Source organism: Streptomyces sp. f51, assembly GCF_037940415.1.
In the GTDB taxonomy this organism is placed as follows: domain Bacteria; phylum Actinomycetota; class Actinomycetes; order Streptomycetales; family Streptomycetaceae; genus Streptomyces.
This window is the reverse complement of the sequence record NZ_CP149798.1, coordinates 5,609,509-5,667,179: the sequence shown is the minus strand read 5'-3', so window position 1 is coordinate 5,667,179 and position 57,671 is coordinate 5,609,509. Positions and strand designations below refer to the sequence as shown.

General features: G+C 69.7%; 43 protein-coding genes, 1 tRNA gene and 3 rRNA genes (2 of these 47 only partly in view). 17 read left to right on the top strand and 30 right to left on the bottom strand.

What is annotated here, in order from left to right; all coding sequences use genetic code 11:
• Positions 1-55 carry the 3' end of a LamG-like jellyroll fold domain-containing protein gene (locus WJM95_RS24715; protein WP_339131987.1) on the top strand. The gene continues 6,080 nt to the left of window position 1, outside the view, so 55 of the gene's 6,135 nt are visible here — the last part of the coding sequence; its start codon lies off the left edge, out of view; the stop codon is at positions 53-55.
• Between the two features lie 131 nt (positions 56-186).
• Here WJM95_RS24715 and WJM95_RS24710 read toward each other — a convergent pair whose 3' ends face one another.
• A complete protein-coding gene (locus WJM95_RS24710; protein WP_339131986.1) occupies positions 187-1,074 on the bottom strand; it encodes an alpha/beta hydrolase in 888 nt (295 codons plus the stop codon).
• 112 nt (positions 1,075-1,186) lie between these two features.
• Positions 1,187-1,645, bottom strand: a complete 459-nt coding sequence (locus tag WJM95_RS24705) for a MazG nucleotide pyrophosphohydrolase domain-containing protein (protein ID WP_339131985.1) — start codon at positions 1,643-1,645, stop codon at positions 1,187-1,189.
• Between the two features lie 111 nt (positions 1,646-1,756).
• On the opposite strand from WJM95_RS24705, the gene WJM95_RS24700 reads away from it, so the two are divergent.
• Positions 1,757-2,755: a TAXI family TRAP transporter solute-binding subunit gene (locus WJM95_RS24700; RefSeq protein ID WP_339131984.1), complete on the top strand. Its 999-nt coding sequence runs from the start codon at positions 1,757-1,759 to the stop codon at positions 2,753-2,755.
• Positions 2,756-2,795: 40 nt separating this feature from the next.
• Here the strand turns inward: WJM95_RS24700 and WJM95_RS24695 are convergent, their stop codons facing one another.
• Positions 2,796-4,202: a HAMP domain-containing sensor histidine kinase gene (locus WJM95_RS24695; RefSeq protein WP_339131983.1), complete on the bottom strand. Its 1,407-nt coding sequence runs from the start codon at positions 4,200-4,202 to the stop codon at positions 2,796-2,798.
• A gap of 9 nt (positions 4,203-4,211) precedes the next feature.
• The gene (locus tag WJM95_RS24690) at positions 4,212-4,898 is read right to left on the bottom strand and encodes a response regulator transcription factor (protein ID WP_339131982.1); all 687 of its coding nucleotides are present in this window, start codon (positions 4,896-4,898) and stop codon (positions 4,212-4,214) included.
• Between the two features lie 326 nt (positions 4,899-5,224).
• Between WJM95_RS24690 and WJM95_RS24685 the strand changes: the two genes are divergently transcribed.
• From WJM95_RS24685 to WJM95_RS24655, 7 genes are all read left to right on the top strand, one after another.
• Complete coding sequence (locus WJM95_RS24685) at positions 5,225-6,001, top strand: amino acid ABC transporter ATP-binding protein (protein ID WP_339131981.1); 777 nt, start codon at positions 5,225-5,227, stop codon at positions 5,999-6,001.
• 91 nt (positions 6,002-6,092) lie between these two features.
• Positions 6,093-6,929, top strand: a complete 837-nt coding sequence (locus WJM95_RS24680; protein WP_339131980.1) for a glutamate ABC transporter substrate-binding protein — start codon at positions 6,093-6,095, stop codon at positions 6,927-6,929.
• Between the two features lie 160 nt (positions 6,930-7,089).
• Entirely contained in the window at positions 7,090-7,755 is a 666-nt protein-coding gene (locus tag WJM95_RS24675) for an amino acid ABC transporter permease (RefSeq protein WP_339131979.1), read from the top strand.
• Positions 7,752-8,645 carry an amino acid ABC transporter permease gene (locus tag WJM95_RS24670; RefSeq protein ID WP_339131978.1) on the top strand — a complete coding sequence of 298 codons (894 nt, stop codon included), beginning with the start codon at positions 7,752-7,754 and terminating at the stop codon, positions 8,643-8,645. Before WJM95_RS24675 ends, WJM95_RS24670 begins: the two co-directional genes overlap by 4 nt.
• A 185-nt stretch (positions 8,646-8,830) precedes the next feature.
• Complete coding sequence (locus WJM95_RS24665; protein WP_339131977.1) at positions 8,831-10,579, top strand: FAD-dependent monooxygenase; 1,749 nt, start codon at positions 8,831-8,833, stop codon at positions 10,577-10,579.
• A gap of 584 nt (positions 10,580-11,163) precedes the next feature.
• Positions 11,164-11,673 carry a cysteine dioxygenase gene (locus WJM95_RS24660; RefSeq protein ID WP_339135812.1) on the top strand — a complete coding sequence of 170 codons (510 nt, stop codon included), beginning with the start codon at positions 11,164-11,166 and terminating at the stop codon, positions 11,671-11,673.
• Positions 11,670-12,083 carry a rhodanese-like domain-containing protein gene (locus WJM95_RS24655; RefSeq protein WP_339131976.1) on the top strand — a complete coding sequence of 138 codons (414 nt, stop codon included), beginning with the start codon at positions 11,670-11,672 and terminating at the stop codon, positions 12,081-12,083. Before WJM95_RS24660 ends, WJM95_RS24655 begins: the two co-directional genes overlap by 4 nt.
• A gap of 103 nt (positions 12,084-12,186) precedes the next feature.
• On the opposite strand, the gene recX is transcribed toward WJM95_RS24655, so the two are convergent.
• Both recX and recA read right to left on the bottom strand, forming a co-directional pair.
• Positions 12,187-13,119 carry a recombination regulator RecX gene (gene recX, locus WJM95_RS24650; protein ID WP_339131975.1) on the bottom strand — a complete coding sequence of 311 codons (933 nt, stop codon included), beginning with the start codon at positions 13,117-13,119 and terminating at the stop codon, positions 12,187-12,189.
• Between the two features lie 3 nt (positions 13,120-13,122).
• Complete coding sequence (recA, locus tag WJM95_RS24645) at positions 13,123-14,247, bottom strand: recombinase RecA (RefSeq protein WP_339131974.1); 1,125 nt, start codon at positions 14,245-14,247, stop codon at positions 13,123-13,125.
• Positions 14,248-14,696: 449 nt separating this feature from the next.
• On the opposite strand from recA, the gene WJM95_RS24640 reads away from it, so the two are divergent.
• Positions 14,697-15,476: a hypothetical protein gene (locus tag WJM95_RS24640; protein ID WP_339131973.1), complete on the top strand. Its 780-nt coding sequence runs from the start codon at positions 14,697-14,699 to the stop codon at positions 15,474-15,476.
• Between the two features lie 102 nt (positions 15,477-15,578).
• Here the strand turns inward: WJM95_RS24640 and WJM95_RS24635 are convergent, their stop codons facing one another.
• Both WJM95_RS24635 and WJM95_RS24630 read right to left on the bottom strand, forming a co-directional pair.
• Positions 15,579-16,790 (bottom strand): AI-2E family transporter, encoded by a 1,212-nt coding sequence (locus tag WJM95_RS24635; protein ID WP_339131972.1) that lies wholly within the window; start codon positions 16,788-16,790, stop codon positions 15,579-15,581.
• 71 nt (positions 16,791-16,861) lie between these two features.
• Positions 16,862-17,056, bottom strand: coding sequence for a DUF3046 domain-containing protein (locus tag WJM95_RS24630; RefSeq protein WP_339131971.1), 195 nt, complete (start codon positions 17,054-17,056; stop codon positions 16,862-16,864).
• Between the two features lie 80 nt (positions 17,057-17,136).
• On the opposite strand from WJM95_RS24630, the gene WJM95_RS24625 reads away from it, so the two are divergent.
• Entirely contained in the window at positions 17,137-18,081 is a 945-nt protein-coding gene (locus WJM95_RS24625; protein ID WP_339131970.1) for a hypothetical protein, read from the top strand.
• Positions 18,082-18,166: 85 nt separating this feature from the next.
• Here WJM95_RS24625 and WJM95_RS24620 read toward each other — a convergent pair whose 3' ends face one another.
• Genes WJM95_RS24620 through WJM95_RS24610 form a run of 3 tightly spaced genes read right to left on the bottom strand, consistent with a single transcriptional unit; the run spans position 18,167 to position 20,213 of the window.
• Positions 18,167-18,475: an AzlD domain-containing protein gene (locus tag WJM95_RS24620; RefSeq protein ID WP_326785127.1), complete on the bottom strand. Its 309-nt coding sequence runs from the start codon at positions 18,473-18,475 to the stop codon at positions 18,167-18,169.
• Positions 18,472-19,320: an AzlC family ABC transporter permease gene (locus WJM95_RS24615; RefSeq protein ID WP_339135810.1), complete on the bottom strand. Its 849-nt coding sequence runs from the start codon at positions 19,318-19,320 to the stop codon at positions 18,472-18,474. The genes WJM95_RS24620 and WJM95_RS24615 overlap by 4 nt, the downstream gene beginning before the upstream one ends.
• A complete protein-coding gene (locus WJM95_RS24610; protein ID WP_339131969.1) occupies positions 19,221-20,213 on the bottom strand; it encodes an AraC family transcriptional regulator in 993 nt (330 codons plus the stop codon). The genes WJM95_RS24615 and WJM95_RS24610 overlap by 100 nt, the downstream gene beginning before the upstream one ends.
• Positions 20,214-20,320: 107 nt before the next feature.
• On the opposite strand from WJM95_RS24610, the gene WJM95_RS24605 reads away from it, so the two are divergent.
• The 3 genes from WJM95_RS24605 to WJM95_RS24595 are packed head-to-tail and all read left to right on the top strand — an operon-like array spanning position 20,321 to position 27,149.
• Complete coding sequence (locus WJM95_RS24605; protein ID WP_339131968.1) at positions 20,321-25,456, top strand: ATP-dependent helicase; 5,136 nt, start codon at positions 20,321-20,323, stop codon at positions 25,454-25,456.
• Between the two features lie 32 nt (positions 25,457-25,488).
• On the top strand, positions 25,489-26,355 hold the full coding sequence (locus tag WJM95_RS24600; RefSeq protein ID WP_339131967.1) for a DNA-formamidopyrimidine glycosylase family protein: 867 nt from the start codon (positions 25,489-25,491) through the stop codon (positions 26,353-26,355).
• 32 nt (positions 26,356-26,387) lie between these two features.
• Positions 26,388-27,149 carry an SDR family NAD(P)-dependent oxidoreductase gene (locus WJM95_RS24595; protein ID WP_339131966.1) on the top strand — a complete coding sequence of 254 codons (762 nt, stop codon included), beginning with the start codon at positions 26,388-26,390 and terminating at the stop codon, positions 27,147-27,149.
• Here the strand turns inward: WJM95_RS24595 and WJM95_RS24590 are convergent.
• The 9 genes from WJM95_RS24590 to WJM95_RS24550 form a co-directional block, all read right to left on the bottom strand.
• Positions 27,097-27,474 carry a hypothetical protein gene (locus WJM95_RS24590; protein WP_339131965.1) on the bottom strand — a complete coding sequence of 126 codons (378 nt, stop codon included), beginning with the start codon at positions 27,472-27,474 and terminating at the stop codon, positions 27,097-27,099. The two genes, WJM95_RS24595 and WJM95_RS24590, sit on opposite strands and share 53 nt — an antisense overlap.
• Positions 27,475-27,832: 358 nt before the next feature.
• Positions 27,833-28,210: a helix-turn-helix transcriptional regulator gene (locus tag WJM95_RS24585; RefSeq protein ID WP_148010798.1), complete on the bottom strand. Its 378-nt coding sequence runs from the start codon at positions 28,208-28,210 to the stop codon at positions 27,833-27,835.
• Between the two features lie 109 nt (positions 28,211-28,319).
• Entirely contained in the window at positions 28,320-28,865 is a 546-nt protein-coding gene (locus WJM95_RS24580) for a CinA family protein (protein WP_339131964.1), read from the bottom strand.
• Positions 28,862-29,605 carry a CDP-diacylglycerol--glycerol-3-phosphate 3-phosphatidyltransferase gene (gene pgsA, locus WJM95_RS24575; protein WP_339131963.1) on the bottom strand — a complete coding sequence of 248 codons (744 nt, stop codon included), beginning with the start codon at positions 29,603-29,605 and terminating at the stop codon, positions 28,862-28,864. Before pgsA ends, WJM95_RS24580 begins: the two co-directional genes overlap by 4 nt.
• On the bottom strand, positions 29,602-31,077 hold the full coding sequence (gene rimO, locus WJM95_RS24570; RefSeq protein WP_339131962.1) for a 30S ribosomal protein S12 methylthiotransferase RimO: 1,476 nt from the start codon (positions 31,075-31,077) through the stop codon (positions 29,602-29,604). The genes pgsA and rimO overlap by 4 nt, the downstream gene beginning before the upstream one ends.
• A 91-nt stretch (positions 31,078-31,168) precedes the next feature.
• Positions 31,169-32,026: a RodZ domain-containing protein gene (locus tag WJM95_RS24565; RefSeq protein ID WP_339131961.1), complete on the bottom strand. Its 858-nt coding sequence runs from the start codon at positions 32,024-32,026 to the stop codon at positions 31,169-31,171.
• A gap of 335 nt (positions 32,027-32,361) precedes the next feature.
• Positions 32,362-35,112 carry a DNA translocase FtsK gene (locus tag WJM95_RS24560; RefSeq protein WP_339131960.1) on the bottom strand — a complete coding sequence of 917 codons (2,751 nt, stop codon included), beginning with the start codon at positions 35,110-35,112 and terminating at the stop codon, positions 32,362-32,364.
• A 173-nt stretch (positions 35,113-35,285) separates the two neighbouring features.
• Positions 35,286-35,969: a response regulator gene (locus WJM95_RS24555; RefSeq protein WP_339131959.1), complete on the bottom strand. Its 684-nt coding sequence runs from the start codon at positions 35,967-35,969 to the stop codon at positions 35,286-35,288.
• A gap of 333 nt (positions 35,970-36,302) precedes the next feature.
• The gene (locus WJM95_RS24550) at positions 36,303-41,795 is read right to left on the bottom strand and encodes a HAMP domain-containing protein (RefSeq protein WP_339131958.1); all 5,493 of its coding nucleotides are present in this window, start codon (positions 41,793-41,795) and stop codon (positions 36,303-36,305) included.
• Between the two features lie 388 nt (positions 41,796-42,183).
• Between WJM95_RS24550 and WJM95_RS24545 the strand changes: the two genes are divergently transcribed.
• Positions 42,184-44,931: a SpoIIE family protein phosphatase gene (locus WJM95_RS24545; protein WP_339131957.1), complete on the top strand. Its 2,748-nt coding sequence runs from the start codon at positions 42,184-42,186 to the stop codon at positions 44,929-44,931.
• Positions 44,932-45,083: 152 nt separating this feature from the next.
• Here WJM95_RS24545 and WJM95_RS24540 read toward each other — a convergent pair.
• The 8 genes from WJM95_RS24540 to thyX form a co-directional block, all read right to left on the bottom strand.
• A tRNA-Thr gene (locus tag WJM95_RS24540) sits at positions 45,084-45,156 on the bottom strand.
• An 83-nt stretch (positions 45,157-45,239) separates the two neighbouring features.
• The gene (locus WJM95_RS24535) at positions 45,240-45,902 is read right to left on the bottom strand and encodes a DegT/DnrJ/EryC1/StrS family aminotransferase (protein WP_339135808.1); all 663 of its coding nucleotides are present in this window, start codon (positions 45,900-45,902) and stop codon (positions 45,240-45,242) included.
• 113 nt (positions 45,903-46,015) lie between these two features.
• Positions 46,016-46,132: ribosomal RNA gene (rrf, locus tag WJM95_RS24530) — 5S ribosomal RNA — on the bottom strand.
• 89 nt (positions 46,133-46,221) lie between these two features.
• Positions 46,222-49,342 (bottom strand): 23S ribosomal RNA (locus WJM95_RS24525).
• 315 nt (positions 49,343-49,657) lie between these two features.
• A 16S ribosomal RNA gene (locus WJM95_RS24520) occupies positions 49,658-51,183 on the bottom strand.
• Together the 16S, 23S and 5S rRNA genes form the textbook arrangement of a ribosomal RNA operon.
• Positions 51,184-51,700: 517 nt before the next feature.
• Positions 51,701-53,386: a ribonuclease J gene (locus WJM95_RS24515; RefSeq protein WP_339131956.1), complete on the bottom strand. Its 1,686-nt coding sequence runs from the start codon at positions 53,384-53,386 to the stop codon at positions 51,701-51,703.
• Positions 53,387-53,518: 132 nt separating this feature from the next.
• Positions 53,519-54,418, bottom strand: coding sequence for a 4-hydroxy-tetrahydrodipicolinate synthase (gene dapA, locus WJM95_RS24510; RefSeq protein WP_339131955.1), 900 nt, complete (start codon positions 54,416-54,418; stop codon positions 53,519-53,521).
• 211 nt (positions 54,419-54,629) lie between these two features.
• On the bottom strand, positions 54,630-55,370 hold the full coding sequence (gene thyX, locus WJM95_RS24505; RefSeq protein WP_339131954.1) for an FAD-dependent thymidylate synthase: 741 nt from the start codon (positions 55,368-55,370) through the stop codon (positions 54,630-54,632).
• A 299-nt stretch (positions 55,371-55,669) separates the two neighbouring features.
• Between thyX and WJM95_RS24500 the strand changes: the two genes are divergently transcribed.
• Both WJM95_RS24500 and WJM95_RS24495 read left to right on the top strand, forming a co-directional pair.
• Positions 55,670-55,933 (top strand): hypothetical protein, encoded by a 264-nt coding sequence (locus tag WJM95_RS24500; RefSeq protein ID WP_339131953.1) that lies wholly within the window; start codon positions 55,670-55,672, stop codon positions 55,931-55,933.
• 90 nt (positions 55,934-56,023) lie between these two features.
• Positions 56,024-56,581 carry a hypothetical protein gene (locus WJM95_RS24495; RefSeq protein WP_339131952.1) on the top strand — a complete coding sequence of 186 codons (558 nt, stop codon included), beginning with the start codon at positions 56,024-56,026 and terminating at the stop codon, positions 56,579-56,581.
• A gap of 69 nt (positions 56,582-56,650) precedes the next feature.
• Here WJM95_RS24495 and WJM95_RS24490 read toward each other — a convergent pair whose 3' ends face one another.
• Entirely contained in the window at positions 56,651-57,103 is a 453-nt protein-coding gene (locus WJM95_RS24490; RefSeq protein ID WP_339131951.1) for a hypothetical protein, read from the bottom strand.
• Between the two features lie 31 nt (positions 57,104-57,134).
• Positions 57,135-57,671, bottom strand: the 3' portion of a protein-coding gene (gene dapB, locus WJM95_RS24485; RefSeq protein WP_339131950.1) for a 4-hydroxy-tetrahydrodipicolinate reductase. 216 nt of this gene lie beyond the right edge of the window; the window shows 537 of its 753 coding nt (coding positions 217-753); its start codon lies beyond the right edge, outside the window; it ends in the stop codon at positions 57,135-57,137.

Here is a 57,671-nt window from a genome sequence, read left to right as displayed (position 1 = left end):
CGTCCACGTCTATCCGCGGACCCTCTCGGCGACCGAGATCGGCGCACTGCACTGATCCACCACCGACAGGGCCCCCGTCGCTCCGGGAAGGAGCGGCGGGGGCCCGTCCGTGTCCGCGGCGCGGTGCGGGCGGCTCGGCCGAGGAGCCCGACCGGCCGGCTCACCCCCGGGCGCGGGCGACCGTGATCATCCACCCAGTCCGACGAAGCGCTCCGCGACGGTCGCCGCGGCGGTCCCGAGCAGGATCGTGTAGTGGTTGGAGCCCTCGATCAGCTCGGCCGGAAGGCCCGTGGGCCCGTCGGTCCACCGCCGGACGACGGACGCCGGCAGCATCGGCGGCTCCTGGCCGAGCAGTCCGAGCGGCGCGCGCAGCAGCAGGGCCGGGACGCGCAGTTCCGTGAGGCGGGCGGCGAACAGCCCGTCGGAGGTCAGCAGATCCCGTCCGTCGTGTCGCACGGCCTCCTCCCGCACCTTCGACCGTCGGGCGCCCAGGGGTCCTGTCACGTCGTAGCGCACGTACGCCTCGATGTCGGCGTTCCAGTGCGGTCCGAGGGCCGGGTGCGCGCGGAAGAAGTCGACGTAGGCGGCGTCGGTCCCGTACGTCCTGCCGAGGCGGGCCAGCGCAGGTCCGAGCGTGGCGTCCAGGACGGCGTCCGGGTCCGCGCCGGGCGGGACGGGCAGCGGCAGACCGCCGTCGACGAGCAGCAGCCGGTCGAACAGCGCGGGCCGGCGCACGGCCGCGAGCAGTGCGGCGTACGCGCCCATCGAGTGGCCGGTCAGGGCGACCGGGCTGCCGTCGCCCAGGTCCCGGGCAAGACGGCACAGGTCCAGGGCGTGCCGGTCGAGGCCGTACGGTCCCGGGGTGGCCGCGCTTCCGCCACGGCCGCGCAGGTCGGGCGCGAACAGGCTCCACTCGTCGGGGAGCCCACGGGCCAGGGCGCGGAAGGACATCCCGGATCCGGTGATGCCGTGTGCGGCGAGGGCGATCCGCGGTCCCCCGCCGAACCTCAGGACACGCAGGGCGCCGCCCTCGACGGGGAGATCGAGTTCGGCCGGTTCGTTCGGCTCGTTCATGCGCTCTCCTGGTCGTCGCTGGTGCCGTGGGGCGACGGCGGACGTTCGGCCTCCCGCTGCGGGGACAGGCGGGGCCTCCCCCGCAGGGCCTCCTTTACGCGCCCACCCGGTGCTACGCGTCCGGCGCGCTCCACCCCTGCCGTCGCAGTACCTCGGACACGTCCGGTGCCCGGTAGTGCTCGCCCTTGAGGACCTTGCCGTCGACCCTGCGGACGACGTGCCCGTCGGGGCCGAGCTTGGTCATGTTGGCCCGGTGGATCTCCGCGATGACCGCGTCGAGGTCGATCCCGTGGACGAGGGCCGTGCCGTACGCCACGTACACGACGTCGGCGAGTTCGTGCGCGAGCCGGTCGAGCGGGCCGCCGACCGCGACCTCGGCGACCTCGGCCGCCTCCTCCGCCAGGAGTTCGCCACGGTGTGCGGCGAGCCGCGGGGAGACCTCGGTCGGGGTGCCGCGCACGTCGAGTCCGAACGCGAGATGGAACTGCCGGACCAGAGAAGCGGGGGAGGACACCGGGGCGGACGCCGGGGCGAGGGGAGGCGGGACCTGGGACGGCGAGGACGACTGCATTCGGCGAGCCTACCCATCCACCGGAAGCGCAGGCCCGCCCCGGCCGGAACGGAGCCCGCCTCCGGGCCCCGCCCTGGCCAGGACCGGGCCCGGGCTGGCAGGATCGCGCGCATGTTCCCCGCACTCCCCCGCATCGGCCGTCGACCCGCGCTGTTGGGCTCCGCGGCCGTCCTCGCGGTCGTCGGGCTGCTGCTGTGGTGGCTGCTGCCCCTGGGCAAGGAGTCCCCGAGCGGGACGATCACCTTCAGCACGGGCACCCCGACGGGGGTCTACCAGATGTACGGCAAGCTCCTTCAGGGCGCCATCGCCAAGGACATGCCCCATCTGAACGTGCAGCTGCTGAACAGCGACGGATCGCAGGAGAACGTCGGCCGCGTGGCCACCGGCAAGGCCGACTTCACCATCGCGGCGGCCGACGCCGTGGAGACGTACGTCCTCCAGGGCAAGCCGGGAGCCAAGCGGCTGCGCGGCTGCTCCCGGCTCTACGACGACTATGTGCACCTGGTCGTGGCGCGCTCCTCGCCGATCCAGTCCGTGGAGGACCTGAAGGGCAGAAAGGTCGCCGTCGGACCGAGCGGTTCCGGGGTGCGGCTGATCGCGAACCATGTGCTGGAGGCGGCGGGGCTGGATCCCGCCACGGACATCAAGTCCTCCGACGACGGCATCGCGACCATGCCCCACCTGCTCGAACAGCACAAGATCGACGCCTTCTTCTGGTCGGGCGGTCTGCCGACCAACGCCGTCCAGAAGCTCTCCAAGGCCTACGACATCCGGCTGGTCCCCATCGGCAGCGACCTGGTCGAGAAACTGCACGAGCAGGGCGGCGCCTCCCGCTACTACCGGTCCGCCGTGATGCCCGCCGACGCCTATCCCGAGGCGCAGCGCGGCTCCGCCGTACCGACGCTGGCCGTGGCCAACTTCCTGATCACCCGCGAGGACGCCGACGCGAACCTCACCGAGGAGCTCACCCGCACGGTGATCGCGAGCCGCGACCGCATCGGCGCCGTGGTGCACGCGGCCCAGCTGGTGGACCTGCGCACGGCGATCTACACGGACCCGCTGCCCCTGCACGAGGGCGCGCGCCGCTACTACCGGTCGATCAAGCCCTAGGTCGTGTCCGGCCGTGACGCCGGCCCGGCACCGGTCGCTCTCAGGTGACGGGCTCCGACCTGGGCACCGTCACCGTCACCCGCAGCCCGTGCGGCTCGTGGTGGTCGTACGCGATGGAGCCGCCGCCCGCGGCGAGCAGGGCCCGGGAGATGGACAGGCCGAGGCCCGAGCCCTTGACGTTCTGGTGCGCGGTGCTGCGCCAGAAGCGGTCGCCGATGCGGGCCAGGTCCTCGTCGCCCAGGCCGGGGCCTCCGTCGGTGACCACGACGGTCGAGGACGCCCCGTTCGAGGCGACCGTCACCTGGACACCCTCCCCTTCGGGCGTGAACTTGACCGCGTTGTCGATCACCGCGTCGAGGGCGCTGGACAGGGTGATGGGGTCGGCCCACGCGGTCGTGGCGGGGCAGTCGCCCGTCAGCCGTACGCCCCTGCTGTCGGCGACCGGCTGCCAGGACGCCACCCGCTCGGCGGCCAGCGCGCCGATGTCGGTCAGGCGCACATCGGCCTCGGCGTGCTCGGCGAGCGCGAGGTCGAGCAGGTCGTCGAGCACCTGGGTGAGGCGCTTGCCCTCGGTGCGGACCGAGGCGATCTCCTCGTTGCCCTCAGGGAGTTCGAGGGCCAGCAGCTCGATGCGCAGCAGCAGCGCCGAGAGCGGGTTGCGCAGTTGGTGCGAGGCGTCGGCCACGAAGGCCCGCTGCTGTTCCAGCACGCTCTCGACGTTGTCCGCCATCTCGTTGAACGACCGCGCCAGACGCCGGAGTTCGGGCGGCCCGCCGGCGGGTGCGACCCGGGACTTGAGGCGGCCCGTCGCGATGTCGTGCGTGGTGGCGTCCAGAACGCGTACGGGCCTGAGCACCCAGCCGGTGAGGCGCAGCGCGGCACCGAGCGCCAGCAGCATGGCGGCGATCTCGCCCGCGCCGATGATCAGCCAGCCGTGCAGGATCTTGGAACGCATCTGCCCGGTGGGCGAGTCGGTGACGATGACGCCGATGACGTCGCCGTCCCTGATGACCGGGGAGGCGACGACGAGGCGGCGCTCCTGCCAGGGCCAGACCTGTTCGGGGTCGTGGCTGCGGCGGCTGACGAGTGCCTCGTTGAAGGCGTCGCGGGCCGCGCCGGCCTTGGGCAGGAACCAGTTCTCCGGCGCGTTCGCCATCGGTTCGTCGTCGCGGTAGAAGACGCCGGCCCGGATGCCGTACACCTCGTAGTAGCGGCCGAGTTCGGTGCGCAGGGTCTCGCCGCGCTCGTCCGGGAAGCCCGCGCGGGAGCGGCTCGGGGAGTCGGTGACGTACTGGGCGAGGGCCGCGAAGCGCGCGGTGTCGTCGATGCGGTCGACGACCACGCGCTGCTGCTCCGCCGCCGCGAAGCTCACCGCGAGCGGGACGCCGAGCGCGAGCAGCACGGCCGCCATCAGGACGATGAGCAGCGGGAGGAGGCGGGTGCGCACCGGGGCCCGCTACGCGGCCGGGGCGACGAGCCGGTACCCGACGCCGCGTACGGTCTCGATCAGCGCCGGCATGCGCAGCTTGGAGCGCAGAGACGCCACGTGCACTTCGAGCGTGCGGCCGGTTCCTTCCCAACTGGTGCGCCAGACCTCGCTGATGATCTGCTCCCGGCGGAAGACCACCCCGGGACGCTGGGCCAGCAGCGCGAGCAGGTCGAACTCCTTGCGGGTCAGCTGGACCACCGAACCGCCCACGGTGACCTGGCGGTTGGGGAGTTCGATGCGTACGGATCCCAGGAGCACGAGGTCCTCGCCGGGCGTGGAGGCGTCGTCATGGGCGCTGCGCCTGCTGACGGCGTGGATCCGGGCGAGCAGTTCCCCGGTGTCGTACGGCTTCACCACGTAGTCGTCGGCGCCGAGATTGAGGCCGTGGATGCGGGAGCGGACGTCCGCGCGCGCGGTGACCATGATCACCGGCGTGGCGGTGCGCTTGCGGATCTTGCCGCAGACCTCGTAGCCGTCCTGGTCGGGCAGCCCGAGGTCGAGCAGGACGACGCCGAAGCCGTCGCTCTCCGGCACCAGGGCCTGGAGGGCCTCCTCGCCGCTGCGGGCATGGGTGACCTCGAAGCCGTGCCGCGCCAGCACCGCGGACAGGGCGGCGGCGACATGGTTGTCGTCCTCGACGAGGAGCAGTCTCATTCCGGCCCCCTCCGGTTCATCGGTCGTGCCGTTTCTTCGGTCGTACGGTCTCGGGTCTCATCGGTCGAACGGTCCCCGTTTCAACAAAGTGGTGCACGCGCGCGTGCACCAAGGAAGTCACGCCGATGGACAAGGACGGCGTCAAGGGACTTCGGGTTGCCCGGGGCTTCCGTTACCCACCCGGTACGCCCTCGCGCGGGGCCGGCTACGACACGTGTCCGATTGCTACCGGATCGTGATGCTCAAGTTCCCCTCAGAAGTAATGACGCTGGTCGTGAGGGGTTACTACTGTCCACCGAAACCGAGGAGGACGGAGCCCAAGAGCGATGACCGAAGCATCGGTGGCCAAGGACGCCATGGCCGGGACCGACGAACTGGTCGTCCTGAAGAGCGTCAACAAGCACTTCGGGGCACTGCACGTGCTCCAGGACATCGACCTGACGATCACGCGCGGCGAGGTCGTCGTGGTCATCGGGCCCTCCGGGTCCGGGAAGTCCACCCTGTGCCGGACCGTCAACCGCCTGGAGACCGTCGATTCGGGTGACATCTCGATCGACGGCAAGCCGCTGCCCCAGGAGGGCAAGGCGCTCGCGCGGCTTCGTGCCGACGTGGGCATGGTCTTCCAGTCCTTCAACCTCTTCGCGCACAAGACCGTGCTCGAGAACGTGATGCTGGGACAGATCAAGGTCCGCAGGACCGGCAAGCAGGCCGCGGAGGCCAAGGCCCGGGCACTGCTCGACCGCGTCGGCGTGGGCACGCAGGCCGACAAGTACCCGGCGCAGTTGTCCGGCGGCCAGCAGCAACGTGTCGCCATCGCACGGGCGTTGGCGATGGACCCCAAGGTCATGCTCTTCGACGAGCCGACCTCGGCGCTGGACCCCGAGATGATCAACGAGGTCCTCGAGGTCATGCAGCAGCTCGCCCGGGACGGCATGACCATGATCGTCGTCACCCATGAGATGGGCTTCGCCCGCTCGGCCGCGAACCGGGTCGTCTTCATGGCCGACGGCCGCATCGTCGAAGAGGCCGCCCCGGACCAGTTCTTCAGCAATCCGCGCAGCGACCGCGCCAAGGACTTCCTCTCGAAGATCCTGCACCACTGATGTCCCCGCGCAGGGGGACCGCGCGCGTCACCCGCCCGTCGACGGACCGCACCTCAAGCACTCACGCGCTCTTACGCAAAGGATGTTCACCATGAAGTTCCGCAAGGCAGCCGCGGTCTCCGCCGCCGTACTCGCCCTCGCCGCGACCGCCACCGCGTGTGGTTCGGGCGACAAGAACGACAACGGGTCCTCGGGCGGCGGCAAGATCAAGATCGGCATCAAGTACGACCAGCCCGGTCTCGGCCTCCAGCAGCCGGACGGTTCCTTCGCCGGATTCGACGTCGACGTCGCGACCTATGTGGCGGGACAGCTCGGATACAAGCCCAGCCAGATCGAGTTCATCCAGACCAAGAGCGCGGACCGCGAGAACGCGCTGGCCCGCGGTGACGTGAAGTTCATCGCGGCCACCTACTCGATCACCGACGAGCGCAAGCAGAAGGTCGACTTCGCCGGCCCGTACCTGCTGGCCCACCAGGACCTCCTGGTGAAGGCCGACTCGAAGATCGTCAAGGGCACGGACCTCAACGGCAAGAAGCTGTGCTCCGTGACCGGCTCGACCTCGGCGCAGAACGTCCACGACACCATCGCCCCGAAGGCCAACCTGAAGGAGTACAGCGGCTATTCGGAGTGCATCGCCGCGTTGCAGAGCGGCGCCGTCGACGCGGTGACCACCGACGACTCGATCCTCGCGGGCTTCGCCTCGCAGGACAAGTACAAGGGCCAGTTCAAGCTCGCCGGCCTCAAGCTGAGCAACGAGAACTACGGCATCGGCGTCAAGAAGGGCGACGCCGCGCTGGAGAAGAAGATCAACACCGCGCTGGAGAAGATGGTCAGCGACGGCTCCTGGCAGAAGGCGGTCACGAAGAACTTCGGCCCCGCGAAGTACCAGTACGAGCAGGCCCCGAAGATCGGCGCGATCGTCAAGTAACCGCGGATCGCCAGATATCGCAGGGGCCCTCGGGCAACGCGGGAATCCGCGGTTCACACGGGGTCGCGCGAGTGTGCCGCCGCCCGCCGGGATCACGGCGGCGGCATGCCGCGCCCACCCCCTCCGCCACGTACGCCACCACCCGGAAGCGCGGGAGATCGTGTTCGACTTTCTTCATGGTTACGACGTCCTAGGGGCGTTCTGGATGACGGTGAAACTCACCGTCATCTCCGCCCTCGGCTCCCTGGTCCTGGGCACCCTGCTGGCCGCGATGCGGGTCAGCCCGGTTCCGCTCATGCGCGGATTCGGCACCGCCTACGTGAACATCGTCCGGAACATCCCCCTGACGGTCATCATCCTGTTCAGTTCGCTCGGCCTCGCGGACATCTTCGGCGTGACGATGGGCACCGACGACTTCAAGGTGCAGGGCTTCCGGCTCGCGGTGCTCAGCCTCGTCGGCTATCACGCGGCCTTCGTCTGTGAGGCGCTGCGCTCCGGCATCAACACCGTGCCGGTCGGGCAGGCCGAGGCGGCCCGCGCGATCGGGCTCGGCTTCGGCCAGACCCTGCGGCTGATCGTGCTGCCGCAGGCGTTCCGGGCCGTCGTCGTCCCCCTGGCGAACGTACTGATCGCGCTGACCAAGAACACGACCGTGGCCGCCGCCATCGGCGTGGCCGAGGCCGCCAGCCTGATGAAGACGATGATCGAGAACGAGGCCCAGACGGTCCTCATCGCCTCGGTCTTCGCCTTCGGGTTCGTGGTCCTGACCCTCCCCACCGGCCTGTTCCTCGGCTGGCTGGGCAAGCGACTGGCGGTGAAGCGGTGACCTCCGTCCTCTACGACGCTCCCGGCCCCCGGGCCAGGCGCCGCAACGCGGTGCTCTCGGTGCTCTTCGTCGTCCTGCTCGCTCTGGTGCTGTGGTGGGCCTGGCGAACCATGGACGACAAGGGCCAGCTGAAGTGGGACCTCTGGGAGCCCTTCACCACGGCCGACGCCTGGAACACGTATCTGCTGCCGGGCCTGTGGGGCACCCTGAAGGCCGCCGCGCTCAGCATGGTGATCGCCCTCCCCCTGGGTGCCGCCCTGGGTATCGCGCGTCTGTCCGACCACCGCTGGCTGAGTGTCCCGACGGGCGCCGTGGTCGAGTTCTTCCGGTCCATCCCGGTCCTGCTGCTCATGCTGTTCGCGAACGAGCTCTACGCCCAGTCCGCGAACATCGCCAGCGAGGACCGTCCGTTCTACGCGGTCGTCACCGGTCTGGTGCTCTACAACTCCTCGGTGCTGGCCGAGGTCGTCCGGGCGGGCATCCTCGCGCTGCCCAGGGGACAGACGGAGGCCGCGTACGCGATCGGGCTGCGCAAGGGCCAGACGATGACCAGCATCCTGCTGCCGCAGTCGGTCACCGTGATGCTCCCGGCGATCGTCGGTCAGCTCGTCGTCATCGTGAAGGACACCGCGCTCGGCGGCGCGATGATCACCTACGGGGAGCTCCTCACCGCGCGCAGCACCCTCGCGGCCAACTACGCCAACGTCGTCCCGAGTTTCATCGTGGTCGCCGCCATCTTCATCGTCCTGAACTTCACGATCACCAGCTTCGCCTCCTGGCTCGAGGGCCGGCTGCGCCGCGGCAGGAGGACGTCCGGCGCGGTCGTCTCGCCGAACGACGCGACCGTCGCCGGCACCGCGGGGACGGGCGCGGGTGGAGCCACCTTCTGACGAATCGTCCGAACATCAGTCGATCGGTGTGACCGAAGGGGTCAGTGACGTGATCGCCACTGACCCCGTCACTTGACGCAAGCAGCGGCAATGGGTTGCATACGTTCTGTGATCGTGCACCCTGCTCCACCTGCCTGTTCCCATAGGTCCCTCAGGACACAGCTCCGTGCAGGGGGCACCGCGCCGTGGACCCGGTGATCATCGTCGGTGCGGGGCCCGTGGGGCTCACGCTGGCCCTTGCGCTGGCCCGCCAGGACGTCCCTTCCGTGGTCCTCGACGAGGGACCGGGCAAGGACGAACTGCGGCTGGCGCGGACCGTGGTGCTGCGTGAGGACACGGCCGCACTGATCGAGCGGCTGACGGGGCTGCCGCTCGACGACGCCGGATTCCGTTGGGCCGGATGGCGGTCGATGCGGCGCAAGCAGGTGACGCGCGAGATCACGTTCGCCGGGAGGGACTCCGGGAGCCCGAAGGGCAGCTCCGATCCCGCGGGCGCCGGGACCGGGTGGGACGACGGCCCTCGGGGGGTCGTCGCCCCGCGCGGCAGCGGCTCCGCCCGGGACACGGAAGGCCCGGCGGACGGCGAGGAGTTCAGCGCCCCGCTGCACATCGCCCAGCACGCCCTGACCGGCGCCCTGCGCGAGGCCATCATCCACGAGCGGCTGATCAAGGTCGCCGTGAACAGCCGCCTCGACTCCGTGGAACAGGACGGCTCCGGCGTCACGGCACACACCCGGGGCCCCGACGGCACCTGGTGGCGCGGCAGTTACCTGGTCGGCTGCGACGGGCCACGCTCGACGGTGCGCAAGCTCCAGGACATCCGCTTCCCCGGACGCACCGCCGTCGAACGGCACGCCGTGGCGGCCCTGCGCACGGAACTCCCCTGGCCCGGTGAAGCGTTGCTGCACCGGATGACGCCGTGGCGCACCTCCGGACCCTCGACGGGCGAGGTGAGCGCCCGTCCGCTCGCCGAAGACGTCTGGCGGCTGGACTGGCTGCTTCCCCCGGGCAAGGACCTCGTCACACCCGACCTGCTGGTGGCACGCATCCGGGAGACCCTCTCGGGCTGGAGCAGCGGTGTCACACCCGCGTACGAACTGCTCGACACCGGAGTCCACGCCGTCCACCACCGGTTGGCCCGCCGCTGGCGCGTCGGGCGGGTCTTCCTCGCCGGAGACGCGGCCCATCTGCTCGGCGCCCTCGGCACCCAGGGCCTGGACGAGGGACTGCGGGACGCCGACAACCTCGCCTGGAAGCTGGCACTCGGCTGGCACCACGGCCCGCACACCGCGCTCCTCGACAGCTACCAGGCCGAGCGGCGCGCGGTGGTCGCCGCCCGGCTCCGCGCCGCCGACCAGGCGCTGCCCCTGCTGCGGAGCGGCGGCGGCCTGCGCGCCTACGTCCCCGGATCCGCCCGGGGCCACGACGCGCTGCTCACGGACGGTCACCTGGGCCGTGGCCCGCTGGGCGCGCCGGGGGCGTACACCGGCTCCCCTCTCATGCCCCCGCCCGCCGAGTCGCACGCCCCCGTCGACACCGAGCCGGGCGCGCCGGTCGCCGATGTCCGCGTGACCGCGGAGGACGGCTCGTTCGTACCGCTGCGGGAGCGGCTCGGGCGCGGGGTCCTGCTCGTCGTGCTGATCGCCCCGGGTACGGGCGTGTGGGCGCGCAAGCACTGGGTGACGGCCGGGATCATGCCGCGGCTCGCCGCCGCCGTGACCGCCCTGCCGCACCCCGCCGAGCTCCTCGTCGCGGAGAGCTATCCGGGCGCTGCGGCGCACACCGTGCTGCTGGTCCGTCCCGACGGGCACCTGGTCGCCGCGTTCGGCGGGGTCCGGCCGGCCGATCTGTACGAGGCGGCCGAGGCGGCCCTCGGCGGCCCGGCGACTTCGGACGTGAAGAGCGCGGCGGAGGCGACCGCGGGCAGGAGCTGAACACTCGGTGACGGCCCGGCTCGGGGATCCAGCCGCGTCCCTGTCGGCGCTGCTCCGAGGTCCGACTCGGAGTCCCGGCCGGGGGTCGCCCTGGGTCCGTCTCAGAGTCCGGGCCGGGGGCCGCCCTGGGTCTGAACTCGGGGTTCGCTTCGGGGCCGCGCCGGTGGGTGCCTCGGGGTTCGCTTCGGAGCCGCGCCGGTGGGTGCCCCGGGGTTCGATTCGGGGCCGCACGAGGGGGTGCCCTGGGGTTCGATTCGGGTTCCCGGCTGGGGTCCGACTTGGGGTTTCCCGGCTCCTCCGGCCTTCATGGTCCACATAGTGACGGTGAGTTGACCGGTCTCCGCCACCATGGTCTACTCCGGATCGTGACCGACACCTGTGTGCGCCTGTGGCGGAGGGTCCATATGGACCTCGTCCGCTATGCGGGCTGCGTGTGTCGCCCGTCCCTCTGACTTCGCATCCTCACCTCCCGCGCGCCGCCCCGTGCCTGCGCGCGCCCCTCGCGAACTCTCAGGACGGTCCGAGTGTCTGTGTCACCCTCTGTCTCCCCGCACACCCCTTCCGCCGGCTCGCTTCCTTCCACGATCACCGGCACACCCCGCACCCCCACCCAGGCCGATCTGCTGGACTTCGTCCGCCGCACCGCGGCCGACACCGAGCTGATCGCCTCGCTCCCCCTCGATCCCGACGGCCGCACCTGGGTACGGCTCGAAGGCCCCGGCGGCAGCGAGGCCTGGCTGATCGGCTGGCCGCCCGGCACCGGAACCGGCTGGCACGACCACGCCGAATCCGTGGGCGCCTTCCTCACCGCGTCGGGCGAGCTCAAGGAGAACTCCCTCGCCGCCCGGCTGCCCGCCGACGGCTGGAAGACCCTGGAACTCGCCGAGGAGATCGACCGGGAGCGGACGCTGCCCGCGGGCACCGGCCGCGGCTTCGGCCGCCATCACGTGCACGAGGTGCTCAACGAGTCCACCGAGGAGCACGCGATCTCGGTCCATGCCTACTACCCGCCGCTCCCGCAGATCCGCCGCTACAGCCGTACGGGCCAGATCCTGCGCCTGGAGCACGTCGAGCGTCCGGAGGACTGGCAGTGAGCGACCCCCGGCAGCCCATCAACATCGACAGCCTGCTGGAGCAGGTCCGCGCCGGCCTCGATCGCGTGGAGGCGGAGAAGGCCTTCGAGGCCGCGGAACGTGGCGAAGCACTTCTGGTCGACACCCGGTACGCCGCCCTGCGGGAACGGGACGGCCTGATCCCCGGCGCTCTCGTCGTCGAGCGCAACGAACTGGAGTGGCGGCTCGACCCCACGGGCAGTCATCGTCTCCCGGAGGCCACGAGCCACGACCTGCGGATCGTGCTGTTCTGCAACGAGGGCTACGCCTCCAGTCTCGCCGCCGAGTCCCTGCGCCGGCTGGGACTGCACAGGGCCACCGATCTGATCGGCGGCTTCCAGGCGTGGAAGAGCGCGGGCCTTCCGGTGACACCGGCCGACCCGGAGAGCTGACCGCCCGTCCGCTTGGCACGGGGGCCAGACAGTCAGGCCGCGTCTTACGGGAGCCGGTGACGGCACGCGGGCCGGGTGTACCGGCGTACGAGCTCTCCCGGGATCAGAACCCCTCGTCCCCGAACCCTTCCGTGTCCTCGCCCTCTTCCTCCAGTGCCCGGCGGACCACACTCAGGGCCATGCCCTGGGAGTAGCCCTTGCGGGCGAGCATGCCGGCGAGGCGTCTCAGCCGCTTGTCACGGTCGAGCCCTCTGGTGGAGCGCAGCTTGCGCGCGACCAGCTCACGCGCGGTGGCCTCCTCCTGCTCGGAGTCGAGCTGTCCGACGGCCTCGTCGATCAGCGTCGATTCCACGCCCTTGGTCCGCAGTTCCTGCACGAGCGCCCGCCGGGCCAGTCCCCGGCCGTGGTGCCGGGACTCGACCCAGGCGTCCGCGAAGGCGCTGTCGTTGATCAGCCCGACCTCCTCGAACCGTGACAGCACCTCGTCCGCCACGTCGTCCGGGATCTCGCGCTTGCGCAACGCGTCCGCCAGTTGCTTCCGCGTGCGCGGGGTCCCGGTGAGCAGGCGCAGACAGATCGCTCGCGCCCGCTCAGCCGGGTCCCCGGGGGACTCCCTCTTCTCGGCCCTCGACGAGGAGGGGGTGTCTCCGTCTCGCGGGTCGCCGGACGGCTCACCGAAACCGCCGCGCCGTCGACCTCTTCCACCACGCGGTCCGCCCTGGGCACGTCCACCGCGCCGGGAGACCGCGTCCGGCGAACCGTGACCGCGCGGCGGGCCGTCACCACGCCGTGCGTCACCGCCGCCCGTCGAACCGCCGCCGTCCGGATCACCGTGGTCCGGACCGGCGCCGTGGAAACCGTCGGATCCGTGGAACCCGCCGCCGGTGCCGTACGGCTGCTCGCCGTACCCCCCGGCACCGTCGTACGGCCTGTCACCGTCTCCGGCCGGGCCGCCTTCGCCCCCGCCGTACCTCTGCCCCGGCCCCTCGGGGGTGAGGGGATAGGCGTACTCGGCCCAGTCGGTTCGTCGTGTCATGGACTAGCTCTTGGCTGCCGCGGCCCTGGACTTGGTGGTCTTGGCGGCCGGAGCGGGCACCGTCTTGGCGGCGTCGTCCGGGGTGGCCGAGACCGCGGCGTCCGCGCCCGGCTCCGTGGCGGGCTGCTCGGGCTTCACACCGACGCCCAGCTTCTCCTTGATCTTCTTCTCGATCTCGTTGGCGAGGTCGGGGTTGTCCTTCAGGAAGTTGCGGGCGTTCTCCTTGCCCTGGCCGAGCTGGTCGCCCTCGTACGTGTACCAGGCGCCGGCCTTGCGGACGAAGCCGTTCTCCACGCCCATGTCGATCAGGCCGCCCTCACGGCTGATGCCCTGGCCGTAGAGGATGTCGAACTCGGCCTGCTTGAACGGCGGCGCGACCTTGTTCTTGACGACCTTGACGCGCGTGCGGTTGCCGACCGCGTCGGTGCCGTCCTTCAGGGTCTCGATGCGGCGGATGTCGAGGCGCACCGAGGCGTAGAACTTCAGCGCCCGGCCACCGGTCGTGGTCTCCGGCGAGCCGAACATCACGCCGATCTTCTCGCGGAGCTGGTTGATGAAGATCGCCGTCGTCTTCGACTGGTTGAGGGCGCTGGTGATCTTCCGGAGGGCCTGGCTCATCAGACGGGCCTGGAGACCCACGTGCGAGTCGCCCATCTCGCCCTCGATCTCGGCCCGCGGCACCAGGGCGGCGACGGAGTCGATGACGATGAGGTCGAGGGCACCGGAGCGGACCAGCATGTCCACGATCTCCAGGGCCTGCTCGCCGTTGTCCGGCTGCGACAGGATGAGGTTGTCGATGTCGACGCCGAGCTTCTTCGCGTACTCGGGGTCGAGGGCGTGCTCGGCGTCGATGAACGCCACCTGGCCGCCGGCCTTCTGCGCGTTCGCCACGGCGTGCAGGGTGAGGGTCGTCTTTCCGGAGGACTCCGGTCCGTACACCTCCACCACGCGGCCGCGCGGCAGGCCGCCGACGCCGAGGGCGACATCGAGCGCGGTCGACCCGGTGGGGATGACCTCGATGGGCTCATTCGGCCGCTCGCCCAGGCGCATCACGGCGCCCTTGCCGAACTGCCGTTCAATCTGCGCGAGCGCGGCGTCGAGCGCCTTCTCGCGGTCGGTTCCTGCCATGGGTTCCACCCGGTTTGCTTGAGTCGATCGCTTCACGTCAAAGACGCTAACGCCTGCCACTGACAATGCGCCCCGACGCCCGTCCGGCCTGTGGATAACTCCGGCACATCCCTGCCCAAACCGTGCCGAATCACCCGTCGAAGGCTTCGCCGGAACCTCCATGAGAATGGATGTTCGATTTTCGTGTCAAGCGCACCACGCGGCACTCCCGAGACTACGTGCGCGCTCCGACAACGCCCCGAGAATCCGCCGGCCCCGTCCCCGCCGCCCGCTCGACTCCCCGCCCGACACCCCCGCGGCACGTCTCGCGGCACGTCTCGCGGCAGGTCTCGCGGCAGGTCTCGCGGGACCCGGTACCCGCCCCGGACCGGGGCTACTCCCCGTGGCGTACGGCCGGTGCCTCCGGCCGTACGACGACGCCGCCCGACCCCGCCCGGCAGGCTGTGACCATGCCAATGACGAGGGCCCATGCCCCGACCACGCCCAAGCCCTCGCTCCGGCCGGCCGAGCGGCTCTGCCACGCGACCGGCGCCGTGCTCGTCCTCTCCGGCCTCCTGCACCTGCTGGTCTTCGCCGTCGACGGCGGCCCGTGGGACGGCCCCGTCTCCTGGCGCAAGCCCGTCACTTTCGGGCTCTCCTTCGGACTGACCCTCGTCGCGATCACCTGGGTCACGTCGTACGTGCGGATGACTGCGCGGCCGCGGACCACGCTGCTCCTCGTGTTCGCCGCGGACTGCGTGGTGGAGGTCGGCGGGATCACCGTTCAGGCGTGGCGCCGGGTTCCGTCGCATCTCAACATGGAGACCGGCTTCGACACGGCGGTGTCCATGATGCTCGCGGTGGGCGGCGGCGTCCTCGTCGTGGTGCTGACCGCGTTCGCCCTCGCCGCGTTCCGGCACCGGCCCTCGGGACCCGTCGGTATGCCCCTGGCCGTGCGCTCCGGGTTCGCGATCCTGCTCGTCGCGCTGGCCTCGGGCGCCGTGATGATCGCTCGCGGGGTCGTCCTCACCAGGACCGGCCATCAGCAGGCCGCGTACCACTCGACGGCTCCGCTCAAGCCGCTGCACGGGGTGAGCCTGCACGCCGTGCTGGTGCTGCCCGCGCTGGCCTGGCTGCTCGCCCGTACCGACTGGAGCGACGGGACCAGGGAGCGGATCGTGCGGGCGGCCGTCTGTGGTTACGCGACCGCCGTCGTCGTGACCGGCTTCCAGGCGGCCCTCACCTGGTGATCGTCACCGGCCGAGCACCTGGCGGACGTCACGGGCGGTGTGCCTGACGGCCGTCACGGGCGGTGTGCCTGACGGCCGTCACGGGCGGGGCGCCCGGTGACCTCACCGGGCGAGCTGTCGCCGCAGGCGGGCGACAAGGCCCTCCGAGCTGCGGGTGCGGTGGCCGTGCACGCGCGGGTCGTCCGTGACGTCGTAGCGCTTCACGTACGCCCCAAGGAACGCCTGGAGCGTGGCGACGGCGGGGATGGCGATGAGCGCGCCGACGGCCCCGAGGAGGGCGGTGCCGGCGATGACGGACCCGAAGGCGACCGCGGGGTGGATGTCCACCGTCCTGGAGGTCAGCTTGGGCTGGAGCACGTAGTTCTCGAACTGCTGGTAGACCACGACGAACACGAGCACCCACAGCGCGTACCAGGGATCGATCGTGAACGCGATCAGCATGGGCAGTGCGCCCGCGAGATAGGTGCCGATGGTCGGGATGAACTGCGAGACCAGACCGACCCACACGCCGAGCACGGGTGCGTACGGCACGCCCAGGGCTTCCAGCAGGATGTAGTGGGCCACACCCGAGATCAGGGCCATAAGGCCGCGTGAGTACAGATAGCCGCCCGTCTTGTCGACGGCTATCTCCCAGGCGCGCAGCACCTCGGCCTGGCGGGCCGGCGGCAGCACCGAGCACAGCGCGCGCCGCAGTCGGGGTCCGTCGGCGGCGAAGTAGAACGAGAACAGCGCGACCGTCAGCAGCTGGAAGAGGCCGCCGAGCACCTGCCCGGACACGTCCAGGACGCCTGTGGCGCTGTTCTGCACGTACTTCCGCAGCCAGTCGGAGTGGAGCAGGCCTTCCTGGATGTCGACCCGTCTGAGGTCGGTGTGGAAGTGCGTGTTGGTCCAGTTGATGAGCGAGTCGAGGTAGTCGGGGAAGCCCTCGATCATCTTGATGATCTGGCCCGCGAGCATCGAGCCGAGCAGCGTGACGAACCCGGCGATCATGATGAGCGAGCCCAGGAAGACGAGGAAGGCGGCCAGTCCCCTGCGCATACCGCGCGAGGCCATCCAGCTGACCGCCGGTTCTATCGCGAGCGCGAGGAAGAACGAGATCAGGATGTTGATGAGCAGCCCGGTGAGCTGGTGGAACGCCCAACTGCCCAGCTGGAACAGGGCGACGAGCGTGAGGGCGAGCACCATGGCACGCGGCAGCCAGCGCGGCATGCGCGCGCCGGGAACGGTGTCGCTCGCGCCGGGCTGACCGGGCGGCGTCGTGCCGAACGGTGATGACTGCTGATCGACCTGCGTGTTCTCGTCTGTGGGGGCCACCCGCCAAGTCTCGCCCACGCCACCGACAGCGGACCCGGGTCCCCCCGGTCTTTCCCGGTCTTCGGTCCCGTTCAGTGGTTTTCGTACGGAACGTTCATCGTCGCGCAGACCACGCGCCACACGTCCTTGGCCTCCCAGCCCGCGTCCAGCGCCTCGTGGACGGTGCGCCCGCCGAGTTCCGTCATCACATGATCGCGCGCGAACGTCTCGGCGTATCCCGCGCCGAAGTGATCAGCCATTCGCTGCCAGAAGACCGTCAACCGCATGCATCCAGTATCCCGCCCCTGAGAGTGGGCCCGAGCCGGGACCGCGTGCCGAGACCGCTTTCCGCCCTACGGTCTGACGCATGGCCGAAACCGGAGCATCTCCACTCCCCCAGACGCCCCCCGCGCGCACCCCCCTCGCACGTGCCGAGCACTTCGTCTGGCTCACCGCGCGCGTGCTGGAACAGCGCCGCTTCGCCCACCACTTCCTCGGCGGCGGCGCCGACGCCGTCGAGACGGCGCTGGCCGCCTACCGCAACGACGACGAAGGGTACGGCCACGCGCTCGAACCCGATCTGCGCGGCCCGGTCAGCCAGCCGCTGCACACAGGACACGCGCTCCGCGTCCTGGACTCGATCGGGCGCTGCGGCGGACAGCGCGTGGAACGGGTGTGCCGCTATCTGACCTCCGTGTCGACCGCGGACGGGGCGCTGCCCGCCGTCACTCCCGGCCAGCGCGGCTATCCGACGGCCCCTTTCGTGCCGGTCGTCGACGATCCGCCGAGCGAACTCCTCGCCACCGGCCCGGTCGTGGGTCTGCTGCACCGCAACGAGGTGTGGAACGCCTGGCTGTTCCGGGCCACCGACTTCTGCTGGCAGGCGGTGGAGTCCCTGGAGAAAACGCATCCCTACGAGGTCGAGGCGGCCGTCGCCTTCCTGGACTCTGCGGCCGACCGCCCGCGCGCGGAGGCCTGCGCCGACCGGCTCGGCCGGCTCGTGCGGGAGCAGCGCCTCGCCGCGCTGGATCCCGGCCGTCTGGAGGCCTACCCCGTCTCGCCCGGTTACGCGCCCGGTGAGCACCACTTCCCGCACGACTTCGCGCGGACGCCCGACTCGCTCGCGCGCGCGTGGTTCACCGACGAGGAGATGGCCCGTTCGCTCGACCACCTCGCGCGGGAGCAGCAGGAGGACGGCGGGTGGCCGGTCCGCTGGCGTCAGTGGGCCCCGGGCACCGCTCTGGAGAGCCGTCCCATCGTGACCATCGAGGCGCTGCGCACGCTCCGGGTGTACGGGCGGGCCGTCGACTGAGGACGTCGGCGCCCCGGGCGCCCGGCGTGTTCGGCCGTACCCGGCGTGCGCCGGAGCACCCGGGTACGGCTGTGCGCGCCCGGTGTCAGCCGGTCAACGCGCGGACCCCGGCCGTCACCACCACCGCCGCGGCGACCACCACCAGGAAGGGCGCGCGCAGGATCAGCGCCACGGCCGCCGCGGCGAGTCCGGCGGCCTTCGCGTCGAGGACGAGGACCCGCCCGTCGGCGAAGGTCTGCTGGGCCGTGAGGGCGGCCAGGAGGGCCACGGGCAGCAGTGCGGCAAGGCGCTGCACGAGCGGCCGCTCCAGCACGCCTGCGGGGATCAGCAGTCCGATGAGCTTGACGGCGTAGCAGCCGACGGCGGTGACGCCGATGGCGATCCAGATGTTCAACGCTCTTCTCCTGACACGTCCGGGCCGTCGTCGCGCGCGCCGGCCGGTGGACCGTCCACCCCACCGGTCGGCGTGTCGGCCACCCCGCCGTCCACCCCACCGTCGATCGCGGCGGCCGACGCCCCGTCCCGCGGTACGGCGGAGGTGCCGCGGGAGGCGTCCGCGCGGCGGCGTCCCGTCACGTAGAGCACGGCGGGGGCGGACAGGGCGGCCACCAGCACCGGGACCCCGGCGGGCAGTACGGGCAGCAGACCGAGCCCCAGGAGGACGGCCAGACCCGCGACGGCACGCTCTGTGGTGGTCTTCAGCATCGGCGCGAGCAGCGCCAGGAACACCGCGGGCCCGGCCGCGTCCAGGCCCCACGCGTCGGTGTCGCCGATGGCCTGGGCCCCGGCCGCGCCGAGCAGGGTGGTGAGGTTCCACAGCACGTAGAGGGACAGCCCGGTGACCGTGAACCCGATCCGGACGCTGCGGCGGGTGGGCTGGGCGAGCGCCACGGCCGTGGTCTCGTCGATCACCCACTGCGCCGCGAACGGACGCACCGCGCGCGGGAGGGCCAGGAGTTGGGACAGACGCAGCCCGTAGAACGCGTTCCGGACGCCGAGGAAGAACGCTCCGGCGGCCGCGGTGAGCGGGTTGCCACCGGCCGCGAGCGCGCCCACGAGCGCGAACTGCGAGGCCCCGGTGAACACCAGGAGGCTGAGGGCGCAGGTCTGGAGCAGGCTGAGCCCGCTGCCGGCCGAGGTCACCCCGAAGGCGAAACCGGACAGTCCGACGGCGACCCCGACTCCGAGGGCGTCGCGGACGACGGCCCCGTCGGGTTTTCCGCCTCGTTCACTGCGTATGTCTGGGAGAGCTGTCTGTTGTGCCACGTCCCGGACGGTACGAGAAGGCGGCCCCCGGCGTCTTGTACGTTCTTGCGCTCCCGCTGGTAGGCGCCCGGCGGTACGCCCACGATCCGGCTGAAGTGGCGGTTGAGGTGCGGCTGGTCGGTGAAGCCGACGGCGACGGCCGCCTCGGCGGGCGTGGACCCCGCGTCCAGGAGCCGGCGGGCCCGGCGTACCCGCGCGTCGGTCAGCCAGGTGTGGGGCGGCATGCCGTAGGCGTCCCGGAACGCGCGCAGCAACGCGAACGAGCTGGTGCCGAGGTCGGCCGCGAGCCGCTCCAGCGTCGGCGGCTCGGCCATCCGTTCGTCCAGCACGCCACGCGCGCGTGCCGCGAGCCGGCCACCGGCGGTGCGCACCGCCCGCTGCGGCAGCGGTCCTCCGTTCAGGCGCAGCAGCCGGGTCACGGCGACCCTCAGCAGGGTGTCGGCGGCCAGCGCGTTGCCCTCGTCGGCGGCCCTGAGCACCTGGTGGACCAGGCTCGCCGCGTAGGGGTCGTCGAGCACCGGGCTGATGAATCCGGGGGTGCCGCGGAGCGCGGTGGTCTCGGCGGCGATCTCGGCCACCATCTCGGGCGAGGGGTAGACGGCGCCGTACTTCCAGCCCTCGGGGACGCCCGCGCGCCCGGTGTGCGGGGTGTCGGGGTTGACCAGCGCCAGCGAACCCGGGCCCGCGTACTGGTCGGAGCCGCCGTGGTGGAAGACCTCGACGCCCTCGGTGACGGCGGCGATGACGAAGTTCTCGTGGGTGTGCCGCACGAAGATCTTCTCGACGTAGCGGGCGCGCAGCAGATCGACACCGGGCAGCTCCGGAAACTGCCAGTGCCGCGCCCGCTCCTGCCCCGAACCTGCCACCTCCTCATTGTCCGCCACCGCGCCGGAGCCGACCGCCGCCCGTCCGCACCGCCGTGGCGTTCTCGCAGGTCAGCGCGGTTGTCAGTGGGCGGGTGCAGGATGGACGCATGGTCAGCTCCGCACACCGAGCGCTCGACGGCTTCTCCCCCGCGACCCGCGGCTGGTTCACGGGGGCCTTCTCCGCGCCCACCGCGGCCCAGGCCGGGGCCTGGGCGGCCATCGGCGCGGGCTCGGACGTGCTGGTCGTGGCACCCACCGGTTCCGGCAAGACACTGGCCGCGTTCCTCGCCGCGCTCGACCAGCTGGCCTCGACGCCGCCCCCGGCGGACCCGCGGAAGCGCTGCCGGGTCCTGTACGTGTCACCGCTCAAGGCACTCGCGGTCGACGTGGAGCGCAATCTGCGCAGTCCGCTGACCGGAATCCGGCAGGAGTCCGTGCGGCTCGGACTGCCGGAGCCCGAGGTGAAGGTGGGCATCCGCTCCGGCGACACCCCGCCCGCCGAGCGCCGGGCGCTGGCCACCCGTCCGCCGGACATCCTGATCACGACCCCCGAGTCGCTGTTCCTGATGCTGACGTCGGCCACCCGCGACGCGCTGACCGGCATCGAGACGGTGATCCTGGACGAGGTGCACGCGGTCGCGGGCACCAAGCGCGGCGCGCATCTGGCGCTCACGCTGGAGCGTCTCGACGAACTGCTGCCCAAGCCCGCCCGGCGCATCGGCCTCTCCGCGACGGTGCGTCCCGTGGACGAGGTGGCGCGCTATCTCTCGCCCCACCGCAAGGTGGAGATCGTCCAGCCGCCGTCCGGCAAGGAGTTCGACCTCTCCGTGGTCGTCCCGGTGGAGGACCTGGGCGAGCTGGGGGGATCCCCGGCCGCCGACGGCAAGGAGGGCGCGGAGAAGCCGTCCATCTGGCCGCATGTCGAGGAGCGGATCGCCGACCTCGTCCAGTCCCACCGCTCGACGATCGTGTTCGCCAACTCGCGCCGCCTGACCGAGCGGCTGTGCAACCGGCTCAACGAGATCGCCTACGAGCGGGCGACCGGCGAGCCCTTGGAGGAGGCGCACGCGCCGGCCGAGCTGATGGGCGGTTCGGGCGCGGCCCAGGGAGCGCCGCCGGTCATCGCCCGCGCCCACCACGGTTCGGTCTCCAAGGAGCAGCGGGCACAGGTCGAGGAGGACCTGAAGGCCGGCCGTCTGCCCGCCGTGGTCGCCACCTCCAGCCTCGAACTGGGCATCGACATGGGCGCGGTCGATCTCGTCGTCCAGGTGGAGTCGCCGCCGTCCGTGGCCTCGGGGCTCCAGCGGGTGGGCCGCGCGGGTCACCAGGTGGGGGCGGTCTCCACCGGTGTCGTCTTCCCGAAGTACCGGGGTGACCTGGTGCAGGCGGCCGTGGTGACCGAACGGATGCGCACCGGCTCCATCGAGTCCCTGCGGGTCCCCGCCAATCCCCTGGACGTACTGGCGCAGCAGCTGGTCGCCATGACGGCGCTCGACACCTGGCAGGTCGACGATCTGCTCACCACGGTCCGCCGGGCGGCTCCCTTCGCCTCGCTCCCGGAGTCGGCGTTCACCGCCGTCCTCGACATGCTCGCGGGCCGCTATCCGTCCGACGCGTTCGCCGAGCTGCGGCCCCGGGTGGTGTGGGACCGCGTGGCGGGCACGGTGACCGGCCGCCCCGGCGCCCAGCGTCTCGCCGTCACCTCCGGGGGCACCATCCCCGACCGCGGACTCTTCGGAGTGTTCCTCGCGGGGGCCGACCCCAAGAAGGGCGGCGGCCGGGTCGGCGAGCTCGACGAGGAGATGGTCTACGAGTCCCGGGTGGGCGATGTCTTCACCCTCGGCACCAGCTCCTGGCGCATCGAGGACATCACCCGGGACCGGGTGCTCGTCTCCCCTGCGCCCGGTGTCCCCGGCCGGCTGCCCTTCTGGAAGGGCGACCAGCTCGGGCGGCCGCTCGAACTGGGGCGCGCGGTGGGCGCGTTCCTCCGCGAGGTCGGATCGCTCCCCGAGGGCGACGCCCGGCTGCGCCTGCTCGCCGCGGGCCTGGACGCCTGGGCCGCCGACAACGTCATCGCCTACCTCAAGGAACAGCGCGAGGCGTGCGGACACATCCCGGACGACCGCACGATCGTCGTCGAACGCTTCCGCGACGAGCTGGGCGACTGGCGCGTGGTCGTGCACTCCCCGTTCGGCGCCCAGGTCCACGCCCCCTGGGCCCTCGCGCTGGGCGCCAAGCTCTCCGAGCGGTACGGCATGGACGCCCAGGTCATGCACGCGGACGACGGCATCGTGCTGCGGCTGCCCGACGCCGATCTGATGAGCCTTGACCTGCTCGACCAGGCGCCCTCGAAGTCCGGCACGGAGTGGGACACGGAGCAGGCCCCGGTCGGCGCGGCGGACGTCGCCTTCGACAAGGGCGAGGTCAACCAGATCGTCACGGACCAGGTCGGCAGCTCGGCCCTCTTCGCCGCCCGCTTCCGCGAATGCGCCGCCCGCGCCCTGCTGCTGCCGCGCCGCAACCCCGGCAAGCGCACCCCTCTGTGGCAGCAGCGGCAGCGCGCCGCCCAGCTCCTCCAGGTGGCCAGCGAGTTCGGTTCGTTCCCGATCGTCCTGGAAGCGGTCCGCGAATGCCTCCAGGACGTCTTCGACGTGCCGGGGCTCACGGAGCTGATGGGCGACATCGAGTCCCGCAAGGTGCGGCTCGTCGAGGTCACCACCCCCGAGCCCTCGCCCTTCGCCCGCTCCCTGCTCTTCGGCTACGTCGCCCAGTTCCTGTACGAGGGGGACTCGCCGCTCGCCGAGCGGCGGGCGGCCGCGCTGTCGCTTGACTCGCGGCTGCTGGCCGAACTGCTGGGCCAGGCCGAACTGCGTGAGCTCCTGGACGCCGACGTCCTGGCCGATCTTGAGCGCGAGCTCCAGTGGCTCACCGAGGACCGGCGCATCAAGGACGTGGAGGGCGTCGCCGACCTGCTGCGCCTGCTGGGGCCGCTCACCCGGGCCGAGCTGGCCGAGCGGGGCGCGGAGCCGGAGTGGGCGTCGGAACTGGCCGCCGCCCGCCGCGCCATCCGGGTCCGCGTCGCCGGAGCCGATCACTGGGCGGCGATCGAGGACGCGGGCCGGCTGCGCGACGCGCTCGGCACGGCATTGCCCGTCGGTGTCCCGGAGGCCTTCACCGAGCCGGTGAAGGATCCCCTCGGCGATCTCCTCGCCCGGTACGCGCGCACCCATGGGCCGTTCACCTCGGCGACGGCCGCCGCCCGCTTCGGCCTCGGCACGGCCGTCACCGACGGCGCGCTGCACCGCCTCGCCACGAGCGGCCGGGTCGTCCAGGGGGAGTTCCATCCGGCGGGCATCGGCCAGGAGTGGTGCGACGCGACGGTGCTGCGCAGGCTGCGCCGTCGTTCGCTCGCCGCGCTGCGCCATGAGCTGGAGCCGGTCCCGCCCGCCGCGCTCGCCCAGTTCCTGCCGCAGTGGCAGCACGTGGGCAGCGGGCACGGCCTGCGCGGTGTCGACGGACTGGTGCGTGCCGTCGAGCAGTTGCAGGGCGCGTCGGTGCCGGCGTCCGCGCTGGAGAAGCTCGTGCTGCCGTCCCGGGTCGCCGGTTACACCCCCGCTCTGCTGGACGAGCTCACGGCCGCCGGCGAGGTGGTGTGGGCGGGGGCGGGTTCCCTGCCGGGCAAGGACGGCTGGGTGTCGCTGTATCTCGCGGACGCCGCCCCCCTGCTCCTTCCTGCGGCACACCCCCTGGAGCCGACGGCGCTGCACCAATCGGTCCTCGACGCCCTCTCGGGGGGCTACGGCCTGTTCTTCCGCCAGATCGCCGACCAGGTCCGCGCCACCACGCACCCCGACGCGACCGATCCACAGCTCGCCGACGCCATCTGGGAGCTGGCCTGGTCCGGACGTCTGACGAACGACACGCTCGCGCCGATGCGCTCCCTGCTGGGTTCGGGCCGCACCGCGGGTTCGACGGCCCACCGTGCCAAGCGAGCGGTCCCCCGGGGGCGTTACGGCTCCCTGACGGGAGGAGCGCGCCCCCAGTCGCGCACGGGTCCCCCCACCGCGGCGGGCCGCTGGTCACTGCTGCCCGGGCGTGAACCCGACCCGACGGTCCGCGCCCACACCCTAACCCGCACGCTGCTCGACCGGCACGGAGTGGTGACGCGGGGGGCCGTGGCGGCGGAGGGTGTCGAGGGAGGCTTCTCGGCCGTGTACCGCATCCTGTCGGCGTTCGAGGACAGCGGCCAGGCACGGCGGGGGTATGTGGTCGAGGGGCTCGGCGCGGCCCAGTTCGCCATGGACGGCGCGGTCGACCGGCTCCGGGCGGTGGCGAACGCGCGTGACCGGGGCGTCGCCCTCATCGAGCCGCCCCTCCAGGACAACTCCCCCGCCGCCCACGGTTTCCCGGACAGCGCCGCCTTCCGGCGTTCCGGTTCGGCGGGCCACGACGGCAAGGGGCACGGCAGCGACGCCTTCACGGACGGGAGCGACCTCACCGACGGCGGTCCGGACGCCCTGAACGGCCTCCCCGCCGGCCACGCCCCCGGCTCTCCGGTCGACCCCGAGTTCCCCTTCGACCCCGATTCCCCGCTCGGCCCCGTCTCCCCCCTGGACCCCGGCTCCGCCCACGACTTCGGCTCCGCCCACGACTTCGATTTCGGCGACGACCACACCTTCTCCGCCGACTCCGCCCTCTCGGCCGGCTCCCCGCACCCCGACGGGGCCTACCCTGACGGGCGGCACGGCGGGAACAGCCCGACCCGCCGCGGTGGCTCGCGGTACCCGGCGAACGGCGCCGGCCACCCCGGCGGTGCGGGTTTCGCGGGCGCCGGCTCCCGGCCCCGTACCGCCTCCCCTGCCGTCGTACTGGCCGCGGCCGACCCCGCCAACGCGTACGGCGCGGCCCTTCCCTGGCCCGAGTCCCCGACCGAGGCGGGCCACAAGCCGGGCCGCAAAGCGGGTTCGCTGGTCGTCCTGGTCGACGGTGAACTGGCCCTGTACATGGAGCGCGGCGGCAAGACCCTGCTGGCCTGGCCGGCCGACCCGGACGCTCCCGTCTCGCGGGACACCCGACTGGGCACCGCGGCGGAGGCGCTCGCCGCGGCCGCCCGCGCGGGCTCGCTGGGCACCGTCACCGTCGAGCGTGTCAACGGCGCCTCGGCCCTCACCTCGCCCCTCGGCACCCTTCTGGAAGGAGCAGGCTTCATCGCCACCCCGCGTGGGCTCCGCCTTCGCGCCTGACCGACCGCCCCCCACCGTGCCACCCTGGAGCCATGCCCGAAGGAGACACCGTCTGGCAGGCCGCGAGGCGTCTGCACGTCGCCCTCGCGGGCAAGGTCCTGACCCGTTCCGACCTGCGGGTGCCGCGGTACGCCACGGCCGACCTCACCGGCCGCTCCGTCCTGGACGTCACTCCGCGCGGCAAGCACCTCCTCACCCGGATCGAGGGCGGACTGACCCTGCACTCGCATCTGCGGATGGACGGCGCGTGGAAGGTGTACGAGAACGGCCGCCGCTGGAGCGGAGGTCCCGGGCACCAGATCCGGGCCGTCCTCGGCACGGAGGACCTGACGGCGGTCGGCTACCGCCTGCCCGTCCTGGAACTGCTCCGCACCACCGACGAGTCCCGCGCGGTCGGCCACCTCGGCCCCGACCTCCTGGGCCCTGACTGGGACCCGGCCCGAGCCCTGGAGAACCTCCGGCGCGACCCCGGCCGCGCCCTCGGCGAGGCCCTGCTCGACCAGCGCAATCTCGCCGGCATCGGGAACGTGTACAAGAGCGAGCTGTGCTTCCTGCTCGGGGTCACGCCCTGGCTCCCCGTGGGCGCGCTGCCCGCCGACCGTGCCGTCCAGCTGCCGGTGCTCGCCAAGAAGCTGCTGGAGTTCAACCGCGACCGTCCGGTCCGTGTCACCACCGGGCGCCGCGAACAGAGCCTGTTCGTGTACGGGCGCGCCCCACGGCCGTGTCTGCGCTGCGGCACGCCGGTCCGCTCGGGGAACCAGGGCGACGGATCCCGTGAACGGCCGACGTACTGGTGTCCTCGGTGTCAGGCGGGCCCCACCCCGCGCGCGGACGCAGGCCGGGGCATCGTCGCGGCGCACCGCCGCACCGGACAGGAGCAGTCCCGTCCAACCAATTGACGACCCGTCAGATTCCTTCGTACGGTCCCTTCATGGGTCTTCCCGCGTACGACCTCATCGGACGCACCGCTTTCGTCACCGGCGCGGGCAGCGGCATCGGCCGCGCGACGGCGGTCCTGCTGGCGCAGGCGGGCGCCACCGTGCACTGCGCGGACATCGACGAGCAGGGCGCCCACGAGACGGCGACGCTGATCAAGGAACTGGGCGGCACCGCCCTCGGCCACCGGCTCGACGTCAGGGACCGGGACCGGTTCCGGGCGGCCGTCGCCGCGTGCGGCCCGCTCCACGTCATGGCGGCGATCGCCGGGATCATGCACAGCAGCCCCGTCCTGGAGACCCTGGACGAGGACCTGGACCGGGTGCTGAACGTCAACTTCAAGGGGGTCCTGTACGCGTGTCAGGAGGCCGCCCGCTCCATGATCGCGCACGGTGTCCGCGGCAGCATCGTCACCATGGCGTCGGGCGCCATCGACTCCGGCGGTCCTGGCCTGCTGTGCTACAGCGCGGCCAAGGCGGCCGTCGTCCAGCTGACGAAGACGCTGGCGACCGAGGCCGGCCCGCACGGCATCCGCGTCAACGCGGTGGCGCCGGGCTGGATCCGCACCCCCATGACCGACCGCCACGGGGAGCGGCAGGCCCACACCGAGGCGTTCATGGCGCGCCTGTCGCCGCTGGGCCGCGTCGGGGAGCCCGAGGACATCGCCCACGCCGTGCTGTACCTGGCCTCGGACGCCTCGGTGTTCACCACCGGCCAGATCCTCCGCCCCAACGGCGGCGTCGCCATGCCTTGGTAGCACCCCCGCGCCCCGTCCCGCCCTCGCGCCCGCGTCCCCTCGCGCCGCCGCTCCCACGCCCCGTCCCGTCCACGCGCCGGGCCCACGCGCCACCCCCGCGTCGCGTCGCCCGCCCCCGGCCCCGCCACCGGTCCGCCCCCACGGCACCGGCCGCCCGGGACTTCGGCACGCAGTGGACCGGCAGCAGGCTGAGCCCCCACCCGCCCGCGGCGACCGTTCCCTCCAGCACCCCGGCACCGGGCACCACCGCGAGCCGGAGCACGCTGAACCACCACAGCGCACCGAACACCACACACGCCCCCCGGCGCACTATTCGCCCTGCCATGGCACCCTCCTCCGGCGCGGCACCGGGCCGCCGATCTCACGCGCGAGCAGGCCGCACCGACGGCATCTGGCACCGGCCCGGGCTGAGCGGAGCGCCTCGCCGCTCGCGAGGGCGGCCCGCACCGGCCCGGCCGGGTCCCTCCACCACGGAGGGGCCTCTCCACCATGGAGGCCGCACCGGATACCGGCAAACGGACCCACGAGGGACCACGGGGACCACGAAAGCCCAGGCCGGGCTCTCTCCAGGCCCCCCGGGGAACGCGAAAGCCCCGGCCCGGCTTCTCCGGGTCTCCCCGGGGAAGCCCCGGCCGGGGCTTCGGTGGTACGTCTGCCGGCTCGGCGAGAGCGAGCCGGGAGCGTCAGGCGGCGACGACGTCGACCGCTTCGGCAGGCGCCTTGATCGTGACCCGTTCCGGTGGCACACCGGTCACCGAGACGGAATTGAGCATCGGGCGACGCACCGGTGCGGGCACCGGATCAGTGGCCGCTGCCGACTGTGCCAGCTCGGCGAGGGCGAGCTCGTCGCTCACTTCCCGCATGAGCTCGGACATCCGTACGTCCAGCGCGTCGCAGATCGCGGAGAGCAGTTCGGAGGACGCCTCCTTCTGCCCCCGCTCCACCTCGGAGAGATAGCCGAGTGAGACTCGGGCGGACGAGGAGACTTCGCGCAGAGTACGGCCCTGGCGCTGGCGCTGCCGACGCAGCACGTCACCCAGCAGGCGACGGAGCAGAATCATCGGTGGCTCCCTCCTCGGACCGCGTAGCCGCATCCTTCACGCCCCACCGTACCGCCTTGCGCCGCGGCCGTGCGGGGAGCGATGTCGTGTTCACTCAGGGCTGCAAACATCAAAACCCCCCGTTCTGTTCCGTATCCTGTGCCCGCTCATTTCCGGTCTGTTCGCCCGCGAGCTCCCCAAGGAGCAGCGCGAGTACGCTGCGTACACTCTCCATACGGATTTCCGCCCGGTCGCCGTTCAACCGCAGCGGCGCCACTTTCCCGCCACGGGGGGTGCCGGACGGCGCTTCGAAGGGCCCGTCGACGGCCACGTAGACCGTACCGACCGGCTGCCCGTCCTGGGGGTCGGGACCGGCGACGCCGGTGGTCGCGATCCCCCAGTCGGCGCCGAGCGCCTCGCGGACTCCCGCCGCCATCTGTGCCGCGACCTGCGCGTCCACCGCTCCGCGCTCGGCCAGAAGAGTGGCGTCGACGCCGAGCAGCTCGTGCTTCAGTTCGGTGGCGTACGCGGTCACGGAGCCCCGGAACACCTTCGAGGCACCCGGAACCGCGGTGATCTCCGCGGCCACCAGGCCACCGGTGAGCGACTCGGCGACGGCGAGCGTCTCGCCCTTCACTGTGAGTAGTCGCACCACTTCGGTGGCCGTGGGAGTCACCGCTCGGCCTCCGCGGCGGCTGCCCGCCGCTCGGCGATTCCGCGGCGGCGCAGCACAATGGCCTGTCTCACATAGTCGATTCCGGTGACCACGGTCAGCACGACCGCGACGGCCATCACCCAGAACCTCAGCGTGGCCAGCGCCCCGGTCAGCGGCAGGATGTACATGCCGACCGCCGTGCCCTGGGCCAGCGTCTTCAGCTTGCCGCCGCGGCTCGCCGGGATGACCCCGTAGCGGATCACGACGAAGCGCAGCAGGGTGACGCCGAGCTCGCGCCCGAGGATCACGAAGGTGACCCACCAGGGCAGATCGCCGAGCCCCGACAGGCAGACGAGCGCCGCGCCCATGATCGCCTTGTCGGCGATGGGGTCGGCGATCTTCCCGAAGTCCGTGACGAGGTCGTACGTGCGCGCCAGGTGACCGTCGAAGATGTCGGTGATCATGGCGACGGCGAAGGCGGCCCAGGCCCAGGCCCGCGTGGCCGGGTCGTATCCGCCGTCGGCCAGCATCAGCGCCACGAAGCCCGGTACGAGGACGAGCCGGATCATGGTCAGGATGTTGGCGATGTTCCACAGGCTCGCCTGGTTGACGGCCGCGGCGCCCAGTTTCCCGCCACGCGGTGTCTTCGGGCTTCCCGGAGCGCCGGACGTGCCGTCCGGGGCATCGGATGCGCCGGGGGCGCCCGTCGCGCCTTTGGCGCCGGGGGAGCCGCCCGCCGCGGATGCCGGGGCTCCGGTCATCTGGCCGCCTCCTCAGCGCTCGAGAGCGAGCCCGGAAGCGGCTCGGCCACCAGGTCGACACCTTCCGTGCCGACCACCTTGGCCTCGACGATACGGCCGACAGTCAGACCCTCGCCGCTCGTGAAGAGCACCTGGCCGTCCGTCTCCGGCGCCTGGTGCGCGGCGCGGCCGTACGCGCCGTCCTCGTCGTCGATGCCCTCGACGAGCACGTGGACGGTCTCGCCGACGCGTTCCTCGGCCCGCTGGGCGACCAGTTCCTCGGCGAGTCGCGACACGCGGGCGAGGCGCTCGGCGACGACGTCCTCGTCCAGCTTGTTCTCGTACGTCGCCGCTTCGGTGCCCTCCTCGTCCGAGTACCCGAAGACACCGATCGCGTCGAGGCGGGCGCCGGTGAGGAAACGCTCCAGCTCCGCGAGGTCGGCCTCGCTCTCGCCGGGGAAGCCGACGATGAAGTTGGAGCGCACGCCGGCCTGCGGGGCCTTGGCGCGGATGGTGTCGAGCAGCTCCAGGAACCGGTCGGTGTCGCCGAAGCGGCGCATCGAGCGCAGCACGTCGGGCGCGGAGTGCTGGAAGGACAGGTCGAAGTACGGGGCGACGTTCGGCGTCGAGGTCAGCACGTCGATGAGTCCGGGGCGCATCTCGGCGGGCTGGAGGTAGCTCACCCGCACTCGCTCGATGCCGTCGATCTCGGCCAGCTCGGGGAGCATCGTCTCCAGGAGACGGATGTCACCCAGGTCCTTGCCGTACGAGGTGTTGTTCTCGGAGACGAGCATCACCTCCTTGACGCCCTGCTCGGCGAGCCAGCGGGTCTCGTTCAGGACGTCGCTGGGGCGGCGCGAGATGAACGAGCCGCGGAAGGAGGGGATGGCGCAGAAGGTGCAGCGGCGGTCGCAGCCGGAGGCCAGCTTCACGGAGGCGACCGGGGAGCCGTCCAGGCGGCGGCGCAGGGGCGCGCGGGGGCCGGAGACCGGGGCGACGCCCTCGGGGAGGTCGGTGGGGGCGCCGTGGCCGGGCAGGGCCACTTCCTCGCCGGCGCTCTGCCGCTCGGCCGGGCTGATCGGCAGCAGCTTGCGCCGGTCACGCGGGGTGTGGGAGGCGTGGATGCCGCCGTTCAGGATGGTCTGGAGGCGGTCGGAGATGTCGGCGTAGTCGTCGAAGCCGAGCACGCCGTCGGCCTCGGGAAGCGCCTCGGCGAGTTCCTTGCCGTACCGCTCGGCCATGCAGCCGACGGCGACGACAGCCTGCGTTCTGCCGTGCCCCTTGAGGTCATTGGCTTCGAGCAGGGCGTCGACGGAGTCCTTCTTGGCGGCTTCGACGAAGCCGCAGGTGTTGACGACGGCGACATCCGCTTGTTCGGCGTCCTCCACGAGTTGCCAGCCGTCCGCCTCCAAGCGGCCTGCGAGCTCCTCCGAGTCCACCTCGTTACGGGCGCAGCCAAGGGTGACGAGTGCGACGGTACGGCGTTCAGGCATGGGCTCAAGACTACTTTGTCTGGCCGACGCCCCACGTCGACGGGGTTGGCCGATCTTGGCCAACCCCGTCGACGGTGTGCTACAGGGACCCCTAGCCGACCTGCGGGTCGCCCTTGGTGTACGTCAGACGCTCCACCGCGCCCGGCTGGAACTGATCCTCGATCTTCTTGCCGTTGACGAACAGCTGGATGGCTCCGGCGTCGCCGAGGATGAGGTTGATCTTGGAGCTGTCCTGGAAGGTCTTGGACTCGCCCTGCTTCAGCAGCCCGTCGAAGAGCATCCGGCCGTTGTGGTCCTTGGCGGAGATCCAGCTGCGTCCGTCCGCGGCGCTGACCTGGACGGTCACCTTGTCCTGCGGGGCGGCCGCGATGGCGCTGTCGGACGGCTCGGGCTTCGGGTCGGCGGGCTTGGTGGCGGTCGCGGACGGTGAGGGGGCCTTCTTGGTGATCGGCGTGGACCCCTCGGCGACCTGGGTCTTCGAGTCGTCGCCGTTGCCGCCGCCCTTGACCATGGTGAACCCGGCGAAGCCGATCACCGCGACGATCGCGGCGACCATGGCGGCCGTCCAGTTCGGTCCGCGGCGCTCGGGACGGATGCGTTCCGCCTCGAAGAGCGGCGCGGCGGGCGTCGGCGCGGGACGTCCGCCGTGCTCGGCGTCGTACTGCGCGAGCAGCGGAGCCGGATCGAGCCGGACGGCGCGGGCCAGGGTCCGGATGTGCCCGCGCGCGTAGACGTCGCCGCCACAGGGGGCGAAGTCGTTCTGTTCGATGGCGTGGATGATCGTGATACGGACGCGGGTGGCGTTGCTGACGTCGTCGACGGTCAGGTGGGCCTCGATGCGTGCCTTCTGAAGGGCACGGCCGATCGAGGGCCGCTCGGCCGCAAGGTCGTCTTCGAACGGACGCTCGTCTTCGGGGGAGTTGCCGTCAGGTGAGTTGACGATGGACACGGGGGCGCCTTTCGAGCGTGTAGCCACCTGTGCTGGAAGTACAGTTTAGGGGGGGTACGAAAGGGTGGGGCAACCGGGCGGTGGGACTTTGTACGCCATCAGAATGGCCGGTCATCCTGATATAGGGACATGGTGGCGTCCCTTCGCACAACTTGACGTGCGACAAGGCGAAACGGTTGCTCACCGACTCCTTACGGGTGAGTCACGTTCATGCATCAGCCAGGTTCGGAACATGACGTTCCGCCATCCGCCCGACAGCGCGGCCGCTCCCCGAGCGACCGCCCCGTACGCACCCTGCCGTTGCCGGCCACACCGTCCCCCCTCGCCGAGGGGCTCTACGCTTCTGCTTCCCCGCGCATGACGGCCAACACCCCGTCCAGCTCGTCGGCCTTCACGAGGACGTCACGCGCCTTGGAACCCTCGCTCGGTCCCACGATCCCGCGCGACTCCATGAGGTCCATGAGCCGGCCCGCCTTGGCGAAGCCGACACGCAGCTTGCGCTGGAGCATCGAGGTCGACCCGAACTGCGTGGAGACGACCAGTTCGGCGGCCGCGCACAGCAGGTCGAGGTCGTCACCGATGTCCTCGTCGATCTCCTTCTTCTGCTTGGTCTCCACCGTGACGTCGTCCCGGAAGACGGGCGCCATCTGATCCTTGCAGTGCCGGACGATCGCCGCGACTTCGTCCTCGGTGACGAAGGCGCCCTGCATACGCGTGGGCTTGTTGGCCCCCATCGGCAGGAAGAGTCCGTCGCCCTTGCCGATGAGCTTCTCGGCGCCGGGCTGGTCGAGGATGACCCGCGAGTCCGCGAGGGACGAGGTGGCGAACGCCAGGCGGGAGGGCACGTTCGCCTTGATCAGACCCGTGACGACGTCCACGGAGGGCCGCTGCGTGGCGAGCACCAGATGGATGCCGGCCGCGCGCGCCAGCTGCGTGATGCGCACGATCGAGTCCTCGACGTCACGCGGCGCCACCATCATCAGGTCGGCCAGCTCGTCGACGATCACCAGGAGGTACGGGTACGGGCTGAGCTCGCGCTCACTGCCCTCGGGCAGCTTGACCTTGCCGTTCCTGATGGCCTCGTTGAAGTCGTCGATGTGCCGGAACCCGAACGCCGCGAGGTCGTCGTAGCGCAGGTCCATCTCCCGTACGACCCACTGGAGCGCCTCGGCTGCCCGCTTCGGGTTGGTGATGATCGGGGTGATCAGGTGCGGGATGCCCTCGTAGGCGGTCAGCTCGACGCGCTTGGGGTCCACGAGGACCATCCGCACGTCCTCGGGGGTCGCCCGGACCATGACCGAGGTGATCAGGCAGTTGATGCAGGACGACTTGCCGGAACCGGTGGCACCGGCGACCAGGACGTGCGGCATCTTCGCCAGGTTGGCCATCACATAGCCGCCCTCGACGTCCTTGCCGAGCGCGACCAGCATCGGATGGTCGTCCTCCGCCGCGTCCGCGAGCCGCAGCACGTCACCGAGGTTGACCATCTCGCGGTCGGTGTTGGGGATCTCGATGCCGACCGCCGACTTGCCGGGGATCGGGCTGATGATCCGCACATCGGGGCTGGCGACCGCGTACGCGATGTTCTTGGTGAGGGCGGTGATCCGCTCGACCTTCACGGCGGGGCCGAGCGTCACCTCGTAGCGCGTGACCGTCGGCCCGCGGGTGAAGCCCGTGACGTCGGCGTCCACCTTGAACTCGGCGAACACCTGCCGCAGGGAGTCGACGACCGCGTCGTTGGCGGCGCTGCGGGTCTTGCCGGGACCGCCGCGCTCCAGGAGGTCGAGCGAGGGCAGCGCGTACGTGATGTCCCCGGAGAGTTGGAGCTGCTCGGCGCGCGGGGGCAGCTCGCGCGGGGCGTCGGGCGCGGCCTTGGTGAGGTCGGGCACGACGGACTCGACCGGCAGGCTCTCCTGCTTGGGCCGCTTGGCGCCCGGGACCACCTTGGCGCGGGCGGCCGGCACCGGGGTCGTCTCCTCGTACCCCTCGCGCTCCACGCTGACGCCGTGCGTCAGATCGGCGACCAGGGGCGAGGGCGGCATCCCGTGCAGCACGGCTCCGTCCAGCGCCGCTGCGGCGGCCGCGGCGACGTCCACGGCGTCCATCGGCCGGTTCATGTCGGGCTGCTGCGCGCCGGGCCGCCGGGGACGGCCCCTGCGCCGGGTGAGCGCCTCCTGCTCGGCGTCGACGGCGTCGTACGCCTCGGGGGCGCGCGAGCGTCCGCCGGGGCGCGGCGTGATCCCCTCGCGCCACTGCTCGTCGTAGCGCTCCTCGTCCTCGCGGAACGCGTCCTCGTCGAAGTCGGCCTGGACGACGCCGAGTTTCTGGCCGAGCAGCCGCAGCCGCTGCGGGATCGCGTTGACCGGGGTCGCGGTGACGACCAGCAGTCCGAAGATCGTGAGCAGCACCAGCAGCGGTACGGCGAGGACGTCACCCATCGTGTACGTCAGCGGGGTGGAGGCCCCCCAGCCGATGAGCCCTCCGGCGTCCCTTATCGCCTGCATGCCGTCGCTGCGCGCGGGCGAACCGCACGCGATGTGCACCTGACCGAGCACACCGATCACGAGCGCCGACAGACCGATCACGATGCGGCCGTTGGCCTCGGGCTGTTCGGGGTGCCGGATGAGGCGCGCCGCGATCACGGCGAGGAGTATCGGGACGAGGAGGTCGAGACGGCCGAAGGCGCCGGTGACCAGCATCTCGACGAGGTCGCCGACGGGACCGCGCAGGTTGGACCACGTGCCCGCGGCGACGATCAGCCCGAGACCGATCAGCAGGAGCGCGAGCCCGTCCTTGCGGTGTGCCGGATCGAGTCCCTTGGCCCCCCGCCCTATCCCGCGCAGGGTGGCTCCGACGGCGTGGGCGATGCCCAGCCACAGGGCGCGTACGAGTCGGTACACGCCCGCGGTCGGGTTGGGCGCCGGCGCCGGGGCGGGCTTCTTCGCGGGGGCCCTCTTGGCCGGCGCCTTGGCGGCGGCCTTCTTCACGGGGGCCTTTTTCGCGGGGGCCTTCTTCGCCGGAGCCTTCGTCGGAGCGGCCGCCTTCTTCGCGGGCGGCTTCTTGGCTGCGGACTGACGTGAGGCCATGTGTGTGAGGTTACCGGTGGAGTGGACGGCGGCACGTGTGCCTCCCCCAAGTTCTCGACTTCGCTCGAACAGGGGGAATCCCGACTTCACCCGATCGTGTCAGCCTTGCCGGGAAAGGAACTGACGCTTCCTCACGCCCTCGCGCGGTCCGCGCAAGGCTTCCTCACGGGGCCTCAGCCCTGGGACGGCACCGAGGGAGCGCCACTGCCCGTGCCCGGCTCCAGCGCGTCCAGCGCCCTGCGCAGACCGGTGAGTTTGCGCTCCAGATGGGCCGCGGTCGCCACGGCCGCGGCGTCCGCGGAGTCGTCGTCGAGCTGCTTGGACAGTGCCTCGGCCTGCTCCTCGACGGCCGCGAGGCGCGCGGAGAGTTCGGCGAGGAGTCCGGCCGGCTCCTTGGACTCGCCGAGCGCCGCCTTGCCGCCGCCCTCCAACTGGAGCCGCAACAGGGCCGCCTGCTCACGGAGCTGGCAGTTCTTCATGTAGAGCTCGACGAACACCGAGACCTTCGCGCGCAGCACCCACGGGTCGAAGGGCTTGGAGATGTAGTCCACCGCGCCGGCCGCGTACCCCCGGAAGGTGTGGTGCGGGCCGTGGTTGATGGCGGTCAGGAAGATGATCGGGATGTCCCGGGTCCGCTCCCGCCGCTTGATGTGCGCGGCGGTCTCGAATCCGTCCATGCCCGGCATCTGAACGTCCAGCAGAATGACCGCGAAGTCGTCCGTGAGCAGCGCTTTGAGCGCTTCCTCCCCGGACGATGCCCGTACCAGTGTCTGATCGAGCGCGGAGAGGATCGCCTCCAGCGCCAACAGATTCTCCGGCCGGTCATCGACCAGGAGGATCTTGGCCTTCTGCACCATGGCCCGCCCTCCTCGCCCCGGCATGGGGCCTCCCCTGTCCGCAGGACTTGGGGAAGCGCCGGGCGCCGCCCCAGGGGACGACTCCCTTGCGCCGCCCGTCCTTGTGCCGGTCATGCTAGCCGCACCCCGCCCGTCGCCACACCCTGTCACCGTGATGTCACTGTGCACGTAGCAGAAACGCGGCAGGGGACCAGAAGGTTCCCCGTATCCCGCGCTTCTACACGGCTTCGGGCACAGTCAGTCATCCGACGCGGGGCCGTCCGAAACGGCCGTGCCGCACGGTGTTCCGGTGTCCGGCACACCGTGACGGCCCGCGTCACTCCCCCGAGTGTGTCACCCCTGGCGCATCCACTGCGCCATCACCGAGAGCAGATGATCGGGATCGACCGGCTTGGTCACGTAGTCGGAGGCACCCGACTCGATCGCCTTCTCCCGGTCGCCCTTCATGGCCTTCGCCGTGAGCGCGATGATCGGCAGCCCCGCGAACTGCGGCATCCGCCGGATCGCCGTGGTCGTGGCATAGCCGTCCATCTCGGGCATCATGATGTCCATCAGAACGACCGTCACATCGTCGTGCTGCTCCAGGACCTCGATGCCCTCGCGGCCGTTCTCCGCGTACAGCACCGAGAGCCCGTGCTGTTCCAGGACGCTGGTCAGGGCGAAGACGTTGCGGATGTCGTCGTCGACGATCAGGACCTTCTCGCCCTCGAAGCGGATGCCCCGCCCCTGCTGCGTTCCCGCGTCCTGCTGTCCGGCCGCCCACGGCTCCTGAGCGGCCCCCGCACTCCCCTCCTGCTGCCCGGCCGCGTCCGCGCGCTGCTCGGCCGTCGGCAGTGCCCTGCGTCGCCTCCTGAACAGCGCGGCGGGCCCGTTCTGGGCGTCCTGGTACGACTTCACCTCGGCCGGCATCCCGATGCTGCGCAGCTCGGCCTCGGAGGCCAGCAGCTCACCCGCCTCCATCGTCGGCGCGAGCTGCCCGTACCCCTGCGGCGGCAGTTCGCTCGGGTGCAGCGGCAGGTACAGGGTGAAGGTGGAGCCGCGTCCCGGCTCGCTCTGGGCGTAGATCTCGCCGCCCAGCAGCCGCGCGATCTCCCGCGAGATGGAGAGGCCGAGCCCCGTACCGCCGTACTTGCGGCTCGTCGTGCCGTCCGCCTGCTTGAACGCCTCGAAGATCACCCGCATCTTGCTCGCCGCGATCCCGATGCCGGTGTCGGTCACGGAGAACGCGATCAGATCGGCGTCCGCGTCCCGCAGCGAACCCGACTCCAGGAGCTGCTCGCGGATGGCCACCGGCACATCCGCGCCGGCGGGCCTGATCACCAGCTCGACCGCACCGGAGTCGGTGAACTTCACCGCGTTGGACAGCAGGTTGCGCAGCACCTGGAGCAGCCGCTGCTCGTCGGTGTGCAGCGTGGCGGGCAGCTCGGGCGAGACCCGCACGGAGAAGTCGAGCCCCTTCTCCGCGGTCAGCGGCCGGAAGGTCGCCTCCACGTAGTCGACGAGCTGGACGAGCGCGATCCGGGTCGGCGACACGTCCATCTTGCCCGCCTCGACCTTGGACAGGTCGAGGATGTCGTTGATGAGCTGGAGCAGGTCGGAGCCCGCGCCGTGGATCGTCTCGGCGAACTCCACCTGCTTGGGCGTGAGGTTCGTGTCCGCGTTGTCGGCGAGCAGCTTGGCCAGGATCAGCAGCGAGTTGAGCGGGGTGCGCAGCTCGTGCGACATGTTCGCCAGGAACTCGCTCTTGTAGCGCATGGAGACCGCGAGCTGCTCGGCGCGCTCCTCCAGGACCTGCCGCGCCTCCTCGATCTCGGTGTTCTTGACCTCGATGTCGCGGTTCTGCTGGGCCAGCAGCTCGGCCTTGTCCTCCAGTTCCGCGTTCGAGTCCTGGAGCGCCTTCTGCCGGTTCTCCAACTCCGCGGACCGCTCGCGCAGTTGCTCGGTGAGCTCCTGCGACTGCCGCAGCAGAACCTCCGTCTTGGTGTTGACCGAGATGGTGTTGACGCTCGTCGCGATCATCTCCGCGATCTGGTTCAGGAAGTCCTTCTGGATCTGCGTGAACGGCGTGAACGACGCCAGCTCGATCACCCCGAGGACGGTCCCCTCGAAGAGCACCGGGAGCACGATGACCTGGGCCGGAGGGGCCTCGCCGAGCCCGGAGGAGATCTTCAGATAGCCGCTCGGCGCGTTCTCCACGAGGATCGTGCGCTTCTCCTGCGCGGCCGTCCCGATCAGCGCCTCGCCGGGCCGGAACGAGGTCGGCATGGAACCCATCGAGTAGCCGTACGACCCGAGCATGCGCAGCTCGTACGCCTCGTCGTCCTCGGTGCCCGCGTCCTTGCCGTCGACCAGCGGCATCGAGAGGAAGAACGCGCCGTGCTGGGCCGAGACCACCGGCGTCAGCTCGCTCATGATCAGCGAGGCCACGTCGTCGAGATCGCGCCGGCCCTGCATCAGGGCGGAGATCCTGGCGAGGTTGCCCTTCAGCCAGTCCTGCTCCTTGTTGGCGATGGTGGTGTCGCGGAGGTTGGCGATCATCTTGTTGATGTAGTCCTGGAGCTCCTGGATCTCGCCGGAGGCGTCCACGTCGATCTTCAGGTTCAGGTCACCCCGGGTCACCGCGGTCGCCACGCGCGCGATGGCACGCACCTGCCGGGTCAGGTTCCCGGCCATCTCGTTCACCGACTCGGTGAGGTCGCGCCAGGTGCCGTCGACGTCCCGGACCCGCGCCTGACCGCCCAACTGCCCTTCCGTGCCCACCTCCCGGGCGACCCGGGTGACCTCCTCGGCGAACGACGACAGCTGGTCGACCATCGTGTTGATGGTGGTCTTGAGCTCCAGGATCTCGCCGCGCGCGTCGATGTCGATCTTCTTGGTGAGATCGCCCTTGGCGATGGCCGTGGTGACCATCGCGATGTTGCGGACCTGGCCGGTCAGGTTGGACGCCATCCCGTTCACCGACTCGGTGAGGTCCTTCCACGTCCCCGCGACTCCCGGGACGTGCGCCTGACCGCCGAGGATGCCGTCCGTGCCCACCTCGCGGGCCACCTTGGTGACCTGCTCGGCGAACGAACTCAGCGTCTTCACCATGGTGTTGAAGGTGTCGGCGAGCTGCGCGACCTCGCCGCTCGCCTTGATCGTCACCGTCCGGGTCAGGTCGCCGTTGGCGACGGCCGCCGCCACCTGCGAGATGTTCCGCACCTGCATGGTCAGGTTGTAGGCCATCAGGTTGACGTTGTCGCTCAGGTCCTTCCAGATGCCCGTGACCCCGGGCACCCGCGCCTGACCGCCCAACTGGCCCTCGGTGCCCACCTCGCGGGCCACCCGGGTCACCTGCTCGGCGAACGAGGAAAGCTGGTCGACCATCGTGTTGACGGTCGTGACCAGTTCGAGGATCTCGCCCTTGGCGTCGACGGTGATCTTCTTCGACAGGTCTCCCATGGCGACCGCGGTCGTGACCTCGGCGATGTTGCGCACCTGGCTGGTCAGGTTGTTGGCCATGAAGTTCACGGACTGGGTGAGGTCCTTCCAGGTGCCCGAGACACCCTGCACCTCGGCCTGCCCGCCGAGGATGCCCTCGGTGCCCACCTCGCGGGCCACCCGCGTCACCTGCTCGGCGAAGTTCGAGAGCTGGTCCACCATCGTGTTGAGGGTGTTCTTCAGCTCCAGGATCTCGCCGCGCGCGTCCACGTCGATCTTCTGCGACAGGTCACCGCGGGCCACCGCCGTCGCGACCTGCGCGATGTTGCGCACCTGGGCGGTGAGGTTGCCGGCCATGCCGTTCACCGAGTCGGTCAGGTCGCGCCACACACCGGCGACACCGGGCACCTGCGCCTGCCCGCCGAGCCGGCCCTCCGTACCCACGTCACGGGCCACCCGGGTCACCTGGTCGGCGAACGCGGAGAGCTGGTCGACCATCGTGTTGATGGTGTTCTTCAGCTCCAGGATCTCGCCGCGCGCGTCCACGTCGATCTTCTGCGAGAGATCACCCCGGGCGACCGCCGTGGTCACCTGCGCGATCTGCCGTACCTGCGAAGTCAGGTTCCCCGCCATGAAGTTGACGGAGTCCGTGAGTTCCTTCCAGGTGCCGGACACACCGTCCACCCGGGCCTGTCCGCCGAGGCGGCCCTCCGTGCCCACGTCACGGGCCATCCGCGTCACCTGGTCGGCGAAGCTCGACAGCTGGTCCACCATGGTGTTCACGGTGACCTTCAGCTCCAGCATCTCGCCGGCGACCTCGACGGTGACCTTCTGCGACAGATCGCCGTTCGCGACCGCGGTGGTCACCTGGGCGATGTTGCGCACCTGGCCGGTCAGGTTCTGGAACGCCGTGTTGACGGAGTCCGTCAGGTCCTTCCACGTTCCGGCCACTCCCGGAACCTGTGCCTGGCCGCCCAGTTCACCCTCGACGCCGACCTCGCGCGCCACCCGCGTGACCTCGACACCGAACGACGACAGCTGGTCGACCATCGTGTTGACGGTGTTCTTCAGCTCCAGCATCTCGCCGGCGACCTGGACACTGACCTTCTGCGACAGGTCACCGTTGGCCACGGCGGTCGTCACGGCCGCGATGTCACGCACCTGGGTGGTGAGGTTCCGGAAGACCGTGTTGACGGAGTCCGTCAGGTCCTTCCACGTCCCCGCCGCCCCCGGAACGTTCGCCTGACCGCCGAGCCGGCCCTCGCCGCCCACCTCGTTGGCGACACGCGTGACCTCGTCGGCGAACGTCCGCAGCGTCTCGGTCATCTGGTTGATCGTCTCGGCGAGCTGCGCGACCTCACCGCGCGCGGAGACGGTCACCTTCTGCGACAGGTCACCGCTCGCCACCGCCGTGGTCACCTGCGCGATCCCGCGCACCTGGGCCGTCAGGTTCCCGGCCATGAGGTTCACCGAATCGGTGAGGTCCTTCCACACACCGGCCACACCGGGCACCTGGGCCTGACCGCCCAGCTCACCCTCCGTACCCACCTCGCGCGCGACACGGGTCACCTCGGAGGAGAACGAGGACAGCTGGTCGACCATCGTGTTGACGGTGTTCTTCAGCTCCAGCATCTCGCCGGCCACATGAACGGTGACCTTCCGCGACAGATCACCCTTGGCGACCGCCGTCGTCACGAGAGCGATGTCACGCACCTGGGCGGTGAGCCGGTACGCCATCGTGTTGACCGAGTCCGTGAGGTCCTTCCACGAACCGGACATACCGCGGACCCGGGCCTGACCGCCCAGCTTGCCCTCCGTGCCCACCTCGCTGGCCACACGCGTGACCTCGTCGGTGAACGTCGACAGCTGGTCCACCAGGTTGTTGACCGTTCGGCCGACCTTCAGGAACTCACCGCGCAGCGGATGCCCGTTCCCGTCGGCCGCCTGCGCGCGCAGGTCCATGCGCGGCGACAGATCGCCCTCCGCGACCGCGGACAGTACCCGGCCGACCTCGGAGACGGGTCGTACGAGATCGTCCACCAGCGCGTTCGACGCGTCGATCGCGGCCGCCCAGGCGCCCTCACCGGCGCCCGCCTCCAGCCGTTCCGTGAGTTTTCCCTCACGGCCCACCACACGCCGTACCCGCGACAGCTCACCCGTCAGGTGCATGTTGCGGTCGGCGACCTCGTTGAAGACGGCCGAGATCTCGGACATCACGCCGTCGCCGGAAACAGTGAGCCGCTTGCGGAAGTTGCCGTCCCTCATCGACACCAGGGCCGCCAGCAGCCTGTTCAGGGCCGCCGTGTCCACCTCGGTGGTGCCGGTGTGCGGTGTGCGCCCGCTCTTCAGGGACTGTCCGCCTTTCGCGCGCGTCCTACCGCCCCGCGTCGCTGCGCCAGACTCCACTGTGTCCCTCCCGCAAGGGTCGACCGATACTGCTCGGCGTACTCGGGTACTTCTTCTCGTGGTGCACGGGAGGCATCCGACCTGCCCGGACCTACTACCTGGAGCCTGCCCAGTGTTTCACCCCGGCCGAACCAGGCCATAACAGTTCGGCAGCTTCGCACATCGTCCGCACACGTCGGGGCAGCACTCCAGTCCTGGCCGGAGGCAATCACACCCACGTGTCCGAACGGAAACACCGCACTCTTCAAGACGGAAACACCCGTGACCGGCATCCGCAGGGGCCGCGAAGGTAAGTAACCTTGCAAGCGGCTGTCCAGCCGTGCCGGTCCCGTCCGGCCTGGGCGGTGGCACGAGTACGAGCGGGCAGGCATCGGAGGGGCACCGCACCATGACCACCGGACTGCATCCTGGAGGGACACCCCAGGATCCCCGGCCGACAGGGCACCACGCTCTGCCCACACAGGAGCGGGCGGGCCTCGGAGCCTCGCATGCCGACGACCGGACAGGGAGTTCTGTGATCACCGCGCGCGCGGCCGCCAGTTTCGAACCCGTGGGACGGTCCGTCGCGACCGCCCGCTCGTTCGTCCGGGACACGCTCCAGGGCTGGGGCTTCGCCGACATCGTCGACGACGCCGTCGTACTGACCAGCGAACTGGTCACCAATGCCGTCGTGCACGCGGGCACCTCCGCCGACGTTCTGTGTCTGCGCAGCGACGACGGCGTACGCATCGAGGTGGCGGACCACTACCCCGAACGCGAGATCCCACTCCAGGCCACGGCCGTCAACATGGGCAGCCCCGACCGCGAAGGCGGCCGCGGCCTCCAGCTGTGCGCGGCCCTCGCCCGCCGCTGGGGTGTCGAGTACACCCCCACCCACAAGCAGGTCTGGTTCCAGCTCGACCTCCCCGAGCGCGCGGTCGGCACCCGAACCGCCGGCCCCTCGCTCCCCGCGGACCTCCTCCCCCTGGCCGACGGCCGCGTCCGCGTGGCGGTCATCCAGATCGACCGCACCGGCGCGATCAACGCCTGGAACGAGGACGCCGAGGAACTCTTCGGCTACGCGGCCGAGCAGGTCACCGGCAAACCCCTCACCGACCTCGCGGCCTGGCCGCACACCCCCGGCACCGGCACCGGCATCGTCGAGGCCCTCCAACTCTCGCGCTGGGAAGGCAGTTACGGCGTCCGCTGCGCCGACGGCCGGGTCACCCCGGTGTACGCCTCGCACCTGCGCGTCCGCGACACCGGCGGCGAGCCCTCCACCGTCTGCCTCCTGGTCCGCGACTACGAACGCGCCGTCCTCCAGACCCCGTTGCGCGGACCCGCCTCCGACTCGGGCTCCCACACGGAAGGCCAGGCAACGGACCCGTTCGAGGTCTTCATCGGATCGCCGGCCCCCGACGACCTCGACGGCCTCCTCCAGCGCACGGTGGAACGGGCCCGCGACATGCTCGACGGAGACTCCGCCTTCCTGCTCCTCGCGACCGACGACGAGACGGAGTTGGAGGTACGCGCCTCCACGGGCCTGCCCTCCGCGCGCCAGCGCTTCGCCCGCGTCCCCGTCGAGGCGGGCCCCGGCCGCTACGGCTCCGCCCGGATGCCCGCCGTCCACGAGGACCTGACGGTCGTCCCCGGCGCCGTACCGCTCCTCGGCGGCACCGGCATGCGCTCGGTCGTCACCGTCCCGCTGAAGGTCGAGGGCCGCCTCACCGGCTCCCTGGGCGTCGCGGCCGAAGCGCCCGGACGCTACTCCAACGAAGAGGCCCTGCGCCTCCAGTTCGCCGCCGACCGCATCGCCCTGGCGGTGGAATCGGCCCGCCTCGGCGAGCTGGAACGTCTGCGCCGCGGCTCCCTGTCCTTCCTCGTCGAGGCCTCCGACCTGCTCGCCGGCACCCTGGACCGCGACCAGACCCTCGCCCTCATGGCGCAGATGACGGTCCCGACCCTGGCCACCTGGTGTGCCGTCTACACGATCGCCGACCAGGCCTCCGATCCGTACCTCTCGTACGTCCTGCACGAGGACGAGGAACTCATCGACGGCCTCAAGGCGTTGCTCTCGAAGATCGCCCCGCCGGACCCCGTGCCCACCCCGGGCGCCCGCGTCTGGGCGGCCCCCGCCGCGGCCGCCCACGACGCCGCCCTGCGGACCTCGATGCGCAGCCTGGGCCTCCGCGGACAGCCGTCGGTGAGCTCCGGCATCGGCACGACACTCGCGACGGCCGCCGCGGTCGGCGGCGAGACCGTGGTCCTGCCCCTGGTCGCCCGCAACCGGGTCATCGGCATGCTGACCCTCGGCAAGCCGTCGGACGAGCACTTCCGCCAGGAGATCCTGGAGTTGGCCGAGGACCTCTCCCGGCGCGCGGCCCTCGCACTGGACAACGCCCGTCTGTACTCGGAGCGCACGGCCATCAGCCAGTCCCTCCAGCGCAGCCTCCTGCCGCCGGAACTCCCGCAGATCGAGGGCGTCGAGGTCGAGGTCATCTACCGCGCCGCAGGCGAGGGCAACGAAGTCGGCGGCGACTTCTACGACCTCTTCCCGATCCGCGACGGCGCCTACGGCTTCGCCATCGGCGACGTCTGCGGTACGGGCCCGGAGGCGGCGGCGGTCACCGGCCTGGCCCGGCACGCGCTGCGCCTGCTGGCCCGCGAGGGATACGGCGGCCCCGCCGTCCTGGAGCGGCTGAACTCCGCGATCCTCGACGAGGGCGCCCGCAGCCGCTTCCTGACCCTCCTCTACGGCGAGCTGTGGCCCCAGGAGGACGGCAGCGCCGTCCTGAAGGTCGTCTGCGCCGGCCATCCGCTGCCGTTGCGGCTGCGCCAGGACGGCACGGTCGAGCCGGCCGCCGAACCGCAGCCGCTCCTCGGGGTGATGGAGGACCTGGAGCTGTACGAGCAGAGGGTCACGCTCGATCCGGGCGATGTCCTGCTGTGTGTCACGGACGGCGTGACGGAGCGCCGCGAGGGCACCCGCATGCTCGGTGACGACGGCCTGGCCGACGTCCTCACCACGTGCACGGGGCTGACGGCCGGCGCCGTCGCCGCGCGCATCATGCGCGCGGTGGAACGCTTCGCCTCCGACGCCCCGTCGGACGACATGGCGATCCTGGCGATGCGCGTCCCCGGTCTCCAGAAGGACTGAGATCCGGCGGTCCGACGCCCCTGGGACGTGTGTCCCGGGGGCTCAGGTCGCCTCGGCCGCCGGGATACGCGCCTCGGCGCCCCGGGATATGCGAAAAGACTCCCGACATGCGAAAGGCCCCCGCCCACAAGGGCGGAGGCCTTTTCTTTCTGAGCCCCCCAACGGAATCGAACCGTTGACCTTCTCCTTACCATGGAGACGCTCTGCCGACTGAGCTAGGGGGGCCTGTCGCTTTCGAGGTTTCCCTCGCGCCAACAAGAGAGATCATACCCTGAATTGGGCCGTGCTCCCAACCCGTCCGCCGCTGATCAGAAGGCGGGTTGCAGCAGTCCGCCGAGCGCGTTGCACGCGGAGACGATCCGCTGCATCTCTCGCTTCGTCAACGTCCCGTCCACGGGCAGCGAAAGGGTCTCGTCTGCGGCCCGCTCGGTCTCGGGAAGCTGTACGTCCCGGCGGAACCCGGGCAGACGGTGCACGGGGGTCTTCACCGGAACCCGGCACTCGACTCCCCTGGCCCGTACGGCCCTTGCGAAGGCGTCGCGGTCCGGCCGGCCGTTGCCGGGCACGCGCACCACGTACTGCTGGTAGGTGTGCCCGTCCCCGCCGGCCGGTGTGTGTACGCCACTGAGCCGGCTGTCGAGATACGCGGCCCGCTCCCTGCGCTGCGCGATCTCGTCGTACGGCGCCTCGGACTCCCCCTGTTCGAGCACCAGCAGCTCATGCCGCTGCCCCAGGTCCCGCAGCCGCGCCAGGTCGGCGGTGCGGCCGAAGCGGTGCACGACAACGAGGGCCGCCGTCTGGGGAGTTATGACCGCCTGCACCGCCGAGGGGTCCAGGCAGTACGTGGCCGGGTCTATGTCGGCGAAGACGACGGTGGCGCCGGCCTCGGTGACGGCGTCGGCGACCTCCACGTTCCCGAAGGCCGGTACGACGACCTCGTCACCGGCTCCGACGCCCGCGGCTCTGAGCATTGCAGCAGTACCCATGGTGCGGATCCTGGTCGCGCAACGTGAACTCGAAGTAAAGCAAAACAAAAAAGAGCTGGTCCCCGAACCGAAGTTCGGGGACCAGCTCTTCAAAATTTGTTCGGCGGCGTCCTACTCTCCCACAGGGTCCCCCCTGCAGTACCATCGGCGCTGTGAGGCTTAGCTTCCGGGTTCGGAATGTAACCGGGCGTTTCCCTCACGCTATGACCACCGAAACTCTATGAAACTGTCAACCGCACCACGCTCTGTGACAAACGTGGGGTTGTTCGTGGTTTCAGAACCAACACAGTGGACGCGAGCAACTGAGGACAAGCCCTCGGCCTATTAGTACCAGTCACCTCCACCCGTTACCGGGCTTCCAGATCTGGCCTATCAACCCAGTCGTCTACTGGGAGCCTTAACCCCTCAAGGGGGTGGGAATACTCATCTTGAAGCAGGCTTCCCGCTTAGATGCTTTCAGCGGTTATCCCTCCCGAACGTAGCCAACCAGCCATGCCCTTGGCAGGACAACTGGCACACCAGAGGTTCGTCCGTCCCGGTCCTCTCGTACTAGGGACAGCCCTTCTCAATATTCCTACGCGCACAGCGGATAGGGACCGAACTGTCTCACGACGTTCTAAACCCAGCTCGCGTACCGCTTTAATGGGCGAACAGCCCAACCCTTGGGACCGACTCCAGCCCCAGGATGCGACGAGCCGACATCGAGGTGCCAAACCATCCCGTCGATATGGACTCTTGGGGAAGATCAGCCTGTTATCCCCGGGGTACCTTTTATCCGTTGAGCGACGGCGCTTCCACAAGCCACCGCCGGATCACTAGTCCCGACTTTCGTCCCTGCTCGACCCGTCGGTCTCACAGTCAAGCTCCCTTGTGCACTTACACTCAACACCTGATTGCCAACCAGGCTGAGGGAACCTTTGGGCGCCTCCGTTACTCTTTAGGAGGCAACCGCCCCAGTTAAACTACCCATCAGACACTGTCCCTGATCCGGATCACGGACCCAGGTTAGACATCCAGCACGACCAGACTGGTATTTCAACGACGACTCCACCCGAACTGGCGTCCGAGCTTCACAGTCTCCCAGCTATCCTACACAAGCCGAACCGAACACCAATATCAAACTGTAGTAAAGGTCCCGGGGTCTTTCCGTCCTGCTGCGCGAAACGAGCATCTTTACTCGTAGTGCAATTTCACCGGGCCTATGGTTGAGACAGTCGAGAAGTCGTTACGCCATTCGTGCAGGTCGGAACTTACCCGACAAGGAATTTCGCTACCTTAGGATGGTTATAGTTACCACCGCCGTTTACTGGCGCTTAAGTTCTCAGCTTCGCCACCCCGAAGAGTGACTAACCGGTCCCCTTAACGTTCCAGCACCGGGCAGGCGTCAGTCCGTATACATCGCCTTACGGCTTCGCACGGACCTGTGTTTTTAGTAAACAGTCGCTTCTCGCTGGTCTCTGCGGCCACCCCCAGCTCATGGAGTAAATCCAATCACCAGTGATGGCCCCCCTTCTCCCGAAGTTACGGGGGCATTTTGCCGAGTTCCTTAACCATAGTTCACCCGAACGCCTCGGTATTCTCTACCTGACCACCTGAGTCGGTTTAGGGTACGGGCCGCCATGAAACTCGCTAGAGGCTTTTCTCGACAGCATAGGATCATCCACTTCACCACAATCGGCTCGGCATCGGGTCTCAGCCTTAATGTGTGACGGATTTGCCTATCACACGGCCTACACCCTTACCCCGGGACAACCACCGCCCGGGATGGACTACCTTCCTGCGTCACCCCATCACTCACCTACTACAGGTCTGGTCCGTCGGCTCCACCACTCCCCTTTGCCCGAAGGCTCCGGGGCGGCTTCACGGACTTAGCATCGCCTGGTTCGATGTTTGACGCTTCACAGCGGGTACCGGAATATCAACCGGTTATCCATCGACTACGCCTGTCGGCCTCGCCTTAGGTCCCGACTTACCCTGGGCAGATCAGCTTGACCCAGGAACCCTTAGTCAATCGGCGCACACGTTTCTCACGTGTGTATCGCTACTCATGCCTGCATTCTCACTCGTGAACCGTCCACCACTGCCTTCCGGCGCGGCTTCACCCGGCACACGACGCTCCCCTACCCATCACAGCGGGCGTTGGCCCTATTGCTGCAATGACACGACTTCGGCGGTACGCTTGAGCCCCGCTACATTGTCGGCGCGGAATCACTAGACCAGTGAGCTATTACGCACTCTTTCAAGGGTGGCTGCTTCTAAGCCAACCTCCTGGTTGTCTCTGCGACTCCACATCCTTTCCCACTTAGCGTACGCTTAGGGGCCTTAGTCGATGCTCTGGGCTGTTTCCCTCTCGACCATGGAGCTTATCCCCCACAGTCTCACTGCCGCGCTCTCACTTACCGGCATTCGGAGTTTGGCTAAGGTCAGTAACCCGGTAGGGCCCATCGCCTATCCAGTGCTCTACCTCCGGCAAGAAACACACGACGCTGCACCTAAATGCATTTCGGGGAGAACCAGCTATCACGGAGTTTGATTGGCCTTTCACCCCTAACCACAGGTCATCCCCCAGGTTTTCAACCCTGGTGGGTTCGGTCCTCCACGACCTCTTACAGCCGCTTCAACCTGCCCATGGCTAGATCACTCCGCTTCGGGTCTTGAGCGCGCTACTGAATCGCCCTATTCGGACTCGCTTTCGCTACGGCTTCCCCACACGGGTTAACCTCGCAACGCACCGCAAACTCGCAGGCTCATTCTTCAAAAGGCACGCAGTCACGAGGCAAGCACAAGTGCTTGCCCGACGCTCCCACGGCTTGTAGGCACACGGTTTCAGGTACTATTTCACTCCGCTCCCGCGGTACTTTTCACCATTCCCTCACGGTACTATCCGCTATCGGTCACCAGGGAATATTTAGGCTTAGCGGGTGGTCCCGCCAGATTCACACGGGATTTCTCGGGCCCCGTGCTACTTGGGTGTCTCTCAAACGAGCCGTTGATGTTTCGACTACGGGGGTCTTACCCTCTACGCCGGACCTTTCGCATGTCCTTCGCCTACATCAACGGTTTCTGACTCGCCTCACAGCCGGCAGACTGTGAAAGAGAGATCCCACAACCCCCCAAGCGCAACCCCTGCCGGGTCTCACACGCTTGAGGTTTGGCCTCATCCGGTTTCGCTCGCCACTACTCCCGGAATCACGGTTGTTTTCTCTTCCTGCGGGTACTGAGATGTTTCACTTCCCCGCGTTCCCTCCACATACCCTATGTGTTCAGGTATGGGTGACAGCCCATGACGACTGCCGGGTTTCCCCATTCGGAAACCCCCGGATCAAAGCCTGGTTGACGGCTCCCCGGGGACTATCGTGGCCTCCCACGTCCTTCATCGGTTCCTGGTGCCAAGGCATCCACCGTGCGCCCTTAAAAACTTGGCCACAGATGCTCGCGTCCACTGTGCAGTTCTCAAACAACGACCAACCACCCATCACCCCACTGAAAACCAGTGAGTGTACTGGGGCCGGCACTGAAGGCAGCCATGATCGGCCGTACCTTCAGACACCCAACAGCGTGCCCGACACCCTCGCCACTCGTGATCAGCTTTCCACGCTCCGAAGAGCAGTACTGGCAGCCCGAGATGACTGAAAGTGCCGAATAATCAACGTTCCACCCATGAGCAACCACCGTCGAACGTGTGCCGACGTAATGGCCCTGGACCACCGAGCAAGCCCGGCGGCCTAGATGCTCCTTAGAAAGGAGGTGATCCAGCCGCACCTTCCGGTACGGCTACCTTGTTACGACTTCGTCCCAATCGCCAGTCCCACCTTCGACAGCTCCCTCCCACAAGGGGTTGGGCCACCGGCTTCGGGTGTTACCGACTTTCGTGACGTGACGGGCGGTGTGTACAAGGCCCGGGAACGTATTCACCGCAGCAATGCTGATCTGCGATTACTAGCAACTCCGACTTCATGGGGTCGAGTTGCAGACCCCAATCCGAACTGAGACAGGCTTTTTGAGATTCGCTCCGCCTCACGGCTTCGCAGCTCTTTGTACCTGCCATTGTAGCACGTGTGCAGCCCAAGACATAAGGGGCATGATGACTTGACGTCGTCCCCACCTTCCTCCGAGTTGACCCCGGCAGTCTCCTGTGAGTCCCCATCACCCCGAAGGGCATGCTGGCAACACAGAACAAGGGTTGCGCTCGTTGCGGGACTTAACCCAACATCTCACGACACGAGCTGACGACAGCCATGCACCACCTGTACACCGACCACAAGGGGGGCACTATCTCTAATGCTTTCCGGTGTATGTCAAGCCTTGGTAAGGTTCTTCGCGTTGCGTCGAATTAAGCCACATGCTCCGCTGCTTGTGCGGGCCCCCGTCAATTCCTTTGAGTTTTAGCCTTGCGGCCGTACTCCCCAGGCGGGGAACTTAATGCGTTAGCTGCGGCACCGACGACGTGGAATGTCGCCAACACCTAGTTCCCACCGTTTACGGCGTGGACTACCAGGGTATCTAATCCTGTTCGCTCCCCACGCTTTCGCTCCTCAGCGTCAGTAATGGCCCAGAGATCCGCCTTCGCCACCGGTGTTCCTCCTGATATCTGCGCATTTCACCGCTACACCAGGAATTCCGATCTCCCCTACCACACTCTAGCTAGCCCGTATCGAATGCAGACCCGGGGTTAAGCCCCGGGCTTTCACACCCGACGTGACAAGCCGCCTACGAGCTCTTTACGCCCAATAATTCCGGACAACGCTTGCGCCCTACGTATTACCGCGGCTGCTGGCACGTAGTTAGCCGGCGCTTCTTCTGCAGGTACCGTCACTTTCGCTTCTTCCCTGCTGAAAGAGGTTTACAACCCGAAGGCCGTCATCCCTCACGCGGCGTCGCTGCATCAGGCTTTCGCCCATTGTGCAATATTCCCCACTGCTGCCTCCCGTAGGAGTCTGGGCCGTGTCTCAGTCCCAGTGTGGCCGGTCGCCCTCTCAGGCCGGCTACCCGTCGTCGCCTTGGTGAGCCACTACCTCACCAACAAGCTGATAGGCCGCGGGCTCATCCTTCACCGCCGGAGCTTTTAACCCCCACCCATGCGGGCAGGAGTGTTATCCGGTATTAGACCCCGTTTCCAGGGCTTGTCCCAGAGTGAAGGGCAGATTGCCCACGTGTTACTCACCCGTTCGCCACTAATCCCCACCGAAGTGGTTCATCGTTCGACTTGCATGTGTTAAGCACGCCGCCAGCGTTCGTCCTGAGCCAGGATCAAACTCTCCGTGAATGTTTACCGGTAATCCGGTGGAACACACACGAGAGCGGAACCAGAGGGAGGAATAATCCCTCGGTTCACAGCGTCCTCGCTGTGCGCCTACCCCAAAGGGGCAGGACTTTTTCAAAGGAACCTCGCCCCAGCCATGATGGCTGGAGACGGGGTATCAACATATCTGGCGTTGATTTTTGGCACGCTGTTGAGTTCTCAAGGAACGGACGCTTCCTTTGTACTCACCCTCTCGGGCTTTCCTCCGGGCGCTTCCCTTCGGTCTTGCGTTTCCGACTCTACCAGACCGTTTCCGTATCCGATTTCCTCGGCGCTTTCCAGGTTTCCGCTTTCGCGTTTCCCTTTCCGGCGACTCCGACTTTATCAGATTCTCTGAGTCGGAATTCCCGCCCCGTTCGGGGACCGGCTCCGAGGCACGAGGCTTCGGGTTTCCCGTTCAGGCGGAGACGTAAACGTACTGGAGCGGGCCGCCCCGATGCAAATCGAGGCGGCCCGCTCCTGGTCACGGCCTGACGAGAGGTCAGACCTCGACGACGACCGGAAGGATCATCGGGCGCCGGCGGTAGGTGTCGGACACCCACTTGCCCAGCGTGCGACGGATCAGCTGCTGCAACTGGTGGGCCTCGACCACACCGTCCTGGGCCGACCGCTCCAGCACTTCGGTGATCTTCGGGATGACGTCGGCGAAGACGGCGTCGTCGATGCCCGAACCGCGTGCCTGCACGTGCGGGCCGCCCGTGAGCTTGCCGGTGCTGGCGTCCATCACCACGAAGACCGAGATGATGCCCTCGTCGCCGAGGATCTTGCGGTCCTTGAGCGTGGGCTCACCCACGTCACCGACGGAGAGACCGTCGACGTAGACATAACCGGCCTGGACCTTGCCCGAGATCTTCGCCTTGCCCTCGACGAGGTCGACGACGACGCCGTCCTCGGCGATCACGATGCGGTCGTGCGGGACACCGGTCAGGGCACCCAGCTCGGCGTTGGCGCGCAGGTGGCGCCATTCGCCGTGGACCGGCATCAGGTTCCGCGGCTTGCAGATGTTGTAGAAGTACAGCAACTCGCCCGCGGAGGCGTGACCCGAGACGTGCACCTTGGCGTTGCCCTTGTGGACGACCTTGGCGCCCCAGCGGGTCAGGCCGTTGATCACGCGGTAGACCGCGTTCTCGTTGCCCGGGATCAGCGACGACGCCAGGATCACCGTGTCGCCCTGGACGATCCGGATCTGGTGGTCGCGGTTCGCCATCCGGGACAGGGCCGCCATCGGCTCGCCCTGGGAACCCGTACAGACGAGGACGACCTCGTGGTCCGGCAGGTCGTCGAGCGTCTTGACGTCGACGACCAGGCCCGGCGGAACCTTCAGATAGCCGAGGTCGCGCGCGATGCCCATATTGCGGACCATCGAGCGGCCGACGAAGGCGACCCTGCGGCCGTACTCGTGGGCCGTGTCGAGGATCTGCTGGATGCGGTGCACATGGCTGGCGAAGCTCGCCACGATGATCCGCTTGCTGGCACCGGCGAACACCTGGCGCAGCACGTTCTGGATGTCGCGCTCGGGCGGGACGAATCCCGGGACCTCGGCGTTCGTGGAGTCCGAGAGGAGAAGGTCGATGCCTTCCTCGCTCAGCCGGGCGAACGCGTGCAGGTCGGTGAGGCGGCCGTCCAGCGGGAGCTGGTCCATCTTGAAGTCGCCGGTGTGGACGACCATGCCCGCGGGGGTGCGGATGGCGACCGCGAGGGCGTCCGGGATGGAGTGGTTGACCGCGACGAACTCGCAGTCGAAGGGACCCACGCGCTCACGGTGGCCCTCGGCCACTTCGAGCGTGTAGGGCCGGATGCGGTGCTCCTGGAGCTTGGCCTCGATGAGCGCGAGGGTCAGCTTGGAGCCGATCAGCGGGATGTCCGGCTTCTCGCGCAGGAGGAACGGGACGCCGCCGATGTGGTCCTCGTGGCCGTGCGTGAGCACGATGCCCTCGATGTCGTCGAGGCGGTCTCTGATGGACGTGAAGTCCGGCAGGATCAGGTCGATTCCGGGCTGCTCCTCCTCGGGGAAGAGCACTCCGCAGTCGACGATCAGGAGGCGGCCTCCGTACTCGAAGACCGTCATGTTCCGGCCGATCTCGCCGAGGCCGCCGAGCGGGGTGACCCGCAGGCCGCCCTTCTGGAGGGCCGGCGGTGCGCCGAGTTCAGGATGCGGATGACTCAAAAGACTCTCCTCACCACGCACGCCACGTACCTCGCGAGGCACGTGGCGTGCGTGACGTTCGTGCAGTAGCTGTTGTGTGGGGTGCAGGCCCATGGCCTGCGGATCATGCGTATTCAGTTGTGAAGTCTGTGGTTAGAGCTCTACCCCGCCGGCGCCAAGATCGATCTTGAGCTGGGTGGTCTCCTCGGGCGACAGTTCGACCATCGGGGCGCGGAGCGGACCGGCGGGCAGGCCCTGGAGGGCGAGCGCGGCCTTGGTCGTCATGACGCCCTGGGTGCGGAACATGCCGGTGAAGACGGGAAGCAGCTTCTGGTGGATCTCTGTGGCCTTCTGGACGTCCCCCGAGAGATACGCGTCGAGCATCGCGCGCAGTTCAGGGGTGACGACGTGACCGACCACGGAGACGAAGCCCACCGCGCCGACGGAGAGCAGCGGCAGGTTCAGCATGTCGTCGCCCGAGTACCAGGCGAGGCCGGAGCGGGCGATCGCCCAGCTGGCTCGGCCGAGGTCCCCCTTGGCGTCCTTGTTGGCGACGATACGCGGGTGCTCGGCGAGTCGCACCAGGGTTTCGGTGTTGATCGGTACGCCGCTGCGGCCGGGGATGTCATAGAGCATGACCGGCAGTTCGGTCGCGTCGGCGATGGCCGAGAAGTGGCGGTACAGGCCCTCTTGCGGGGGCTTGTTGTAGTACGGCGTGACGGTGAGCAGGCCGTGCGCGCCGGCGCGCTCGGCGTCGCGGGCGAGCTCGATGCTGTGGCGGGTGTCGTTCGTGCCGACGCCGGCGACGATGTGGGCGCGGTCGCCCACCGCCTCCAGCACGGCCCGCACGAGCTCCGATTTCTCCGCGTTGCTGGTGGTCGGGGACTCACCGGTGGTGCCGTTGATGATCAGGCCGTCGTTGCCTGCGTCCACCAGGTGGGTCGCGAGCCGCTGAGCGCCGTCGAGGTCGAGTCCGCCGTCCGCCGTGAAGGGCGTGACCATGGCGGTGAGGACCCGCCCGAAGGGGGTCTGCGGAGTGGAGGTCGGAGCCATGGGTAATACGCTACTCGCTGCTCACCGCGTGGTCTGCCGTCGGGGGGCACGACAAAGCATGACAAAGGTGGAACCCGGCACTGCCTGCTCGGGGGTTCAAGCAGTGCCGGGTCCGTTTGATCAGGCTAGATGAACTTCTCGAAATGCCGCAATACGGACACTTCGCTCGGCTGATCCGTACATCTGTGCCGGACCGGTGCGCGGTGGCGTGTTACGGCGCCACGCGCCCGTTGGCGTTGTAGGCCGCGTGCGTGAGAGGCATGAGCCGGGCCCACTCGGCCTCCATCTTCTCGGCGACCATCTCGATCTCCCGCTGCGGGAACGACGGCACCTTGGCGAGCTCGTGCTGGGTGCGCAGCCCGAGGAAGTGCATCAGGGAACGCGCGTTGCAGGTGGCGTACATCGAGGAGAAGAGACCGACCGGCAGGGTGGCCCGGGCGACCTCACGGGCGACGCCGGCGGCCAGCATCTCCTGGTAGGCGGCGTAGGACTGCCGGTAGGACTCCTCCATGGCCGCGGTGACGGTCCGGTGCTGCTCCGCGGTGCCCTGGACGAACTCGTACTTGCCGGGACGCCCCTGCTGGACCAGCTTGCGGTCCTCGCCAGGAACGTAGAAGACCGGCTCCAGCTCCCTGTAGCGGCCCGACTCCTCGTTGTACGACCAGCCCACGCGGTGCCGCATGAACTCGCGGAACACGAAGATCGGGGCACTGACGAAGAAGGTCATCGAGTTGTGCTCGAAGGGGCTGCCGTGGCGGTCCCGCATCAGGTAGTTGATCAGACCCTTGGAGCGCTCCGGGTCCTTCTGAAGCTCCTCCAGCGACTGCTCGCCTGCGGTGGAGACACGGGCGGCGAACAGCACGTCGGCGTCGGAGGCCGTGTGCTTGATCAGCTCGACGGTGACATCGCTGCGGAAGAAGAGCTTGAAGTCGTCGGCCGGGTTGTCGGTCACGGTGCGGAGGGTCCTTCCCATCACTGGCTCGGGCGGCGACCACTCTACGGCTCGGCATCCGCCCCGCCGGACCCAACCGGGCGTTCCGTGCGGGCCGCGACATTCATCGGCGAACTTCGGCGAATTCGGTGATTCCGGGCACCTCTTGTAACGTTCGCCCGTCTGTATGAGTGAGAGCGATGCGTTCGAGCGGTTCGCGTCGCTTGTCATCGGATCACCCCCGGTCGCCCGGATCACCCCGGACGTCCGGTTCACCGGGCCACCGCGTCCGGCAAGCCCCCAGAGGAGAAGCACCGCCCATGTCCCTCCCCCAGCCACCGCCGGGAGGTGCCCCCAGCGCGCCCGTCCCGTTCGCCTTCACCGCCGAAGCCGACCAGTTCCTCAGCAATGTCGCTCCCCCGCCCCGCGAGCGGTCCTCCGCCGGGCAGATAGCCGGCCGGCTGCTCTTCGGTCTCACCCTGATGGCCGGGCTCGCCGGAGCCCTGGTCCTCGGAATGCCCGCCCTGTCACAGGATGGGTCACCTGCTCAGACGCAGCATTCCGTGGCGTCGGACGGCCGCTGACCCTTCCGGCCCCCCAAGGGTGGTGAGCACGCAACCGGCTCGATAACCTCACCGGGCACAGCCCATGCGTGGATCGAGTGAGGATCAGTCGTGCCCCTGCCCTTTTTGACGGCGGACCGCGCCTTTGACGAGACGGCGGAGGATGTCGCGCTGCCCTTCGACGACCGCGACCGCTGGCGGCGCCCCTACCGCCCCGGCCCGTGGCGGGTGGGCGCGGCCGCGCTGGTCCTGCTGCTCGCCTCGTACGTGCTCGTCGCGGCCGTGATCATCGCCGTCGCCGGGACGCTGTCCGGCGCCGCCGCCTGCATGGCCGCCGCGACGGCCGTCATCCTGTGCGCGCTGCGTCTGCTGCGCATGGGGGTGTGGGTCAGCGCCCGTGGAGTGCGCCAGGTGGGCTTCTTCGTCACCCGGACGACGCCGTGGAAGCGGGTCGTGGCGGTGCGCACGGCCCAGCAGCCGGTGCGCTGGCTGGGGCTGCCGCGCACGGTGCAGGGCCAGGCCCTGACCCTGGTGACCGCGGACCGCTCCCCCGGGGACGTACCGCCGCTGATGACCACGCACAACGCCGACTTCCTGGCGCGTGCCGAGGCCTTCGACCGGGCGGCGGACGTCGTCGAGGTGTGGGCCGACGAGTACCGCCGGGCCTGAGGCCGGGACATCACGAAAGGGGCCGGTCCGCGCGTGTGCGCGGACCGGCCCCTTCGTCATGCGTGCTGATCAGGCCTCCAGGGTCCTGCCCTCGTGGAGGGCGATGGCCCGTTGCATGGCCTTGCGGGCGCGCGGGGTGTCCCGGGCGTCGTGGTAGGCGACGGCGAGCCGGAACCAGTTGCGCCAGTCGTCCGGGGCGTCCTCGGTCTCGGCCTTGCGGCGGGCGAAGACCTCGTCGGCCGAGTCGCGGTCGATACGGCCGCCCTCGGTGCGCCGCAGCTCGTCCACGGGCAGTCCGCCCTCGGAGTCGAGCACGGCGGCGAGCCTGTTGGCCTTCCGGACGAACTGCGTGTTCTGCCAGAGGAACCAGACGCCGATGACCGGCAGGATGAGCACCGCGACACCGAAGGTGACGGTGATCAGGGTGCCGTTCTGGATGAGCAGCACCCCCCGGCTGCCGACCAGGACGAAATAGACGACCAGGACGGCGGCCGTGATGGCATAGGTGATCTTCGCGCGCATGTCTGCCGGCTAACTGTCGTACGGACCCGGCTCAGCCGAGGTCGAGGAAGTGTTCCAGGCCGAAGGTGAGGCCCGGGGTGGTCACCACGCGGCGGGCGCCGAGCAGGATGCCCGGCATGAAGCTGCTGTGGTGGAGGGAGTCGTGGCGGATGGTCAGGGTCTCGCCCTCGCCGCCGAGCAGGACCTCCTGGTGGGCCAGGAGGCCGCGCAGCCGGACCGCGTGCACGGGGACGCCGTCGACGTCGGCGCCGCGGGCGCCGTCCAGGGCGGTCACCGTGGCGTCGGGCTGCGGGGCGCGGCCCGCGCGCTCGCGGGCCGCGGCGATGAGCTGAGCGGTGCGCGTGGCGGTGCCGCTGGGTGCGTCCACCTTGTTCGGGTGGTGCAGCTCGACGACCTCGACGGACTCGAAGTACGGGGCGGCGACCTCGGCGAACTTCATCGTCAGGACGGCTCCGATGGAGAAGTTGGGCGCGATGAGCACGCCCGTCTCCGGGGAGGCGGCGAGCGAGGTGCCGAGCTGCGCGAGCCGCTCCTCGGTCCAGCCGGTGGTGCCGACCACGGCGTGGAT

Bases quoted from the DNA above. Each gene is read 5' to 3' on its own strand.
- WJM95_RS24710 (WP_339131986.1), bottom strand. From the start codon at position 1,074: ATGAACGAGCCGAACGAACCGGCCGAACTCGATCTCCCCGTCGAGGGC.
- WJM95_RS24705 (WP_339131985.1), bottom strand. From the start codon at position 1,645: ATGCAGTCGTCCTCGCCGTCCCAGGTCCCGCCTCCCCTCGCCCCGGCG.
- WJM95_RS24700 (WP_339131984.1), top strand. From the start codon at position 1,757: ATGTTCCCCGCACTCCCCCGCATCGGCCGTCGACCCGCGCTGTTGGGC.
- WJM95_RS24690 (WP_339131982.1), bottom strand. From the start codon at position 4,898: ATGAGACTGCTCCTCGTCGAGGACGACAACCATGTCGCCGCCGCCCTG.
- WJM95_RS24685 (WP_339131981.1), top strand. From the start codon at position 5,225: ATGACCGAAGCATCGGTGGCCAAGGACGCCATGGCCGGGACCGACGAA.
- WJM95_RS24680 (WP_339131980.1), top strand. From the start codon at position 6,093: ATGAAGTTCCGCAAGGCAGCCGCGGTCTCCGCCGCCGTACTCGCCCTC.
- recX (WP_339131975.1), bottom strand. From the start codon at position 13,119: ATGACACGACGAACCGACTGGGCCGAGTACGCCTATCCCCTCACCCCC.
- recA (WP_339131974.1), bottom strand. From the start codon at position 14,247: ATGGCAGGAACCGACCGCGAGAAGGCGCTCGACGCCGCGCTCGCGCAG.
- WJM95_RS24640 (WP_339131973.1), top strand. From the start codon at position 14,697: ATGCCAATGACGAGGGCCCATGCCCCGACCACGCCCAAGCCCTCGCTC.
- WJM95_RS24630 (WP_339131971.1), bottom strand. From the start codon at position 17,056: ATGCGGTTGACGGTCTTCTGGCAGCGAATGGCTGATCACTTCGGCGCG.
- WJM95_RS24625 (WP_339131970.1), top strand. From the start codon at position 17,137: ATGGCCGAAACCGGAGCATCTCCACTCCCCCAGACGCCCCCCGCGCGC.
- WJM95_RS24605 (WP_339131968.1), top strand. From the start codon at position 20,321: ATGGTCAGCTCCGCACACCGAGCGCTCGACGGCTTCTCCCCCGCGACC.
- WJM95_RS24600 (WP_339131967.1), top strand. From the start codon at position 25,489: ATGCCCGAAGGAGACACCGTCTGGCAGGCCGCGAGGCGTCTGCACGTC.
- WJM95_RS24595 (WP_339131966.1), top strand. From the start codon at position 26,388: ATGGGTCTTCCCGCGTACGACCTCATCGGACGCACCGCTTTCGTCACC.
- WJM95_RS24590 (WP_339131965.1), bottom strand. From the start codon at position 27,474: ATGGCAGGGCGAATAGTGCGCCGGGGGGCGTGTGTGGTGTTCGGTGCG.
- WJM95_RS24585 (WP_148010798.1), bottom strand. From the start codon at position 28,210: ATGATTCTGCTCCGTCGCCTGCTGGGTGACGTGCTGCGTCGGCAGCGC.
- pgsA (WP_339131963.1), bottom strand. From the start codon at position 29,605: ATGACCGGAGCCCCGGCATCCGCGGCGGGCGGCTCCCCCGGCGCCAAA.
- rimO (WP_339131962.1), bottom strand. From the start codon at position 31,077: ATGCCTGAACGCCGTACCGTCGCACTCGTCACCCTTGGCTGCGCCCGT.
- WJM95_RS24560 (WP_339131960.1), bottom strand. From the start codon at position 35,112: ATGGCCTCACGTCAGTCCGCAGCCAAGAAGCCGCCCGCGAAGAAGGCG.
- WJM95_RS24555 (WP_339131959.1), bottom strand. From the start codon at position 35,969: ATGGTGCAGAAGGCCAAGATCCTCCTGGTCGATGACCGGCCGGAGAAT.
- WJM95_RS24545 (WP_339131957.1), top strand. From the start codon at position 42,184: ATGACCACCGGACTGCATCCTGGAGGGACACCCCAGGATCCCCGGCCG.
- WJM95_RS24535 (WP_339135808.1), bottom strand. From the start codon at position 45,902: ATGCTCAGAGCCGCGGGCGTCGGAGCCGGTGACGAGGTCGTCGTACCG.
- dapA (WP_339131955.1), bottom strand. From the start codon at position 54,418: ATGGCTCCGACCTCCACTCCGCAGACCCCCTTCGGGCGGGTCCTCACC.
- WJM95_RS24500 (WP_339131953.1), top strand. From the start codon at position 55,670: ATGTCCCTCCCCCAGCCACCGCCGGGAGGTGCCCCCAGCGCGCCCGTC.
- WJM95_RS24490 (WP_339131951.1), bottom strand. From the start codon at position 57,103: ATGCGCGCGAAGATCACCTATGCCATCACGGCCGCCGTCCTGGTCGTC.